The organism is Streptomyces sp. NPDC024555, from assembly GCF_055559335.1.
In genome coordinates, this window is the sequence record NZ_JBVHKV010000009.1 from 56,522 (window position 1) to 111,967 (window position 55,446).

A 55,446-nucleotide genomic window follows, 5' to 3' on the forward strand; every position below is an offset into this window, starting at 1 on the left:
CCTGTCAGGGGGCGCCGTGCCGGGTCCGTCCGGTGCGGGTCAGCCGAGGACCGCGAGGGCGTCGATCTCGATGAGCAGGCCCTTGGGCAGGCCGACGTAGACCGTCGTGCGGGCGGCCGGGGCCTGCTTCAGGTCCTGCTCGGCGAAGTAGGCGTTGTAGATCTCGTTCATCTCGGCGAAGTGGTCCACGTCGGTGAGGTAGACGCGCATCATCATCACGTCGTCCCAGCTCGCGCCGCCCTCCTCCAGGATCGCCTTGACGTTGGCGAAGGTCTGGAGGGTCTGCTCGCGCAGGGTGGGGCCGGCCGGGGTCGGGGCCTGGCCCTCGACGGCGGGCAGGAAGCCGACCTGTCCGGCGACCTGGAGGATGTTCCCCTTCCGCACGCCGTGCGAGAACTTCGCCGGCGGGGTGGTGTGGGTGCTCGGGGTGAGGGCGGTCTTGTCGGTCATCGCTGATCAGACTCTCTTGGGTCGGGTGGTGCCGGAGTACTCCCGGCTGATGGTGTCGGCGGTGCGCCGGACCAGGGGGAGCAGGGTGAGGAGTTCCTCGGCCGTGACGACCACGTTCGGCGCGGAGACCGACATCGCGGCGACGACGCGCCCGTCGGCGCCGCGGACGGGGGCGCCCACGCAGTTGATGGACTCCTCGTGGCCGCCGAGGTCGGTGGCCCATCCCTGTTCGCGCACGGTGGCCAGCTCCTTGAGGAAGGCGCCGGGACCGGGGGTCGAACGGGACGTGTACATGGGGTAGTCGAGCCGTTCGGCGACGGCCCGCCGCTCCGGTTCGGAGAGGTCGGCCAGGAGCAGTTTGGCGACGGCGGCGACGGTGATCGCGACGGGTTTGCCGATGCGCGAGTACATCCGTACGGGGTAGCGGCTCTCGACCTTGTCGATGTAGAGGACCTCGTTCTCCTCGTACACGGCGAGGTGGACGGTGTGTCCGCAGTCCGCGTTGAGGGCGACGAGGTGCGGGTGGGCGATCTCGCGTACGTCGAGGTTCTCGACGGCCTCCTGGGCGAGGGCGAAGAGCCGGGCGCCGAGGCGGTAGCGCTGGTCGTCCTGGCGGTAGACGAGCCCGTGGTCGTGGAGGGTGCGCAGCAGCCGCAGGGCGGTGGACTTGTGGACGCCGAGCCGGTCGGCGACCTGTCCGAGGTCGGCGGGCCCCTGGGCGAGCAGGGGCAGGATGCTCAGCGCCCGGTCGACGGTCTGGCTCATGGCGTACGTACCTCCTGGTCGTCCCCCGTCCACCCGGGGCCGAGACGCAGTCTCCCCCAGGCGGCGTCGTCGAGGGCGGCCAGCCGGTCGGCGCGGTGGCGGGCGGGCGGGTCGGTGAGGTCCCCGGGGACGGTGAGGACGGCGGCGGCCATCAGATGGCCGTGCCGGGCCCGTTCGCGGTCGGGCAGTCCGCGCAGGGTGGCGGAGAGGAAGCCGGCGGCGAAGGCGTCTCCGGCGCCGACGGGGGCGACGACGTCGACCCGCAGGGCGGGGACATGGGTCACGGTCTCGCCGCCGCCGGTGCGGGAGACGACCGTGGCGCCCTGGGCGCCGTGTTTGACGACGAGGACCCGCGGTTCGGGGAGCGCGGCGCACAGGGCCGCCGTGCCGTGCAGGCCCCAGGCCTCCTCGGCCTCGTCCTCGCCGACGAAGACGAGGTCGGCGCGGCGGGCCAGCTCCAGCAGGACCCCGGGCGAGCGGGTGTGGCCGCGCCACAGTCCGGGCCGGTGGTTGACGTCGAAGGAGACGAGCGGGCGGCCGGGGCGCGGGGCGGTCAGCGCGCGCAGCAGGTCCAGGCAGCTGTCGGAGAGCGCGGCGGTGATGCCGGACAGGTGCAGGATGCGGCCGGCCGACAGCGCCGCGTGCGGGACGTTGTCCGGGGACATGGCGGAGGCGGCGGAGCCGGCCCGGTAGTAGGCCACCTCGTGGACGTCCGTGGCGCGGTCCGTCGCGGTGCGGAAGTAGATGCCGGTGGGCCGGGCGGGGTCGCGCTCCACGGCGGAGGTGTCGACCCCGTAGCCGGCGACGGTGTCGACGAGGTGGTCGCCGAAGCCGTCGGCGCCGACCCGGCTGACCCAGGCGGCGCGGTGTCCGGCGGCGGCGAGCGCGCAGGCGACGTTGGACTCGGCGCCGCCGATCCCGCGCCCGAAGGAGGGGACGTCGGCGAGGCGGCCCGGTCGCGAGGGCAGGAACGTCACCATGGACTCGCCGAGGCACACGACGTCGGGGGCCGTGGCGGCGTCGGTCCTGGCCGGGGTTCCGGGCACGCGGGCTCCTCGGGGTCGGGCGGGCTCCACCGGTCGCGGCATTGACCGGGTATCGGCTCGGATGTTAGACAGCCCTGAGCGATATACGCAATGGGCATTGCATATGCTGCAATCCACTCGTGCGGGCGGGGCATCGCCCGTACGGGTTCTGCGCAGGACCCACTTCGGCCGAGGAGGCCCCATGGCTGTCGAGCACCCCGTGACCGGACGTCCCGGACTCGCCGGGCTCGCCGACGAGCCGGTCGACCACCGGTTCAAGGGACTGCCGCCCGACGCCGGGGGGCTCACCGTCGGCGCGCTGGCCGCCGAGCGGCGGAACCTGTTCACGGGCGGGTTCACCACCCCGGTGCTCGCGCTGTCGGCCGAGTCGGTCGCGCACAACCTCGAACTGCTGGAGACGTACGCCGAGCGCCACGGCCTCGCGTTCGCCCCGCACGGCAAGACCTCGATGGCCCCGGGGCTCTTCGCCCGCCAGCTGGAGCACGGCGCCTGGGGCATCACCGTGGCCGTCCCGCACCAGGCGCGCGTCTGCCGGGCATTCGGGGTCCAGCAGATCTTCCTCGCCAACGAGCTGGTCGACGCGGCCGCGCTGCGCTGGCTCGCCGGAGAGCTGGACGCCGATCCGGACTTCGCCTTCGTCTGCTACGTCGACTCGGTGCGCGGCGTGGAGCTGATGGACGAGGCGCTGCGCGCGGCGGGCGCCGCCCGCCCCGTGGACGTCGTCGTGGAGCTGGGCGCGGGCGAGGGGGCCCGCACCGGCGTCCGTACCGAGGCCGGCTGCGCGGCCGTCGCGGACGCGGTGGCGGCGGCCGGGACGCTGCGCCTGGTGGGGGTGGCCGGGTACGAGGGCGAGGTCCCGCAGGCCACCGGCGAGCGGGTGCGGGCGTGGCTCGGCCGGCTGGTCGCGCTGGCCGCGGAGTTCGACGCGGCGGGGCGCTTCGCCGGGCTGGGCGAGGGCGAGCCGGTCGTCGTCAGCGCGGGCGGCAGTGCCTGGTTCGACGCGGTCGCGGACGTGTTCGCCGGGATCCCCGCGCTCTCCCGCCCGGTGCTGAAGCTGCTGCGCTCGGGGGCGTACGTCTCGCACGACGACGGGCACTACCGCCGGCTCACCCCCTTCAACCGGGTCCCCGACGAGGGCGCGCTGCGGCCGGCGTTCCGGCTCTGGGCCCAGGTCGTCTCCCGCCCCGACGCCGGCCAGGCCTTCCTGAACGCGGGCAAGCGCGACGCGGCGCACGACCTGGACCTGCCCGAGGCGCAGGTCGTCCGGTCCGGGCGGGACGGCTCGGTGCGCCCGGCCGCGGACATCGAGGTCACCGGCCTGTCCGACCAGCACACCTGGCTGCGGACCGGGGCCGGGGCGGAGCTGGAGGTCGGGGACTGGGTGGGCCTGGGCCTGTCGCATCCCTGCACCAGCTTCGACAAGTGGCAGCTGATCCCGCTGGTGGAGGCGGACGGCACCGTCACGGACTACGTCCGCACGTACTTCTGAGCCCATCGACGAGCCCGGGTCCGGGCCCGGGGCGGGTCCGAAAGCACCGCCCCGGCCGCCCCGGACCCGCCGAAAGGCACCCCATGGACCTGGTCATCCGCGACGCCCGCGTCGTCGACGGCACCGCCACCCCCTCCTACCGCGCCGATGTGGCCCTGTCCGGCGGCCGGATCGCGGAGATCCACCGGGCCGGCGCGCCCGGCCCCCGGCCGACGGCGCCCCGCGTCCTGGACGCCTCCGGGCTCGCCCTCTCCCCCGGCTTCGTCGACATGCACGCCCACAGCGACCTGGCGCTGCTCCGCGACCCCGACCACAGCGCCAAGGCGGCCCAGGGCGTCACCCTGGAAGTCCTCGGCCAGGACGGCCTGTCGTACGCCCCCGTCGACGACCGCACCCGCGCCGAGGTGCGGCGCGCCATCACCGGCTGGAACGGCGACGGCGAGGACATCGACTTCGACTGGTCCACCGTCGGCGAGTACCTCGACCGCCTGGACCGCAACTTCGGCGGGCAGGGCATCGCCGTCAACGCCGCCTATCTGGTCCCGCAGGGCACGGTCCGGATGTACGCGCTCGGCTGGGAGGACCGCCCGGCCACCGCCGCCGAACTGGACCGGATGCGGGAGCTGGTGGCCCGGGGCATGGCCGAGGGCGCCGTCGGCATGTCCTCCGGACTGACCTACACCCCCGGCATGTACGCGGACGACGCCGAACTCACCGCCCTGTGCCGGGTGGTGGCCTCCTACGGCGGCTACTACTGCCCGCACCACCGCTCGTACGGCGCCGGGGCGCTGGAGGCGTACGAGGAGATGGTGCGGCTCACCCGCGCCGCGGGCTGCGCCCTGCACCTCGCCCACGCCACGATGAACTTCGGGGTGAACGAGGGCCGCGCGCCGGAACTCCTCGCGCTCCTGGACCGGGCCCTGGACGAGGGCGCCGACATCTCCCTCGACACCTACCCGTACACCCCCGGCTCCACGACCCTGGTCGCGATGCTGCCGAGCTGGGCGGGCGAGGGCGGGCCCGGGGCCGTCCTGACCCGGCTGGCCGACGAGGAGACCGCCGCACGCATCCGCCACGACCTGGAGGTGGTGGGCTCGGACGGCTGCCACGGGGTGCCCATCGAGTGGGGCACCATCGAGATCTCCGGCGTCAGCGATCCGGCGCTCGCCGGCGAGGTCGGCCGCACGGTCGCCGCATCGGCCCGGCTGCGCGGCGAGGAGCCCTGGACGACCGCGCGCCGGCTGCTGCTGGGCGACCGGCTCGGGACGACGATCCTCCAGCACGTGGGCCACGAGGAGAACGTCCGCCGGATCATGCGCCACCGCGTCCACACCGGCGGCAGCGACGGCATCCTCCAGGGCGCCAAACCGCACCCCCGCGCCTACGGCACCTTCCCCGAGTACCTGGGCCGGTACGTACGGGAGCTGGGCGTCCTCTCCCTGGAGGAGTGCGTCGCCCACCTCACCTCCCGCCCGGCCGCCCGGCTGCGCCTGCCCGACCGCGGATACGTCCGCGAGGGCTACCGGGCCGACCTGGTCCTCTTCGATCCGGACACGGTGGCCGCCGGCTCCACCTTCGACGCCCCGCGCACCCGCCCCACCGGCATCCCGCACGTCCTCGTCGACGGCCGCTTCGTCATCGAGGACGGCCGCCGGACCCAGGTGCTGGCGGGGCGGGCGGTGCGCGGGACGGGGCGGAAGCGGGGCTGACCCCGGGGACGCCCCACGACGCCCGGGAAGGGCGTCCGGCTTCCTGACGGGGCGACAGGATGCTGCCAGTTCCTGGCCACTTGGTGCACGGCCGGACCCCCCTGACGCCCTTCGCGTCCTGCCATCGTTGGCGCTGCCCGCCGGGGACGACGGCTCACAGCCGGCCCACAGGCGCGGGTCATCCACGACGAGCCCGTGCGCGCTCCGCGCGCCGAGGACGAGGAGTCCACCATGTCCACCCGACAGTTCACCGCTCGCGCCACCGCCGTCGGAACGGGGGTCGTCCTGCTGGGCGGCCTGCTCGCGGCAACCCCCGCGGCCGCCACCGGCCGGGTCGCCACCGGCTGCCCCACCGAGCGCAACTACTCGGTCACCTCGGTCAAGACCGTCCACCACTCGATCGCCTCGGCGCGGTTCAAGGACGGCAAGGGCCCGGGGAAGGTGACCGTGTCCGTGAAGAAGAGCGGCTCGCTGAAGTACTCCTTCTCCGTGAGCGGCGAGGCGAGCGTCGGCGGTGTGATCGCCCAGGCCAAGGTCACCACCGGGGCCTCGGTCACCAAGACCTCGACCGTCACGGTCGGGCACAAGGTGACCAAGAACATCCCGTCCGGCAAGTACCTCCAGTCCCGCTACGGCTCGTTCGGCAAGAAGTTCAACTGGCGCTACTACCGGGTGAACGGCAACTGCTCCACGACGACCCTGGCGAGCGGCTACAGCGCCTGGGCCCCCACCCACGAGAACGGGTGGAAGTTCACCGTCGTCTCCCGCTGACGCACCTGATCCCGGTGCCGGCCGGCCGTTTCCCGTGCGGCCGGCCGGCACCCGTCCCCGAACGTGAGGCGGAGTACCGATGCGGACGAGAAGAGAAGGAATCATGCGGGGGACCCCACGGTTCGTGCCACCGGCCCGTCCGGTGCGTGCGCTGCTCGCCTGCGGCGCCGTGCTGCTGGCCGCCGCGTGCGGCGCGGACCCCGGCCCTCGGACGGCCGCGCGCGCCGGGGCGTCGAAGGCGCCGGCTCCCGCCGCCGAGGTGCGGGTGCCGCGCTCCGGACCGTGCGGGGAGAGCGACCCCGAGCCGTGCCGGGTCGTGCTCACCGCCCGGCCGGGCACCGGGAGGAAGGACCTGGGCTCGTTCCGGGCCGACGGCGGGCGGGAGCACTGGATCTACGTCGACTGCCGGGGCGAGGGCTCCGTGACCGTCGCGATGACGCCCGAGCCGACCTTCGACGTGCCGTGCGGCGACCAGTGGCCGGCCGTCACCGAGTCGAGGAACCAGTTCGAGGCGGGCGTGCTGGGCGACGAGGAGTACGGGCTGTCGGTCGACGCCCCCGAGGGCGTCCGCTGGTCGCTGACCGTGCTGGCCGCGCACCCGGACGCGTAGCAGGTCCCTGCCCAACTCCCCTGTACGGGCGCCCCTTTACCGCCCGTGCGCTCGCGCTCTACACTCCCCCGGACCGCGCGGCCCCACCGGAGCGCGGCTCACGGGGGAAGGGCGTCGGCGTTGTTCGCGCACACCATGCAGATCCTGGGGCTGACGGAGGCCGAGGAGGACGTCTACCGGCATCTGCTGCGCAATCCGGGCGCCGAACTGGACGACGTGCACATCCTGTTGCGCTGCGCGCCCGAGGAGACCGAGGACGCGCTGCGGCGCCTGTGCGAGCTGCGGCTGCTCAAGGAGGAGGACGGGCGGGTGTGGGCCCGCTCCCCCGAGTCCGTCGTGGGGCGCCTGGCCGAGCAGCGCCTCGAGGAGCTGTACGAGAGCATCCGCATGCTCTCGCGGCTGCAACCGGTCATCGACTCGCTGGCCGGCGAGTCCCCGGCCCGGGAGTCCGGGGCGGCGGACGGGCCGACCGAGCGCCTCACCGAGATCGCGGACATCCGCACCCGGCTCGACGAACTCTCCTTCTTCGCCCGCTCGGAGGTCCAGTCGGCGGAGCCCTACGACGCCCTGACACCGGAGAACATCGCCCACGCGCGCCCGCTCGACCTGAGGTGCCTGCGCCGGGGCGTGGTCATCCGCAATCTGGTCCGGGCCTCGGCGCTCGCGGACCCGCTCACCCTGTCCTATCTGCGCGAGCTGCACGCGGCGGGGGCGCGGATCCGGGTCCTGGACACCCTGGACGAGCTGATCCTGATCTACGACCGGCACACCGCGCTGGTGCCGATCGACCCCTCGGACACCGCCGCGGGCGCGCTCTGTTCGCGCGAACGCGGGATCGTCACGACGATCATCAACAACTTCGAACGGCTCTGGGAGGCGGCGGAGGACTTCGAGACCACCGCCGGGCAGACGCCGCAGGACGCGACGGCCGGGGTCACACCGCTCCAGCTGCGGGTCCTCGAAGCGATGTGCACCGTCGCCAAGGACGAGGCGGGGGCCCGCAAGCTGGGGGTGTCCCTGCGCACGTACCGGCGGCACGTCTCCGACCTGTTCCAGATCCTGGGCGCGGAGAACCGCGCCCACGCGGCGCTGCTCGCCCGTGAGCGCGGCTGGATCTGAACCGCCCGCCCCCGGCCTACCGGTCGTCCTTCTGCCAGCCGTTGGCCACGCACTTCACATCGCAGACACGGGGGTCGTAGCCCACCGCCGCGATGCGCGTGCCCTCCTGCGCGGCGTCGGACGGGGCGAGCCCTCCGGCGCCGGCGACGGCCGCCGCCAGGCATGCGGCGGCCAGTGCGCCGAAGACCGTACGCCGTGCCCGTACCCCGGTGCGGGCCCCCCTGCGGTTCCTGTCGTCGTTCATCTCGCGCTGCTCCCCCGTTCCGCGGCCCCCGCGGAGGTCCGTCGCTCGCTCCGGGCGGTGCGCCCGGAGCGTCGCGGCCGAGTCTGGCAGCCGGCGGGGGCGGCCGGGGCCCCGATGTGCGGCAGTCAGCTGCCGCACGACGGCAGCATGCTGCCAGCACGGGCCCTGGCGCGGCGCGGCTCACATCGTGTTGACGATGAGTCCGATGTGGGTGAAGTAGTTGAGCCCGCCGAAGAACAGGAAGGCCAGCCCGGCCAGTGCCCAGACGACGCCGATGACGGGACTCATCCAGGTCCGGGGCCGGCGCAGCGCGAACGGGAAGAGGAGGGCGCCGATGCCGACGAGGACGTACAGCCCGGACATGAAGCTGGCCTCCAGCATCGGCATGTCCGCGAACTCGCCGGAGATGGGCTCCTCGGGGGGTGCCGCGAAGAGCGTGTACTTCCAGCCGGCCGCGGCGATCCCGAAGCAGGCGAGCCCGAGGCCGAAGACGAAGACCGAGATGGGGCCGGCGATCCGGGCCGTGCGCGCGACGCGGTCGGTGTCGCCGGCCGCGACGACGGCTCCCTGCTTCCAGAGGTAGAAGCCCGCGGCGAGGAGGAAGACACCGAAGGCGAGGGCCGGTTCGCCGAAGATGACGTTGTCGAAGGGGAAGCCCTGTCCGGCCAGCGGCCAGGTCAGGGTCATGTGCAGCCCGGTGGTGACGAGGGTGAAGCCGATCGCGCCGAACGCCAGGGCCCAGCCTTCGGGGGTGACGGTGCGCCGGGAGTCGAGGAGCTGGTATCCGAGCGCCACCACCAGGAGGAGTCCGGCGCCCGCGGCGACGGACATGATCGTGTTGTACGTCGGCATCCGGGTCCAGTCGATCTTCAGACCGGACGCCGCCAGGGGAAGGGCATGGCTGATCATGCGCGGAGCCTATAGCCGCATTTCGCCCATAACGCCCATTGAGCGGGCCGGGTGAGCTGTCCGGGTCATCCTCGTCACCGCCGCGTGCCCCGGGGCGGGGCACCCCTCCGCCCCGGGGTGAACGGTCCGGCCGTCACGGCTTGGGCAGGACACATCCCGTGCGGTTCAGGTCGAAGACGTTGCCCGTGCCGATGCACGCGGCGATGCCGTAGGTCTCCTGGGCGTAGTTGATGCCCTCGCGGACGGTCACCTGCCCGTTCTCGTCGACCTCGCACGGGTTGTTGTCCGTGCAGCTCTGGCCGTCCTCGTTGCCCGTGTTGTTCACGGCGACGACCTTGCCGGTGGCGTTGTCGACGACGGGGGACCCGGAGGTGCCGCCGATGGTCTGGCAGGCGGAGGTGTAGCGGACCGAGTCCTTCCAGGTCCACGCCCCCTCCTTCAGCCGGTAGACGAAGCCGTCGACGTTGCAGCTGTAGGTGCGCTTCCAGTACCCGGAGACGACGGTGATGGCGGTGCCCTGGACCGGGTGCGCGGTGTTGAGTTCCAGCGCCTTGATGCCGTAGGTGCTCTCGATCTGGGCGTACGTGGAGGTGAGCTGGTACACCGAGATGTCGGTGTCGGTCATCGTGCCGTACGCGACCTTGCTCGCCCGCAGGGTGCCCACGCCGCTGCCGGACGCGTTGAGCAGGGTGAAGGAACGGGTGGAGGGCTGGTTGAACACGACCTCGCCCGGCCCGGGGAACCCGGTCTCCAGGCAGTGCCCGTTGGAGAGGACGAGGGCGGGGTCGCCCGGCTGGGAGTCGGGGGTGCGCACGACCGATCCGGAGCAGTTGCTGAGCGCGACGGTCCCGGCGAAGTTCACCGCCTTGGGCTTGACCTTCGCCCGGACGTCCGTCCGGAGGGTTGGCGCGTCCTGGCCGGTGGCCGCGACCGCGGGCAGGGTGCCGGCGCCGAGGAGCAGCACCGTGAAGAGCGCACCGACGAGAGGCTTTTTCATGTGGGGGTCCCCTCAAGTGACCTGTGCAGAGCGTGTGGGGCCTCTGCAACCGAAGTTCTTCCGGTTTGACATGCGCATGGTTACGCACACGGGGGATCGCCACAAGGAGCGAATTCAGGACACCAGCCCCTGGCGGTACGCGTACACGACCGCCTGCACCCGGTCGCGCAGGCCGAGTTTGGCGAGGATCCGCGAGACGAAGGTCTTCACGGTCTCCGGGCTGATCACCAGGGCCTGTGCGATCTCTCCGTTGGAGAGGCCGTCCGCGATCAGCCGCAGCACCTCCCGCTCGCGCGGGGTCAGCGCGGTGACCTCCGGGGCGCCGTCGGCGGGCCGGATCCGTGCGGCGTACCGCCCGACCAGCGCCCGGGTCACCTCCGGGTCCAGCAGCGCCTGGCCCGTGCGCACGGTCCTGATCCCGTGCAGCAGCTGAGCCGGCGGCGCGTCCTTCAGCAGGAAGCCGCTGGCCCCGGCGCGCAGCGCCTCGTACACGTAGGCGTCCAGGTTGAAGGTGGTCACCACGAGCACCTTCACGGGGTCCGCCACCCCGGCCCCGGCCAGCAGGCGGGTGGCCTCGATGCCGTCGAGGACCGGCATGCGGATGTCCATCACGACGACGTCCGGCCGGAGCCGGCGGGCCATCTCGACCGCCGTCCGCCCGTCGCCGCACTCCCCGGCGACCTCCAGGTCCGGCTGGGCGTCGATGATCGTGGCCAGTCCGGTGCGGACGAGGACCTGGTCGTCGCAGACCAGTACGCGCACGGGGGCGGGAGCGGATTCGGTCACGAGGGGCTCCCGGCGGGTATCCGGGCGGTGACGAGGAATCCGCCGTCGCCGCTCGGGGCCGCGGCGAATTCGCCGCCCAGGACGCCGACCCGCTCCCGCAGCCCCGCCAGCCCCCGTCCGCCGCCGCCCACGACCGGGGCCCGGGTCCCGGACCCGTCCGTGCCCACTTCCACCGTGATCTCGCTCCCCGTGTGCCGGACCCGCACCGAAGTGCGGCTTCCGTGCGCGTACTTGAGCGCGTTGGTCAGCGCCTCCTGCACCACACGGTAGGCCACCAGCTCCGCGCTGCCGGTCGCGGCGGCGGGGGTGCCCTCCTCGGTGAACTCCACCGGCTGCCCGGAGTCGCGGGTCCGCTCCACCAGCGTGCGGATCCGGCCGACCGCCGGGGTCCTCGGCCCGCCGCCCTCGCCGGGGTTGAGCAGGTCCAGCAGCTGCCGCAGATCCGCGATGGCCCGGCGGCCCGTGTCCCCCACGGTCTCCAGGGTCCGGTCGAGCCGGTCGGGAGCGGCGGTCAGATAGCGGGCCGCCTCGGCCTGCACGACCATCGCCGTCACATGGTGGGTGACGATGTCGTGCAACTCGCGGGCGATCCTGCCGCGTTCGGCCAGCAGCGTGTCCTCGGCGACCCGGCGGCGGTGCTCGGCCTCCAGGGCGCGGGTGTGCCGCAGCCACGATCCGGCGCCCCAGGCGAGGGCCAGCGCCGACAGGAACCCGGCGTATCCGAAGGGCGACTCGCCGGGGCCGGCCGCCGAGAGCGCCACCGCCAGCGCCGCGTACGCCGTGGTGAAGGCCAGCGCGGTGGTGCGCCGGTGCCGCTCCAGATGGGACCCCGCGCTCAGCAGCGCGACGGGCAGCGCGGTGCCCGCGATCAGGTGGTAGCCGCGCAGCTGGTCCACGGCGAAGCCGAGCGTCACCAGGGCCAGGCAGACCGCGGGCAGCCGCCGCCGCACCGCCAGCGGCAGGCACTGGAGGGCGACGGCGAGCGCGGTCAGGGCGTCGAAGGAGCGCCCCGGCAGCCCGCCCAGCTCCGTACCCCGGTGCTGGAGGCCCGGGAGGTACGACATGACCGCGAGGAGCAGTCCGAGCGGAAGGTCGCGGACCGTGACGTCCAGCCGCTGCCAGAACGCCGGGAGGGTACGGGGAAGGGTCACGGGGCGACCGTAGTGCGCGCCCCGGACGCCTCCGCGCGCCGCCCCCGCCGGGGCACGATCCGGCCGCGCCGGTGGGCGACGCGCAGCAGGACGAGCGTCACCAGCACGGTGAACAGGAGGGCGTAGACGCTGCCTTCGGGCCCGAAGGAGCCGCCGGTGAGCAGATCGGGGCCGGACGTCGAGGCGTCCAGCAGGCCGTCGGAGGAGCCGTTGCCCGAGACCTCGGCACCGAAGATTCCGGCGCCCGCGAAGTTCCAGCCGAAGTGCAGACCGATGGGCAGCCACAGCCGTCCCGTCGCGGCGTACGCGGCGGCGAGCATCCCGCCCCCCTCGACCGCGACGGTGAAGGCGCCCCAGAGGTCGGCGTGCGGGTTGGACAGATGCATGAGCCCGAACACGGCACCGGTCAGGGCCAGCGCGGCCCAGGTCCCGAGCCGTTCCTCCACCACCCGGAACAGCACGCCGCGGAAGACCACCTCCTCCGTCACGGCGGCGGCCGCCATGAAGCCCACCAGCCCCACCGCGCCGGAGACCGAACCGATGCCGTCCACCCGGTAGTCCCCGAGGAACGCCAGGTTCACGACGACGGCCGCGAACAGCCCCGCGCCCAGCAGGGTGCCGAGCGCCGTGGTCCGCACGGCGCCGTCGCCGGACAGCTCCGCGACGGGCCGGTGCTCGGTGCGCCCCACGATCCACCGGTAGGCGACCACCGAGAGGACGGCGGTCACCGCCCCGGTCACCAGCGCGAGCCAGGGATTCCCGCCCACGGCCTGGACGGTGAGACCCCCCGCCCCCCAGACCGCGACCACCGTCAGCAGTTGCCACACGACGCCCATGCGTCCCCGTGCGGCCTTCGTCCGTCCCGCTGCGGTCCTCATGCCGTCCCCCTCGATCCGGAGCCCCGGACCTCTTCCGCGGCTTCGCTCCGACGCTACGGATCCGGCGCGCGCCGGTCGTCACCGCGCGGTGGACACCTGCGCGTAGCTCGCACGGGGGACGGCCGCCGCCGGGAAGGCGGGACGGGGACGGTCAGCCGGCGGGGGCGCGCTCCACGGGGATCCACAACTGCGCCTGCGCTTCGGCCCCGTCGGGCGAGAGGCGGACGCTCAGGATCTCCGGGCCGGGGCGGCTGCGGTACGGGTTGGACGGGAACCACTCCGTGAACACGTCCCGCCAGAGGAACTGGAGGGCCTGGGGAAAGGCGCCCTCGTTGTCGAACACCGCCCAGGTGCCCGCCGGGACGGTGAGCACGTCCATGTCCTCGGGCACGGGCGCCGAGCTCACCACGGCGTGGTAGTAGTCGAGTTCGGTGCCCTCCGCCCGGCTCGGGTCGAGATCGTCGCTGACCGCGACGATGCCCTCCGGCTCCTGGTCGGACAGGGCGGCGATGCGCTCCACCGTGTCCTGCCCGAGCCCTCTGATGAACCCCGCGATGGCCGGGTTCACCCCCTGGTGCACCAGGGGAACACGCGCCTTCCTGCCCACCACACGGAACTCCTCCTTCTCCACGATCCGGTATCGCATGCTGCTGGTCCCTTCGACGACGAGACGGAAGGACATCCGGGGCTGGGAGCTGAGCGCGGCGCCGGTGCGCCGGGCCTCGCCCGGACCGATGCCGTGCATGGCCCGGAACGCGCGGGCGAACGCCTCGCCCGAGCCGTATCCGTACCGCACGGCCACGTCCAGCAGCGTCCGCTCACCGGACAGCACCTCGGCGCCCGCGACCGTCAGCCGGCGGCGCCGGACGTACTCCGACAGCGGCAGCCCGGCCAGGGCCGAGAACATCCGCCGCAGGTGGTACTCGGACGTCGTCGCGATCGCCGCCAGTGCGGCCACGTCGACCTCACCGGTCAGCTGCTCCTCGATGTGGTCCATGGCCAGATTCAGCCGTTCCAGCACCCCGGTCTCCTTCCTTCCTTACGCCGACCACGCTAGGAAAGGGCGGGGGTGCCGGGCCCGACATCCTGTGCCCGGTCCGGTCGGGTGCGGCCGCCGGGCAGGGGCGGCGCGCCGAACCGGGCGAGCAGGTGCCAGACCCGCTTGAGCGCCTGGAGGTCGTGGCGGCCGGTCCGGGCGGCGTCCCCGATGATCCGCGGATCGAGGACCCCGTCCTCGGCGATCTCCTCGCCGAGGACGACGAACTCCTCGCCCCGGTAGTCCCCGTGCCCGCGCAGCCGCTCCACGGTCAGCCGGAATCCGGCGTGCCATTCGGTACGGAAGGGCAGGGCGCGGGCGGCCGTCTCGACCGCGGTGCCCCGGTAGCAGGGGTCGAGGACCAGGGCCTCGACATCGCGGTCCAGCAGCACCGGGCCGTGCACCTGCGCCTCGATGTAGTCGTCCAGCGCGTCCCGGTCGTCGGCCTCGGCCAGGGCGATCAGATGCGTCCCGGCCGCGACGCCGAAGTCGGACGGTTCGGCGGCGCTGTCGGGATAGCAGAAGGTGGCGCGGTGCAGGGCCTCGCCGGTGAGCCGCAGATGGGCGGAGCCGAAGCGGGGCGCGGCCCCGACGGGCGAGTGCCGGAAGTTCAACGCCCCGTAGACCGGACGCTGTTCGGCGGGGGCCTCGTCGTAGGCGCCGCCGAAGATGCGGCTCTCCCACAGCCAGCGGTCGCCGCCCGGATGCGCGGTGAGACCGCCGTTGCTGGTGCCGGTGACGAACTGCGCGTGGTAGACGCCGTCCCGGGCCATGGCCTCCAGGACCGGCAGGCCCGCCGACACCCGGTCGGGGTGCAGGTTCAGCGTCAGCCGCAGGGCGGGGTCGAGCGGGTCCCCCGAGGAGAGGGAGGCGACGTGCCGCAGGGCCCGGTCGCCGGAATCGTGCCTGGTGTACCGGTCCATGCGGCGACCCTACGATGCCGCCCGCACGGCCGTCACACGCTTTCCGCGCGGCCCCGGCGGGACCCTTCCGCGGGGCGTTGTCGGACCCGCCTGGCAGGATTTCCGTATGACTCGTGACGCTTCCGCAGGACTCGACCTCGACGCCTATCTCGCCCGTATCGGCTGGTCCGGGGAGCGCGCCGCCACCGCCGCCGTGCTGCGGTCGGTGCACCGCGCGCACACGCTGGGCATCCCGTTCGAGAACCTGGACCCGGTGCGGGGCACGGTGCCCTCGCTCGCCCTGCCCGACCTGGAGGCGAAGCTCGTGCGCGGCGGCCGAGGCGGTTACTGCTACGAGCAGAACACCCTGCTCGCCGCCGCGCTGCGGGCCCTCGGCTTCCGGGTGCGGCTGCTGGCCGCGCGGGTCGTGCTGGGCGCCCGCCCCGGGGACGTCCGGCCGCGCACGCACATGCTGATGCTGGTCACGGCGGCGGACGAGCCCGTGCCGTTCGTCGCGGACGTCGGCTTCGGGGGCATCGGCGCGCTGCTGGAGCCGGTCCCGCTGGCCGACGGGGCCGAGGTGGCGGACACCCCGCGCCGCCACCGGCTGGTCCGGGTGGCGCACGACGGACCGCTGCCGCTCTGGGAGCTGCGGGCCGCGAAGGGCGCCGAGGGCGCGGAAGGCGGGGAGGAGTGGCAGGCGCAGTACGTGTTCACGGAGGAGCCGTTCGAGGCGCCCGACTTCGAGGCCATCAACTGGCACATCGCGACCAACCCGCGCTCCCCGTTCTCCCAGCGGCTGTACGCCCAGCACGTCACCCCGGACGCCCATCTGTCGCTCACCGGCCGCACCCTGGTGGTGACGGGCAACGACGGCAGCCCGGAGGAGCGGAAGCTCGCGGACCGCGAGGAGACGGTCCGCCTGCTCACGGACACCTTCGGGATCCGGGTGCCGGAGGGAGCCGTACTGCCGGAGTGAGGGAGCCGTACTGCCGGAGTGGGCACACGCGACCGCCGCAGCGAGCACGCGCACCGGGCCCGGCCCCGCGCCGCGTCGTGGCGCATCTCACCCGATCCGCTCCGTCACGTCCCTCCTCCACCCCATTCCAAGCCGGGCCGCGCCCCGCGCCCCGCGTTCCCACGGTCCGGGGCGGCGGGCGCATGGCGATGGAAGCCGGGGCGGACGGGCCGCGCTCCCCGCAGGGGTGACGGGCCGGGCAAAGCCGGGCGGCCCGTGAAACACAGTCGTAAGCTCGCAGACATGCAGGTGATCCAGTCCACGAAGCTCGCCAACGTCTGTTACGAAATCCGGGGCCCCGTGCTCGAGGAGGCGATGCGGCTGGAAGCAGCGGGTCATCGCATCCTCAAGCTGAACACGGGCAACCCCGCCGCGTTCGGCTTCGAGTGCCCGCCCGAGATCCTTGAGGACATCCTGCGCAATCTGTCCGGGGCGCACGGATACGGCGACGCGAAGGGGCTGCTGTCCGCGCGCCGGGCCGTCATGCAGCACTACCAGACCAAGGGCATCGACCTGGACGTCGAGGACGTCTATCTGGGCAACGGCGTCTCCGAGCTGATCCAGATGTCGATGCAGGCACTGCTCGACGACGGCGACGAGGTCCTCGTCCCGGCCCCGGACTATCCGCTGTGGACGGCCTCCGTCTCGCTGGCCGGCGGCACCGCCGTGCACTACCGCTGCGACGAGCAGGCGGACTGGATGCCCGACCTGGCGGACATCGAGCGGAAGATCACCGACCGCACCAAGGCCCTCGTCATCATCAACCCGAACAACCCCACGGGCGCGGTGTACGACGACGAGCTGCTGCGCGGGCTCACGGAGATCGCCCGCCGGCACAACCTGGTGGTCTGCTCCGACGAGATCTACGACCGGATCCTGTACGACGGCGCCACGCACACCCCGACCGCCACGATCGCCCCGGACCTGATGGTGCTCACCTTCAACGGGCTGTCGAAGAACTACCGGGTGGCCGGATACCGCTCCGGCTGGCTGGCCGTCTGCGGCCCCAAGGCCCACGCCTCCTCGTACATCGAGGGGCTGACCATCCTCGCCAACATGCGGCTCTGCGCCAACATGCCCTCGCAGCACGCGGTGGCCACCGCGCTCGGCGGGCGGCAGTCGATCACCGATCTGGTGCTGCCGGGCGGCCGGATCCTGGAGCAGCGGGACACGGCGTACGACCTGCTGACGCAGATCCCGGGCGTGACCTGTGTGAAGCCGAAGGGGGCGCTGTATCTCTTCCCCCGTCTCGACCCCAAGGTCTACAAGATCAAGGACGACCGTCAGATGGTCCTGGACCTGCTGCGGGCCGAGAAGATCATGGTGGTGCAGGGCACCGGGTTCAACTGGCCGGATCCCGACCACTTCCGGGTGGTGACCCTGCCCTCGACGGAGGATCTGACCGATGCGATCGGCCGGATCGCGCACTTCCTCGACGGATACAGCCAGGTGTAGCGAGGGGCGCGGCCCCGTCCGCCCCCACCAATCTCGAAGATGGACAACTTTAGACTCGATCCAAGCTAGGATGGCTCTTCCAGCGTCACGAGGAGGCCCTCCATGTACGAACCGATCCGCACCGCATCGGTCCACACACCGGCCGCGCACTCGGACGACTTCCCACACCGCAGCCGCGAGGAGGAGCTGGACATCCAGCTCGCCGGCCATCTGGCCGCGCTTCTCGCGGTCACCGACGAACTGGGGCTCGACACGGCGGGCGACCGCATCGCCGAGCAGGTCGCCCGACTGCGCGGCGCACCGCCCGCCCGGCACGCCGGCCGCTCCGACGCCCCCGCGGCCGCGCTCCACCGCCGCGCCCACGCCCTCGCGGGCCGGGCCCTGGTGGTGGCCGCGTCCCGGGCGGACACCGTGGCCGCGATCCTCTCCGCCGAGCGGATGGACGCCCACACCGCGGCCGCCGAGGCCGCGGCCACCGACCCGTCCCTCACCCCCGCGCGCCTGGTCGGCGCCCACTGAACGGCCCCGGTCCACGGCCGTGGAGGCGCGTGGACCGGGTGCCACCTCGTGACGACGGTCCCGTTCCGGAGGATTGCGCGGAGCGGGACCGTCGTCGTGCCCCGGACGGCCGGGCCGTCCGGATCACCTCGCCGGGTCAGTGCCTGCCACGGGTCCGGAAGCGGAACATGGCGAGTCCGGCCAGCAGCATCAGCGCGCCCGCGAGGCCGATGCCCAGGGTGGTGCTGCCGGTGTCGGCGAGGTCACCGTGGCCGCCGGGCTTCCCGTGCGGGGGCGGCGGCTCGGGGTTCCAGCCGGATCCGTGCGAGTGCGTCCAGGACGGGGTGGGCGTGGGGTGCGGCGAGTGCGTCCAGGTGGGGGTGGGACGCGGCGAATGCGTCCAGCTCGGGGTCGGACGCGGTGAATGCGTCCAGGTGGGGGTGGGTGTCGGGGTCGGGCTGGGGCTCGGGACGGTGACCGGGACCTCCACCGCGCAGGGCAGGTCGGGGGCATCGTCCGTGGCGCAGCGCGCGCCCGTCGTGTCGGAGGTGACGGCGTTGCGCAGGACCGCGTCGCCGGTGTCGGGGTCGTCGACCGTGACGGTGTACATGATCGTGCCCTCGGCACCGGGGGCCAGTTCGCCGGACCAGCCGAGGGTGTCACCGGTGACGGTGGCGGTTCCGGTGCTCGCGGTGGGGCCGGAGGTGAGCGCGGCGTCGTCGAGCACCCCGGACAGGTCGTCGGTCAGACGGGCGGGGCTGAGCGTGGTCTCGCCGGTGTTGACGGCCCGGAGCGTGTAGGTGACCGTGCCGCCCGGTTCGGTGCGCTCGGGGTCGGCACTCTTGGAGATCTCCAGGGCCTGTTCCCTGCGCCGGACCGGCACGGACGCGGAGGACTCGTTGGAGACGACGCTGTCGCCGCCGTTGGTCCCCAGGGCGGTCGCCGTGTTCGTGAAGGTGTCCGTGCCGGCCACGTCCGCCTCGGTCAGCACGTGCGTGCCCTCGCAGACCATGGACGAGGTGCTGGACCCCATCACCCCGAGGGTGTCCCGGGGGCAGGTCACGTCGGTCACGGACGGGTCCTCGACGTGGACCCCTTCGAGCTGCGTCGTCCCGGTGTTGGTGACGAGGAACTGGTAGTGCACGGTGTCGCCGACCTCGAAGGGCTCGGTCGCCGCGTTGTCCGGCGGCGCCACCGTCTTGACCAGGTTCAGCTGGTTGAGCCCGACGACCGAGGCGGCCTTGAGCCCGCGGATCAGATGGGTGTCGATGGTGCCGCCGGTCGATCCGGAGAAGCCGAACTTGTACGTGGGCGGCGCGTCGGCCGTCATCCGCGTGGAGAGCACCTGCTGGAAGCCTGCGCCGTCCTCGAAGTCGATCTCCACGGTGACGGTCGGCCGGGTCTCGGGGCTGACCGTGATGTGCACGGTGCGCTCGGCGGGCAGCGGATCGGTGCCCTGGTGACGGAGGCTGCCGGGCAGCGTCGAGCGGAAGCCGGAGGGCTGCGCGGCGTCGAGCTCGATGGTGGAGTCGAGGTAGCAGTAGCCGTCGATGTCCTGCCCGGGGCCGCGCAGCGTGACGGTGTCGGCGACCGGAAGCCCGCTGGTGACGGGGGACTTCCGGTCGTCGGGGCAGCCGTTGCCGCGCAGTTCCTCGTCGTTGGCGAAGTTGCCGTACGCGTCGAGGCCGACGCCCACGTAGCCGCCGTCGACGCCCGGTTCCAGATTGCGCTGGGCGTAGCCGAGCGAGCCGCCGTTGGCCCCGGCCCGGGTGAGGTCGACGGAGCCGTCGACCAGGAAGAAGCCGATGCCGTCGGCGCCGACGTCGCCGGTTCCGTACTGGTACTGCTCGAAGGTGACGTCCAGTCCGCCGTTGCCGGGGAGCGGCCGGTTGTAGAGCATCCCGCCGACCCGGTAGTAGTCGTGGTCGGTGAGCTGGAGCCAGCCGGGCACCTGGCCCGGGGTGGGCACGGGCGGGGTCGTCTGGGACGCGGGGTCGTCGCAGGGCCCGACCTGCGACTGCCCGGCCGGAGGCTCCTGGGACGCGCCGGTCAGACAGGCGCTGTCCAGGGGGACGAAGCCGGGGTCGGCCACCGACGACCCGGTGAAGGTCTCGTCGAGCAGCACCGAACTTCCGGTGGCCCGGGGTCCGGCCGCCGGTTCACCGGCCGAGGGCGGCGCGGCGGCGGTCGGGACCGCGGTGAGCAGCAGCCCCAGGGCCGTCCCCGCGGAGGCGGTGACGGCCAGCACCGGGGCACGACGCAAGCACTCGTATTTTTTCATGACAGTACGGTAAAAACCGCATAAGTGGCGCACGGGGTGCGCGGCATCGACACGCCGCAGCGGCGGCCGAATGGTGGCCCGCTCAGGGCTCGGCGGACGGAAAGGGCGACTCCCAGGGCCTGTCTTCAAACTGGCCCTGGGCCGCCAGGTCCGACGACCGGAACACCACGTCGTGGATCACACACACCGGACGTCCGCGCACGGGGACCGGGCCGACGATGTCCCGGTCCGCCACGGCACCGACGGCCAGCTCCCCGACGACCACGGTGCTCCTCCCGGCCGGCACGCCCCGGCCCGCTCCGCCGTCCTTGCCCCGGGGATCGCGGAAGCGGACGTACACCTTGAAGCTGCCGGGCCGGGCGGCCCCGCTCTCCACCCGGACGCGGGCCACGGGGGCCCCGGTCGCCGGGTCCCGGTGGCAGGAGGAGAGGGTCACGTCGTCGGACGGGAACCGCATGTCCGCGTGGACCTTGCCGTACGTGTACATGAAGCCGACGAGGACGGCGACCGGTGACAGCACCACCAGCGCGGCGATCACCATGATCAGAACGGCCAGCCAGACGGGCATCCTCGGCCGCCGCCGCGGAAACAGCGGTGCGGACGGATGCCGGGGATACCGCACCACGGAACGTTCCGGATGCTTCGGGTACTTCGTGTCCGCCACGGCCCCGCCCCTCCCGCACCCCCCGGTACGGCCCGCTCCGACCGTAGGCCGCCGCGTGCTTCCGCCGACAGCTCGGAGGGATCACGACCGCGCTACGAACGTGTACGGCCCCCGGAACCTCGAAGGGTTCCGGGGGCCGGGGCCGTGTTCGTGCACGTCCCCTGCCGCGGCGGGCCCCCGGCCCCACGGGTCGGGGTGGATGCCGGGAGACCGGCCGCGGAGTTCTACGGGGCGGGGTCAGCCCAGGCGCTGGACCAGGGCCCGGTACTCGTCCCACAGCCCCTTGGGCGTGTGGTCGCCGAAGGTGTTGAGGTGCTCGGGGACCAGGGCCGCCTCCTCGCGCCAGACCTCCTTGTCCACGGTGAGCAGGAAGTCGAGGTCGGAGTCGGACAGGTCCAGGCCCTCGGTGTCGAGGGAGCCCTTGGCCGGCAGGACGCCGATCGGGGTCTCGACGCCCTCGGCCTTCCCCTCCAGGCGCTCGACGATCCACTTCAGGACGCGGCTGTTCTCGCCGAAGCCGGGCCAGACGAACCGGCCGGCCTCGTCCTTGCGGAACCAGTTCACGTAGTAGATCTTCGGCAGCTTGGACTGGTCCTTGTCGGCGCCGACCTTCAGCCAGTGGTCCATGTAGTCGCCCATGTTGTAGCCGCAGAACGGCAGCATGGCGAAGGGGTCGCGGCGCAGCTCGCCGACCTTGCCCTCGGCGGCGGCGGTCTTCTCGGAGGCGACGTTGGCGCCGAGGAAGACGCCGTGCTGCCAGGTGAAGGACTCGGTGACCAGCGGGACGGCCGAGGCGCGGCGGCCGCCGAAGAGGATGGCCGAGATCGGCACGCCCTTCGGGTCCTCCCACTCGGGGGCGATGATCGGGCACTGCCCGGCCGGGACGGTGAAGCGGGCGTTGGGGTGGGCGGCGGGCGTCCCGGACGCGGGGGTCCAGTCGTTGCCCTTCCAGTCCGTGAGGTGGGCGGGCGGCTCCTCGGTCATGCCCTCCCACCAGACGTCGCCGTCGTCGGTGAGCGCGACGTTGGTGAAGACGGAGTTGCCCCACATGGTCTTCATGGCGTTGGCGTTGGTGTGCTCGCCGGTGCCGGGCGCGACGCCGAAGAAGCCCGCCTCGGGGTTGATCGCGTACAGCCGGCCGTCCTCGCCGAACCGCATCCACGCGATGTCGTCGCCGATGGTCTCCACGGTCCAGCCGGGGATCGTGGGCTCCAGCATGGCGAGGTTGGTCTTGCCGCAGGCGCTCGGGAACGCGGCCGCGACGTACTTCGACTCACCGCGCGGGGGGGTGAGCTTGAGGATCAGCATGTGCTCGGCGAGCCAGCCCTCGTCGCGCGCCATGACGGAGGCGATGCGGAGCGCGTAGCACTTCTTGCCGAGCAGGGCGTTGCCGCCGTAGCCGGAGCCGTACGACCAGATCTCGCGGTCCTCGGGGAAGTGCGAGATGTACTTGGTCTCGTTGCAGGGCCACGGGACGTCCTCCTGGCCCTCGGCCAGCGGGGCGCCGAGGGTGTGGACGGCCTTGACGAAGAAGCCGTCGGAGCCCAGCTCGTCCAGGACGGCCTGCCCCATGCGCGTCATGGTGCGCATCGAGACGGCGACGTAGGCGGAGTCGGTGATCTCGACGCCGATCGCGGAGAGCGGCGAGCCGACGGGGCCCATGCAGAAGGGCACGACGTACAGGGTGCGGCCGCGCATGGAGCCGCGGAAGACGCCCTTCTCACCGGTGAAGATCTCCCGCATCTCGGCGGGGTCCTTCCAGTGGTTCGTCGGACCGGCGTCCTCCTCCTCGGCGGAGCAGATGAACGTACGGGTCTCGACGCGGGCGACATCGCTCGGGTCGGAGGCGGCGTAGTAGGAGTTCGGGCGCTTGATCTCGTCGAGCTTGGTGAACGTGCCCTTGGCGACGAGCTCCCCGCACAGGCGCTCGTACTCGGCTTCCGAACCGTCGCACCAGACCACGCGGTCCGGCTCGGTCAGGGCTGCGATCTCGTCGACCCAGGAGACCAGCTCCCGGTGGTTGGTGGGGACAGTGAGGGGAGCCGCGATGTCGCGCGCCACGATCGCTCCTTGATGAGGGTGTCTGTCTGGTTGGCCCCGTGGGGGCTGCGGCCCGGATGCTTCTACCCCTTCGAACCCTCCGGCGCTCATCCGGTGCCGACCGCACTCATTTGATCATCCGACCCTTCCGCCCATATGTCCAGGGGGCCGCCCACGTGAGCATCACCACTCATATCCGATACCTACGGAGGCGTAGGTACGATGCGGGGATGACTGCCGCCACCGCCGCGACTCCGCCCGCCGCCGGGACCGACGCCCTCCCGCTGAAGCCACGCCTGCGGGGCTGGCTGCACGCCGGAATGTTCCCGGCGGTCCTGATCTCCGGAATCGCGCTGGTCGCGCTCGCGGACAGCACCCGCGGCCGGGTCGCCTGCGGGATCTACGTGCTCACCGCGTGCCTGCTGTTCGGCGTCAGCGCGCTGTACCACCGGGGCACATGGGGGCCGCGCGGCGAGGCGGTGCTGCGCCGGCTCGACCACGCGAACATCTTCCTGATCATCGCGGGCACGTACACCCCGCTGACCCTGCTCCTGCTGCCGGAGTCCACCGGGACACCGCTGCTGTGGGCGGTCTGGGCGGCGGCGGTGGCCGGGATCGCCTTCCGGGTCTTCTGGGTCGGCGCCCCGCGCTGGCTCTACACCCCCTGCTACATCGCGATGGGCTGGGCGGCGGTCTTCTTCCTGCCGGACTTCATGCGCACCGGCGGCATCGCCGTGCTGGTGCTGGTCATAGTCGGCGGGGTGCTCTACAGCGCGGGCGGGGTCATCTACGGCATCAAGCGGCCGAACCCGTCACCGCGCTGGTTCGGCTTCCACGAGGTCTTCCACTCGCTGACGCTCGCCGCGTTCGTCGTGCACTACGTCGGCATCTCGCTGGTGGCGTACAACCACACCTGACCTTCCCCTTTCCGGACAGGGCCGCGGCTTCCGAGCCGCGGCCCTTCCGCGTTCCCGGGCACCACCGCCCCCCGCGTCCGGACGCAGCACGTTGACATCCACCACCTTTTGAGAGTTACTTTCACTTGACTGCAACTCTCACAAATGAACGGGGTGGACGTACGGTGACACGACGGTGGTGGGCCCTGGGAGCCCTGGTGGCGAGCATGCTCGTCCTCGGCTTCGACATGACGATCCTCAATGTGGCGCTGCCGACCCTCGCGGGCGATCTCGGCGCCACGACGGGCGAACAGCAGTGGATGGCCGACGCCTATGTGGTGGTGTTCGCCGCCCTGATGCTCCCGGCGGGACTGCTCGGCGACCGCTTCGGCCGCCGCCGGATGCTGATCTGCGGACTCGCCGTCTTCCTGGCCGGCAGCCTCGTCGGCGTCCTGGCGGACGGGGTGCCCGCCGTCGTGGCGGCGCGCTGCGTCATGGGCGCCGGAGCCGCGTTCGTCATGCCGCTGGCCCTGTCCGTCCTGCCCTCGCTCTTCGGTGAACCGGAGGACCGGATCAAGGCCGTCGGCATCGTCTCGGCCGCCTCCGCGATCGGGATGCCGCTCGGCCCGGTCGTCGGCGGCTGGCTGCTCGACCACTTCTGGTGGGGCTCGGTCTTCCTGGTCAACGTGCCGATGGTCGCGCTCGGAATCGCCGCCTGCGTCTTCCTGCTCCCCGAGACCAGCGACCCGGCGGCACCCCCCGTCGACCCCGTCTCCACCGCGCTCACCGCGACGGGCCTCGGCGCCCTGATCTACGCGATCATCGAGGCCCCGGGCCGGGGCTGGGGCGACCCGCTGGTCCTCGCCACGGCGGCGGCCGGCGCGGCGCTGCTCGGCTGCCTGGTCGTACGCGAGCGCGGCACCGCGGTCCCCATGCTCGACCTGGGCCTGCTGCGGCAGCGGACGTTCCTGCTGAGCACGCTCGCCGCGACCCTGGTGATGTTCGTGCTCGCCGGGCTGATGTTCGTCCTGCCCGGCTACCTCCAGGCCGTCCTCGGTCACGACGCCTTCGGCACCGGTCTCAGGATCCTGCCGCTGATGGGCGGCCTGGTGGTCACCGCCAAGGCCGGCGCACCGGTCACCGCCCGGTTCGGGGCCCGCGCCACCATCGCCGCCGGGCTCGCCGTCCTCGCCTTCGCCGCGCTGCTCGGCAGCCGTACGACCGTCGACAGCGGATACGGTTTCACCGCCCTGTGGCTCTCCGTCGCCGGGATCGGCTTCGGCTTCGCGGTCGTCCCCTCGATGGACGCGGCGCTCGGCGCCCTGCCCGCGGACCGGGCGGGCCGGGGCTCGGGACTGCTGATGACCGTCCGCCAGACCGGCAGCGCCCTCGGCATCGCCCTGCTGGGCAGCGTGCTCGCGGCGGCCTACGGGAACCGGCTCGACACCACCGGAGTGCCGGCCGCCGCCGCGGACACCGCGGGGGACTCCGTCGTCGCCGCCCACGCCGTCGCCGCCCGGCTCGGCGCACAGCGGCTCGCCGACTCCGCCGACGCGGCGTACCTGCACGGGATGAGCCTGGTCCTCGTCGTCGTCGCGGCCACCGCCCTGGCCGGTGCGCTGCTGGTCGGGGCGTTCCTGCCCCCGGCGGACCGGCCGGCCGGCCGCACCGCCGACGTGGCCGGGACACCGGTCGATGCCTGACAATGGCGCCCATGGCCGCCTCCTCCCGTACCCCCTCCTTCGCCGCAGCCGGGGCGCAGCCCCCGATGGGGCTGCGTGAGCGCAAGAAGCTCAAGACCCGCGTCGCGATCCGTCGGGCCACGTACCGGCTGATCGAGGCGCAGGGGTACGAGGCGACGACGATCGAGCAGATCGCGGAGGCGGCGGAGGTCTCGCCGAGCACCGTGTTCCGCTACTTCGCGACCAAGGAGGACATCGTCCTCACCGACGAGTACGACCCGCTCATGGAGGCCGTGCTGCGCGGCCGTCCGGCGGACGAACCGCCGCTGGAGTCGCTGCGGCTGATGATGCACGAGGCGCTGGGGCAGTTCATCACCTCGGAGGACGAGGAACTGCGCCAGCGCACCCGGCTGATGGTCGAGATCCCCTCCGTCCGGGCCCGGATGACGGAGACCATGTCGGACACGGCGAGGATGCTCGCCCGGGTGCTCGCCGACCGCACCGGCCGCGACGCGGACGACCTGCGCGTCCGGATCTTCGTCGCGGCGGTGCTGAGCGCGCTGCGGGAGGTCACGCTGTACTGGGGCGAGCAGGGCCAGCGGGGCGATCTGCTGGCGATGATCGACGAGGCGCTGGAGGCCCTGGGCAACGGCCTGCGCCTCTGACAACGCGGCCCGTTCCCTCTCCTCCCTGTTCCCTCCTCACCGACCGCCGAGCGCGCGGGCCAGTACCTCGGGGTCGGTGGTCGGGGCCTCGCAGACGAAGTGCCGGCAGACGTAGGCGGTCGGCGCACCGCCCGTCGTGGGCCGGTCGGCGAGCAGGGGGAACTCCGCCCCGGCGGTCTCCCCGGCCGCGACGACCGCTCCGGGCGCCGTCCCGGTCAGTGCCGTACGGTGCAGCTCGCCGCCCACCGGCCCGGCGACGGCCACCTCGCGGGGTCCGTCGAGCAGCGCCTCGGCGACCGCGAGCCCCCAGGCGATGAACCGGGGCGCACGCGGCCCGAGCGCCCTGACGACGCCCAACGCGCCCTCGGCGGCGATCCGGTGGGGTTCGGATCCGGTGTACGCCGCGTACGAGAGCAGCGCACCGGCCGCCGCCGTCCAGCCGGCCGGGGTGGCACTGTCCGTGGGGTCCTGCGGGCGGCGGATCAGCTGCTCGGCGTCGTCCGCGGTGTCGTACAACTGGCCGCCCTCGCCCCGGAAGTGCTGGAGCACGATGTCCAGCAGGAACCCGGCGAACTCCAGCCAGGCCCCCTCCCCGGTGACCGACGCCAGGGCGAGGAAGCCCTCCGCGACATCGCCGTAGTCCTCCAGGACCCCGGCGTGCTCCCCGGCGCGGCCGTCCTTGGAGGTGCGCACCAGCCGGGCGACGGGGCCCATGTGGAGCCTGACCAGCAGGTCGGCGGCCTCCGTGGCGCGCTCGATCAGATCGGGCCGGTCGAAGTAGGCCCCCGTCTCGGCGAGCGCCGCGATCGCCAGCCCGTTCCAGGCCGCGACGATCTTGTCGTCCCGGCCGGGCCGCGCGCGCCGCTCGCGGGCGGCGAGCAGCCGGGCCCGCACATCGGCGGCCCGGTCCGCGTCCACCACTCCGGTCGGCATCAGCCGCAGCACGGAGGCGCCCTCCTCGAAGGTCCCCTCCTCCGTCACCCCGAAGTACGCCGCCGCGAAGGCCGCGTCCTCCTCCCCCAGCACCTCACGCAGCTGGGCCGGCGTCCACACGTAGTACGCCCCCTCGACGTGCCGCCCCTCCCCGTCCTCGCTGTCCGCGTCCAGCGCGGAGGCGAAGCCGCCCTCGGCGGTCCGCAGCTCCCGCACCATGAAGTCGGCCGTCTCCAGCGCCACCCGCCGGGCGGACTCCGACCCGGTCGACCGCCAGAGATGCGCGTACGCGCGGCAGAGCAGCGCGTTGTCGTACAGCATCTTCTCGAAGTGCGGCACGATCCACTCGCGGTCCACCGAGTACCGCGCGAACCCTCCGCCCAGCTGGTCGTACAGCCCGCCGCGCGCCATCGCCTCGCAGGTGTCGGCCGCCATCTGCAGCGCACCCTCGGCCCCCGTACGCGCATGGTGCCGCAGCAGGAACTCGACCACCATCGCCGGCGGGAACTTCGGCGCCCCGCCGAACCCCCCGTACGTCGCGTCGTACTCCCGCGTCAGCCCCAGCAGCGCCTGCGCCAGCTCCGGCTCCCCCGGCACCCCGTCGCCCCCGTGCGCGAGACTCCGCTCGGACAGGTCCCGCACAATCCGCCCGGCCACCTCCCCGACCTCCTCCCGCCGCTCCGTCCAGGCCCCCGCCACCCCTTCGAGCACCTCCCGGAACGACGGCATCCCGTGCCGCGACTCCGGCGGAAAATACGTCCCGAAGTAGAACGGCTCCGCCCCCGGCGTCAGAAACACCGTCATCGGCCATCCCCCCTGCCCCGTCGCCGCCTGCACCGCCTCCATGTACACCGCGTCCACATCCGGCCGCTCCTCGCGGTCGACCTTCACGTTCACGAAGTGCGCGTTCATGTACGCGGCCGTCGCCCCGTCCTCGAACGACTCGTGCGCCATGACGTGGCACCAGTGACACGCGGAGTACCCCACGCTCAACAGCACCGGCACATCCCGCCGCTCGGCCTCCTCGAACGCCTCGGGTGACCACTCCCACCAGTCGACGGGGTTGTCCGCGTGCTGAAGCAGATACGGGGAGGTGGACTGCGCAAGTCGGTTCGCCATGCCCCCATCCTCACGCACCTGCCGACGTGATACCCGCGCGCCACGGGGCGGAGGGTGCGGGCCCTGGTTCAGGTGCGCCCCGCCGCCCCGCCCCCCGCATCGAGCCGCGCCACCCGCCGCACCCCCGCCACCCGCCGGTACGACGCGTCGAGGAGTTCGGTGATCTCCTGCCAGTCGACCTCGTCGGGCGGGACGGTGCTGCCGGCGGTGAGGTCGAGGCCGATCCAGCCGGAGGGGGCTAGGTAGGCGGGGGTGAAGAAGCGGGGGTCCTGGGTGAGGGCGGGGCGGTCGGGCTCGTCGGGGAGGACGAGGAGGGCCTGGTCGTAGCGGGTGCGGGTGGTGGCGGTTCCCTTGGTGGTGCCGCCGTACCAGGCGAAGTACTTGCCGGCGCGGAAGCCGGGGCGGCCGTGGGCGATCCGTTCCTCGGCGTCGGGGAAGGCGAGGGCCGTCCGGCGCAGCCGTACCAGGTAGGGGTCGTCGTCCTCGAACATCAGGGGGTGGGGCACGGGGCCTCCTGCTCGTCGACCGGGCGGGTCATGGGCATCGTGCCACGGGGCGGTGCTTCCGGCCGGAGGCGCCACGGGAGGGGGTCAACTCGCCCCGCGGCGGCGGTTGTACGGGATCCTGGGGGTGGATCGACGGGGCGGGCGGAGGGGGCGGGGTCGGGGTGTGGAGCGGTGGGCCGAAGGCGTTGTCGCGGGTCGTGCTGCTGGTGGGGGCGGCGTTGCCGGTGGGGCTGGCGGCGCGGTTCTGGGGCTTCGTGGAGCGTCATCCGGTGGCGGCCGTGGTGCTGGCGCTGGGGTGGGAGGGGTTCCTGGCGGGGGCGGCGTTCGCCGGGAAGGTGTTCGGGGAGTTGCAGGGGCGGTGGGTGACGCGGGCGGCCGACGGGTTCGAGGGGTGGGTCGGGCGGCGGTTCTCGCGGTTCGAGCGGGACTACCGGGCGCTGGTGGAGCACGAGCACCGCTTCACGGACCTGAAGGGGCTGGCGACGCGCGGGGCGCAGCTGCCCCGGCTCCAGGAGGTGTTCGTGGACGTCAGTCTCGTACCGCGGCCGCTGCACGATGTGACGGCCGACGGGGCGCTGACGGCCGTGGCGCGTACGGAATCGGCCCGTACGGAAACGGCGCGGACCTCGTTGCAGGAGCTGCTGCGGGCCCCGGAGCCCGTGGTCCTGGCCGTCGTGGGGGCGCCGGGGACGGGCAAGACGACGCTGCTGGAGCACACCGCGGTCCGGCTGGCGACGGCGCGCCGGAAGGCGGGGCCGCGCACGCTTCCGGTGCTGCTGGCGCTGCGTGACCACGCGGCGGCGGTGGCGGCCGATCCGCTGGTGTCGCTGCCCGAGCGGATCCGCTGCTCGCTGGGCGGGCTCGGGCCGCGCGAGCCGGCCGGCTGGTTCGAGGCGCAGCTGGACCGGGGCCGGTGCGTGGTGATGCTGGACGGGCTCGACGAGGTGGCGCGCAGCGAGGACCGGCAGGGGATCGTGGCGTGGGTGGAGGGGCAGATCGCGCGCTTCCCGGACAACGACTGGGTGATCACCTCGCGTCCGCACGGCTACCAGTCGGCGCCGATGAACCGTGCGCGGGTGCTTCAGGTGCGGCGTTTCACCGGGGAGCAGATCGAGCGTTTCGTGCACCGCTGGTACCAGGCGGTGGAGCGGATCAGCACCGGTACGGACGACGCCGGGGTGACCCGGCTGGCCGGACGGCACGCGGACGATCTGCTGGAGCGGCTGCGCAGCCGGCCCATGCTGTTCGACATCGCGTCCAATCCGCTGATCCTGACGATGATCGCCAATGTGCACCGGTACCGGGGCGCGCTGCCCGGCAGCCGGGCCGAGCTGTACACCGCGATCGTCGAGGTGCTGCTGTGGCGCCGGCAGGAGGCCAAGCGCCTCTCCCCCGCCGCCGAGGAGCCGACCGGGGTGCAGAAGGAGATCGTGCTGCGCCGGCTGGCGTTCACGATGATGGAGGAGCGCATCCGCGATCTGCCCGAGGAGCGGGCGGAGGAGCTGTTGCGCCCGGCGCTCGGCCTCGTCGGCTTCGCGGGCACGGCCCGGGACTTCCTGGGGCCGGTGATCGTGAGCGGGCTGATGGTCGAACGGGAGCTGGGCCTGTGCTCGTTCGCCCATTTCACGCTCCAGGAGCATCTGGCGGCCTCGCACATCCGGGAGCACGGACTGCGCGGCACGCTGGCCCGGCACGTCACCGACCCGTGGTGGCGGGAGACGACGCTGCTGTGGGCGGCGCGCACCGATCCGAGCACGGTGGTGGAGGCGTGTCTGGACGACGGCGGTGTCCAGGCGCTGGGCCTGGCGTTCGACTGCTTCGACGAGGCGGCGACGCTTCAGCCGGCGGTCCGGCAGCGGCTGGAGTCGATCCGCGAGCAGGCCCTGCGGGCGCCGGTCGGCTCCCCGCGCTGGCGCCAGATGGCGGCCATCACCGTGGCGCGGGAGCTGCGGGACGTGGTGCGGCTCGCCGACGACACGCTGGTCGTCAGCCGTCCGGTGCTGCGGGGGCTGTACGGGCTCTTCGAGAGCGCCCATCCGCATCTGCCCCTGTACGGGCGGGCGGACGCCGGCGCGGGTGAGCACGCCGTCGCCAGGGGGGTGACGGCGGGTGCCGCCCGTACGTTCGTCGACTGGGTCAACGACCTGGTGGGAGGCAGCAGTACGTACCGGCTGCCGTCCCCGGAGCATCTGACGACGTCCGGTATCCAGACGGTGCTGGAGCCGGGTGATCACTGCGCCTGGACGCGGGGCGCCGACCCCGGCGCGCCCCTCGTGCTGTGGGTGCCGGAGGGCATGGGCCACCCCTTCGACGCGACCCGGGACAGTACGGAGCGCCGGCTGGGGCCGGACGACGGCGAGGTGCTCCGGGCCGGGGCCACCACGACGCTGCTGGCGCTGTGCCGGGGGTTGCGGGAGCGGCTGCCGGCCACCGCTCCGCCGCCGCGCCCCGTCCCGGACACGGCACGGGTGCGGTCGGCGGTGCGGGCGGTCCTCGGGGAGCTGCGCGACAGGGGCGGCGACGTGGTCGCGCACCAGGTCTCCGTCCAGCTGGCCGAGACCGCGGACGCCCTCGCCGCATGCCGTGACCTCCCCTCCTTCGCCCGCTATCTGACGCTGTGCCGGGAGCTGGCGGTGGAGGACCTGCGGCTGCGGAGCCTGGACGCCGCGCCGCCGGGCCCGTCCGTGCGGCAGGTCCACCACGCGCTCGCCGAGGCGCTGCGCGACGCCTCCCGCACCGCGCTGGAGGGCCTGGTGACCCGGGTCGTCGCCCTCGCCGGGGCCGAGGGGAGCGGCGGTGCGCCTCCCGGGGACGGCGAGCACCGCGGCGAGGCCCGGCTCCCGGAGCTGGAACAGGTCCTCGACCACGCCCATGAGCTGGCGCGGCCCCTCGCCTTCCCGCACGACGACGACCGCGGTCACGATCCCGCCCTGCTCCTCGGTCTGGGGCTCGCCCTCGACGTCGTCCGCTCGCTCACGGGCACGCTGTCCGAACGGACGGCGGCCGTTCCCGCGCACGACCTCGCGCTCCATCCGGCGCTGGACGGGGACGCCGGCGCCCTGGCGGACGGGGTGGCCGCGCTCACCCTGCGCCTGGCGTCGGTCGTCGAGCCGCAGTCCGGGGACCTCGTCGCCTCCGTGCGGGGCATCTGCGCGGACAGCGCGGCCCGCCACGCGTTCCAGGAGCCCTGGTCGTACGTCCCCGACGCGCTGCACGACGGTCTGGAACAGCTGTGCCGCGCACTCGGCGAGGAGGCGCCCCGCAGCGAGGAGGTCTCCTCGTGGTGGCACACGGCGCTCGGCCTGGCGGAGCGCATGCGGGACCTGGCCGCCGATCCGGCGCAGTGGCGGCACGGCAGCGGACGGACCGCCACCGTGCTGCGGTGCGGTGCGCTCGTCCTGTGCGCCGTCGGCCGGCACCACGGCCATGCGCGGGTGACGGAGCCGGCCCGGTCCGTCGCCACCGCCGTCAGCGTGCTCCAGGACCGCGCGGACGGCACGCTGCTCCCCGGCGAGGCGCTGGTCCTGCTGCGCACCTGAGGGGGCCGGTGCGCGCGGGCCGCCCCACCCTCGCACCTGTGAGGTGCCGCGGTCCGCGCCCCTCCCCCAGCATGTGTTCCGTCGTGCCCGGCGCACCCGGGGCGGTGCTCCTCGTCGGCGGGGACCGGCGCGGAGCGAGCGGAGAACCAGGGGGAGATCATGCTTCATCGCGTACACGGGCGGACACGGCCCCGGTGGGCGGGGCGGCTGCGGGCCGTGCTCGTCGCCGGGCTGGCGACGGCCGGGCTGGTGGCCGGTGCCGTGACGGCCTCGGCCACGGATCCGGCCGGGGGCACGGCCGGAGCGGCCGGGGCGAGGGCCGGGGCCGCCGCCGAACCGGTGTTCCAGATGCCGTTCCCGTGCGGCACCCGGTGGCAGCTGAACACGTACGGCTCCGCGCACAGTCCGGCCCTGGACATCGTCGTGGAGAACAACACCGGGTCCGACGGCAGGCCGGTGCTGGCCGCGGCGGCGGGCACCGTGTCCGCCACGTACGTGGACAACGGGTCCGGGAACACCATCCAGATCAGCCACGGCAACGGCTGGTTCACCGCGTACTACCACCTGAAGGACGCGCCCGACACGTATGTGCGCAAGGGGCAGGCGGTGACCGCGTCCACGCAGATCGCGCGCATCGGCACGACGGGGGCGTCCGACTGGGCGCATCTGCACTACGAGCAGCGCTATCTGGAGTCGGGGGACTTCACCGACGAACGGCACCGGGTGCCGGTGAGCTTCGACGGGGTGCGGTACTCGGGCGTCAACCAGGAGTGGGCGGCCGTCACCAGCAGGAACTGCTCGGGGACACCCGCCTGGCAGAACTGCCCGGCCGGGTACGTGTGCTTCTACTCGGGGACCGACGGCACGGGTTCGGTCTGCCGGTCGGAGCGGGACGAGCCCAGCAGCACCTGCGGGCTGCGCAAGTCGTACTACAACAACGGTAATCCCCAACCGGGTTATGACCACGTTCAGGTGAACTTCGCCGAGGGCGGCGGGCAGTGCCTCCACGTCGGCTGGGACGAGGGGCGCGGGAACTTCGCGTCCGGCGGGCGGACGATCAGCGGTTTCCGCTGGCGAGGGGAGTGCTGACGGTGTGACAGACCGGTGAGGCCGGGTCCGGGGCGGCCGCGCGGCGTCCGTCCGCGGTCCGGTCCCGGCCTGCGCGTCATGCGGATATTTATCGGCGTTTCCTATCCTCTGGGCGCACCTCGGGGGAAGGAATCAGTCCATGTACACCATCGTCGTGGTACCCGGGCCCGGTATGGATCCCCGCGGAAAGGTCCATCTGGCACCGGGGGAGAGTCTCCGTTTCGGCCGGGCCGCGCCGTCCTCGGACGCGGGCGCCGGTCCGTCCCCCGTCCTGGCCATTCCGCATGACGGCGTCTCGCGCGCGGCGGGCGAGATCCACGCGTCCGGCACCTTCTGGTCGCTCAGCAATCTGAGCCGTACGGCCACCTACGCGGTCGAGAACCCGGAGGGTGCCGGGGAGCACATCAAGGTGGGGCCCGGTCGGCTGGCCGCCCCGGTGGCGTTCGAGTTCTCCCGGGTGGTCCTGCCCGCCGGGAGCGAACTGCTGAGCTTCGACGTGTGGGCGCCCCGGCACGACTACGCCGAACCGGCGGACGGCTCCGGCCCCGGCGGACCGCCGGACGGCCGGGCCGGGGAGCCGACCGCGACGGCCTTCCCGCTGGACCGCTCCAAGCGGTACTTCACCGTGCTGACCGCGCTGTGCGAGCCCCGGCTGCGCGGCGAACCGTACGCCCCGCTGCCGACCGTGGAGCAGGTCGTCGAGCGGCTGCGGCCGGGGTGGCCGGCGGCCACCCGGGCGGCCGTGCAGTGGAACATCGACTATCTGGCGGTGAAGCTGCGGCTGAAACCGGGGCCGGACACCTGTGAGCCGGGCCCGCGTCTCAACGGCAAGAAGGAGACGCTCGTCGCCCTCGCGCTCCGCTTCGACCTGGTGCGCGAGGACGATCTCTCCGCCCTGGCGCTTCCGGCGACGGGCCCGGAGCGGTGACCGGGCGGCGGCCCGGGGAGCCGTACAGCGTGGCGTCCGTCCCGGCCGGCTACCGGATCGGGCCGTGGATCGTCGAAACCCCGCTGGGCGCGGGGGCGTTCGGCCATGTGTACGCGGCCAGGCACCGGGATCCGGCGTCCCGGCCGGCCCGTGCCGCGCTGAAGTTCCTGCCGACCGGCACGCACACCCCGCGCCAGCTGCGCCATCTGCGGGAGCTGGCCGAGCGCGAGGTGGCCCTGCTGAGCCGGCTGCGCTCGCCCCGGCTGATCCGGATGCACGACGCGCTGACGGTCGACGCGGCCGACCACCCGGAGCTGGACGGCGCGACCGTCCTCGTCCTCGAGGAGGCGCGGGGCTCCCTGGACACCCTGCTGGCGAAGGAGCCCGCGCCCGCCGGAGGGCCCGCGCTGCTCGCGCAGATCTGCGAGGGGCTGGAGCAGCTGCACGGCGCGGGCTGGGTGCACGGGGACCTCAAACCGGGCAATGTGCTGCTGATGGCGGACGGCACGGCCCGGCTCGGCGACTTCAACATGGCCGCCGAGCTGGAAGGGACGCACGCCTACTCCCCCGCCTTCGCCACGGCCGACTACACCCCGCCCGAGCTGCTCTGGTCGGAGATCGGTGAGCGCGGCATGCGGATCCGGCCGACGGCGGACGTCTGGGCCTTCGGGGTGCTGGCCCATCTGGTGCTGACCGGCTCCTTCCCGCTGCCCGGCGGGACCCCGGCCGCCCGCCGCGACGCGGTGGCGCGCTACGCGCGGGGCGCCGAGGAGCTGCGCCTGTCGCCCGCGCTGCGCGGGCCCTGGCGGGAGATCGTGCGCGACTGCCTCAGCCGTACGCACGAGGAACGGGCCCCGCACGACGCGGCGTCCCTGCTGCGGCGGGCCTCGGACGCGGCGGCGGGCCGGGTGGCGCGCCCCGGCCGGAGGCGCCGCCCGCTGCTCGCGGCGGCCGCCGGGGTGCTGGCCCTGGCGGCCGGTCTGGGGACGTGGATCCTGCCGGACGAGGCGCCGTCCCTGCGGCAGCGCACCGGCGCGGGGCCCGCCGCGGAGCCGCGTCCCGGGGCGGCGCGCACCGCCACCGGTTACGAGCGCTGCGCCCCGGAGTCCGTCTGCTTCTTCGCCGAGGCGCAGGGGCGGGGCGCGATGTGCTCCTGGATCGGCGACGACCCCGACTGGTCGGACGGCGAGAACGACTGCTCCTGGGCGTCCGGGCAGCCACCGCGCTCGATCTTCAACAACGGGGTGCCCGATCCCAAGGGCTTCGTCGACGTCGCGTACTTCGCGGAGGCGGGCCTGAACCGGCGGCTCGGCTGCGTACGGCGCGGCGAACGGCACGACCTCGCCCCGTCCTCGCCCGTCCGCTCCCACACCTGGGCGAAGAGCTGCTCCCTCTGAGAACGTGCCGTCCCCCGAACGGACCTCCCCGCCTCCGTACGGAAATGACCGGCATGCCGCGGGAGTTACGGGGAAGTCTCACGTTCCAGACGATTCGGCGGGGCCGCCCTCGCGCGCGCCCGCCCGGCCCGTCGCGCTCCCCCGCGCCCGCGCACGGCACCCGGGGGCCCGGCGCCCGCGGACACCGCCGGCCGTCGTCGTATCCGGAGGGGGACACACATGCGGGACAGCCACCGCGCGGAAGTCGAACGGCTGTTGGCTCGGGCCGTGGAGGAGGAGGTGCGCCGCTCCGGCGGCCGGGCGGACGCGGGGACGCTGATGTCGCGCGGCCGGGGCGCGCTGGACGCGCTGGCGGACGGGGCGGCCGAGGAGTACGCGGTGTACACCGCCGCGCTCGACGCGGCGGCGGCCGGGGAACGGCCCCTGGCGCACCGGCTCAACCGGGCCACGCTGAGCACCCCGCTGCTGGTCACCGGGGTGGCCGCGGTGGCCGCGTTCGGCGCCGACGTGGTGCTCGGCACGGCGGCGGGTCCGGCGCTCGGGGCGGGGGCCGTCGTGGCGGTCGCGGGCGCGGCGACCACCGTGGCGAAGGTGACCGCCTCGCACTGGCCGGCCGCGCACCGCAGGGCCGGTGCGGCCGGACAGCCGGGCGGCACCGAGCAGTTGAGGCTGCAGTGGCTGACGGCGCTGGAGGTGCGGGGCATCCGGCCCTTCCTCGACCAGCAGCGGATGCTGCTCGCCTCCTCCCGTACACCGGCGAAGGCGAAGAAGGCCGCCGCCCGGACGGCCCCGCTGCGCGGGCAGGACCGCAGCGCGGCCGCGCGCACCCGGTCGCTCCTGGAGCAGTCCTTCGGCCATCTGCCGTCGGAGGACGGGGTGTTCGCGGGGCGGCGGGCGGAGCTGGAGCAGATCGGCCGGTGGGTGCGGGAGGGCCGTGCCTCGACGGAGACGAGGCCGACGGTCGTGGTGCTGTACGGGCCGCCGGGCGCCGGGCGCACCACGCTGGCCGTGCGGGCGGCGCACGCGCTGAAGGACCAGTTCCGGGGTGCCTGTGTGGTGGATCTGCGGGGCGGTGCGGACGGGGAGCCGCCGCTGCCGACCCGGGACGCGCTGCTGCATCTGCTGAACCGGCTGGGCGCGCCGCGCGAGCAGTTGCTGTTCCGGGACGGTGCCTCGGGCGAGCAGCAGGTGCGCCGGCTGGGCGAGTTGTACCACCAGCATCTGACGGGCACCCCGGTGGCCGTCGTCCTGGACGACGCGAGCGACGCGGAGCAGGTGCGCACGCTGATCCCGGAGCGTTCGGACAGCCTGGTCCTGGTCACCGCGCGCGAACGGCTGGCCCTGCCGCAGTCCGTGCCCGCCCGGGTGCACCAGCTGGAGGTCGGGGCGCTGGACGCGGCGGGCGCGGAGGAGCTGCTGCGCGCGGTGTCGCGGGAGGACGCGGGGGCGCCGTACGACTACCCGTCCAGTGAGGCGATCGCCGAGCTGTGCGGCGGGCTGCCGCTGGCGCTGCGCGTCGCGGGGTCGGCGCTGGGGCCGCGCACACCGGGCGCGCTGGCCGCCGGTCTCGCCGCGTACGGCCCGGTGGAACCGGTGGAGCGGGCGCTCTGGCTGCGCTACACGGACCAGTCCGAGCAGGGGCGCCGGCTGCTGCGGCGGCTGGCGCTGGCCGGGCGGGCCAGTCTGGGCGCGGCGGCGGCAGCGGCGCTGCTGGCGGCGGACGAGCAGGAGGCGGAGCGGCTGCTGACGGGGCTGGCGGAGGCCGGTCTGCTGGACCGGGTGCGCGGTTCGCGCTACCGGCTGCACGATCTCGTGCGGGGCTTCGCGCTGGCCCGGCTGCACGACGAGGAGGAGGCCGCGGAGCGTACGGCGGCGCAGGAGCGGCTGATCGCGAACTACGCGGAGCTGGCGGGCGCGGTGATCCGGATGGTGGACGGCAAGATGTCCACGCGGGCCGGGCAGTTCGGTTCGTACGGCTTCCCTTCGCTGGACGCGGCGCTGCGCTGGCTGGACGACGAGTCGAGCTTCATCACCTCCGCGCTCCGGCACAGCGAGGGCGTCGACCAGGGCGCGGTGCTGGAGCTGCTGGGCGCGCTGTGCGACTACTGCCTGCTGCGCGGCGATCTGTACCGGCTCGGTGAGATAAGCGAGCTGACCCAGGCGGTGGACCAGGGGCTGCTGGAGCGTTCGGTGCAGTGGCGGACCGGGATCGCGGCCCGTCAGCTCGGCGAGCTGGACAAGGCGCGGACCACGCTGGCGTCGGTCGTCGGGCTGTACCGGGAGGCGCACCACGACGCGGGGACGGCGCTGGCGCTGTGCTCGCTGGGGATCACCCTGCACCACCAGGGCAATCTGGTGGAGGCCTCGGCGCGGCTGCGCGAGGCGATCGGGCTGCAGGCCCCGGACGCGCAGGCGGCGGACCGGGCGTGGTCGCTGCACGCGCTGGGCGCGGTGGAGCGCGACCGGGCGAATCTGGCGGAGGCGCTGGAGCTGCTGGACACGGCGCTGGTGCTGCACCGCGAGGGCGAGTCGCTGCACGGCGAGGCGTGGACCCAGTTCCAGCTGGGGCAGGTGCGGTTGCGGACGGGTGAGGTGGCGCCGGCGGAGACGGCGCTGCGCAGAGCGCTGGATCTGTACGGGCAGACGCGCGACGAGCGCGGTGAGGCGTGGGCGCTGACGCAGCTGGCGCGGGCCCGGCTGGTGGACGGCGAGCCGGCGCCCGCGGTGGAGGGGCTGAACGCGGCGCTGGCCCGGCACCGCGACAATGAGGACGCGCGCGGCGAGGCGTGGACGCTGTACTACCTGGGCCAGGCGCTGGAGGAGAGCGGCGACGGCGACCGGGCCGTGCGCCATCTGGAGCGGGCCCGGACGATGTTCTCGCGGATGCGGGACGTGTACGGGCTGGCGTGCGCGCGGCACCACTCGGGGCGGGTGACCCGCGACCAGCGGGCCGCGCAGACGGGGAACCTGCGCAATTCCGGTTTCGCCCGTCAGCTGCTGGTGGACGCCCGCAACGACTTCCGGCGGATCGGGGTGGCCCACGGGGAGGCGTGGACCTGCCTGGAGCTGGCGCTGATCGACGCGGGCAACGAGCGGGCGCCGCAGGCGCTGGAGCTGTGCGGGGAGGCGGTGGAGCTGTTCACGTCGTACGGGGACGCGCGGGGTGCGGACTGGGCGCGGTTCCTGCGCTGCACGCTGCTGCCGTACGCCTCGCCGGGCGGGACCGAGGTGGGGTCCGTGGTGGCGCAGCAGGAGCTGGCGGAGCTGGCCGCGGCCGGTCATCCGACCCGGGACGCGAAGCTGGCGGACTGCGCGGAGACCTTCCGGGTGGTGCTGAACCGGGGCGTGGACCTGGAGGACGGCTGGCAGGCGTGGCGGCTGGGGCTGACGCCGGCCCGCCATGCCCGCGAGGTGATGGGGGTGGCGGTCCCGGGCTCCCGGTAGCCGCCCGGAAGACCGCGCGGTCCTGCGGTCCCCGGTCCGGAACGGCCTTGTGCACAGAAAATGAATGCGCTTACATGAAGGGAGGAATGTCCGACCCGCCGCGCCCCGACGCGGTGGGACACATGAGGGAACCCGGATGCGGCGCACGTACGAAGACCAGGTCGAGGCCCTTCTGGGCCGGATGACGACCGCCGAGAAGTTCGGCCAGCTCCAGCAGCTGACCTGGACCGGCGACACCGGACCGGGCGGCGGCCAGACCGCGCTCACGGAGGCCGCGGCGCGGGCCGGGCTGCTCGGCTCGGTGCTGAACATCCACGGCGCGGAGCACACCAACGCGCTCCAGCGGATGGCGGTCGAGGAGTCCCGGCTCGGCATTCCGCTGCTGTTCGGCCTGGACGTCATCCACGGCTTCTGGACCACCTTCCCGATCCCCCTGGCCCAGGCGGCGAGCTTCGACCCGGCGGTCGCCGAGTCCGACGCCGAGGTCTCGGCGCGGGAGACCCGGAGCAACGGGGTCCACTGGACCTTCTCGCCGATGATGGACGTCACCCACGAGCCCCGCTGGGGCCGCATCGCCGAGAGCAGCGGCGAGGACCCGTATCTGAACGCCGTGCTGGCGGTCGCCCGGGTCCGCGGCTACCAGGGCCCGGCCGACGGTTCCGGGCTGGCCTCGAAGGACCGGGTCGCCGCCTGCGCCAAGCACTTCGTCGCGTACGGAGGGGCCGAGGGCGGCCGCGACTACAACACCGTCGACGTCTCCGAGCAGCGGCTGCGCAACCTCTACCTGCCGCCGTTCAAGGCCGCGCTGGACGCGGGCGTCGCCACCGTCATGGCCGCCTTCAACACGGTCAGCGGCGTCCCCGCGCACGCCAACGCCCACACGATGAACCGGATCCTCAAGGAGGAGTGGGGCTTCGACGGCTTCGTGGTCAGCGACTACACGGGCGTCGAGGAGCTGATCGCGCACGGCTTCGCCGAGGACGGCCCGGACGCGGCGCGGCTCGCGCTCAACGCCGGGCTCGACATGGAGATGGTCTCCACCCGCCTCGCCGACCACGGCGAGGAGCTGCTGGCCGCCGGGCGCGTCGAGATGAGCCGGCTGGACGACGCGGTGGCCCGGATCCTGCGGCTGAAGTTCGCGCTGGGCCTCTTCGAGAGGCCGTACGCCGACGAGTCCGCGGCCGTCACCGGCCCGGCCGACGAGGCGCGCGCCGCGGCCCGTACGGCCGGTGCCCGCTCCATGGTGCTGCTGCGCAACACCGACGAGGTGCTGCCGCTGTCCCCGGACGCCTCCCGGATCGCCGTCGTCGGCCCGCTGGCGGACTCCGCCGATCTGCACGGCACCTGGGCGGGACCCGGCGGCACCCGCTTCCCCTCGGTCACCGTCCTGGACGCGGTGCGCGAGGCCGCCGCCGGGACGGTCGTCGCCCCGGCCGGTCCGGGCGTCGCGGAGGCGGTCGCCGCCGTGGAGTCGGCCGAGGTCGCCGTGGTCGTCGTCGGCGAGGAGCCCGCGCTGAGCGGCGAGGCCGCGGTGCGCAGCGCCATCGGGCTGCCGGACGGGCAGGAGGAGCTGATCGCGGCCGTCGCCGCGACGGGCAAGCCGTTCGCGGTGGTCCTGCTGAACGGCCGGCCGCTGACGATCGGCGGCTGGCTGGAGTCGGCGCCCGCCGTGCTGGAGGCCTGGCACCCGGGGATCGAGGCCGGTCACGCGGTGGCCGACGTGCTCTTCGGCACGGTCGCCCCGGGCGGAAAGCTCCCGGTGTCCTTCCCGCGCGACGTGGGCCAGATCCCCGTCTACTACAACCGCGAGTCCACCGGCCGCCCCTACCGCCCGGCCGTCCCGGACGAGAAGTACGTCTCCAAGTACCTCGACCTGGAGGACGGTCCGCTGTTCCCGTTCGGGTTCGGGCTGGGCTACACGACCTTCGCCACGGACGGGCCCCGGCTGGACCGCGAGGAGGTCACGGTGGCGGAGCTGGAGCGCGGTGCGGCCGTCGAGGTCTCGGTGGACGTCGAGAACACCGGCGCGCGGACCGGCGACGAGGTGGTCCAGGTCTACGTCCACGACGTGGCGGCGAGCATCGCGCAGCCGGTGCGGCGGCTGCGCGGCTTCGCCCGGGTGACACTGGAGCCGGGGGCGCGCACCACGGTGACGTTCCGGCTGGGCGCGGAGGACCTGGGCTTCTGGACGAACGACCCGGCGGGCACGTTCACCGTCGAGCCGGGCCGGATCGACGTCTACGCGGGCACCAGCTCCGCGGCGAGCGCGTACCGCACGCTGACCGTGCGCTGAGCGCGCGGCACGACGCACTGAGGGGCGGTACCGGCGGGTCCGGTACCGCCCACGGGCGCGCCGTCACACCGGCCGGGCCGGCGGCTACGAGCGCTTCGCGGAGCCCGCGGACTCCGCGGTCCCCTTCGCGCCGGAGGACGCCGCCGGCTCCTCGGGCGTCTCCTCGAAGTCGACCTTGCCCATGTGCCGGTTCATGGACTTCATCAGCGCCCACACGCCCACCGCGAGCGCGGCGAAGACGAGGAAGCCGAGGACCCCGGGGGTCACCTTGTTCTTGTCCAGTTCCTCGGCGAGCGGGACAAGGTGCGGCAGTGCCTGAGTCGCGTACATATCAGGCATTGTCGCGGATGCCCGCGAAGAGGTCGCTCTCGGGGAGGGAGGTATCGACGAGGGACTTCGCCAGCTCGTACTCCTCGGTCGGCCAGACCTCCCGCTGGATGTCCAGCGGAACGCGGAACCAGCCGCCGTCCGGGTCGATCTGCGTGGCGTGCGCGATCAGGGCCTTGTCGCGGATCTCGAAGAAGTCGCCGCAGGGCACGTGCGTGGTCAGGGTGCGCTCGGCGCGGCCGAACTCCTTCCAGCGCTCCAGCCACTCCCCGTACGGCGACTCCAGGCCCCGGGCGAGCAGCGCCTCGTGCAGCGCGACCGTGCGCGGCCGGTTGAAGCCCTGGTTGTAGTAGAGCTTCTGCGGGGCCCAGGCCGGGCCGAACTCGGCCTCGGGGAACTTCTCGGTGTCGGCGGCGCCCTCGAAGGCGATCATCGAGATGGTGTGGGTCATGATGTGGTCGGGGTGCGGGTAGCCCCCGTTCTCGTCGTACGTCGTGATGACCTGCGGCCGGAAGGCGCGGATCCGCGCGACGAGGCGCCCGGCCGCGACGGTCTCGTCCTCCAGCGCGAAGCAGCCCTCGGGCAGCGGCGGCAGCGGGTCGCCCTCGGGCAGCCCGGAGTCGACGAAGCCCAGCCACTCCTGCTTGACGCCCAGGATCTCCCGGGCCTCGTCCATCTCCTTGCGGCGCACCTCGTGGATGTTCTCCTCGATGTACGCGTCGCCCTGGAGTTTCGGGTTGAGGATGGAGCCGCGCTCGCCTCCCGTGCAGGTCACGACCAGCACGTCCACCCCCTCGGACACATACTTGGCCATGGTGGCCGCGCCCTTGCTCGACTCGTCGTCGGGGTGGGCGTGCACGGCCATCAGTCGAAGCTGCTCAGTCAAGACTCGATCCTCAGTGATTGGTCGCCATCAGTGGTGCCGTCCCGCAGGGACGCCGATCCCGGGGCGGCGGTCGGGTGACGGGTGGGCAACTTCTATAGTGACCGAACCGGGGGGTGGAAAATTCCTCGGTCCCCGGTACGGGAGGAACGATCATGACGGCGGTGCGCGAGGCGCTTCCCGAGAACCGCTACGGCCGCTCCGCGGACCGTCGCGCCGACCGGAAGCTGAAGATCATCGGCGCGGTGCTCGGTGCCCTCCTGCTCGGCGTGGTCGGCTGGATCGGTTACGGATACGTCAGCGGCCAGGCCCTGAGCGCCGAGATGATCAAGTTCAAGGTGGTCTCGGACGAGAAGGTCGAGGTCCATCTGGAGGTCCGCAAGGAGCGGGACGCCCAGGGTTACTGCACGCTCCGCTCGCAGCGCGAGGACGGTACGGAGGTCGCCCGCAAGGGTTTCCGCTTCGATGACGCGAGTACCCGGATCGACCGGATCCTGACGCTGCGGACCACGTCCCGGGCGACGAGTGTGGAATTGCTGGGGTGCACGGACGACGGCGGTGCGTCGCGTTGACCGCCGCACCCCCCTGCTGACCCGCAGTTACGCCCGCTGAGCTGCGGTTTCCCAGTCTCAGCCGTTTACCTTCTCCCCCTTTTCCCGCCGAATTGTTAGGCTCGTGGTTTCGCCCACCCGTGAACGCGATGTTTGCGGGTCAGGGCGTTGCTTTGTATTTCCCAAGTACCGACGAGGAGCACCCTGTGACCCAGACCAGCGAAAACGTCACCTGGCTCACGCAGGAGGCGTACAACCAGCTCAAGGCCGAGCTGGAGTACCTGTCTGGTCCCGCGCGCACGGAGATCGCCGTCAAGATCGCGGCGGCCCGTGAGGAGGGCGACCTGCGAGAGAACGGCGGGTACCACGCGGCCAAGGAGGAGCAGGGCAAGATGGAGCTCCGGGTGCGCCAGCTGACCCAGCTCCTGGAGCACGCGAAGGTCGGCGAGGCGCCGGCCGACGACGGCGTGGTCGAGCCCGGCATGGTCGTCACGATCGCCTTCGACGGCGACGAGGACGACACCGTGACCTTCCTCCTGGCCTCGCGCGAGTACGCGAGCGCGGACATCGAGACCTACTCGCCGCAGTCGCCGCTCGGCATGGGCGTGAACGGCAAGCGCACCGGCGACAACGCCGAGTACGAACTGCCCAACGGCCGGACCGCCACGGTGAAGATCCTGTCGGCGAAGCCGTACTCCGGCTGATCCGCGACCCTCGTACGCGAGAGCCCCGGCCGCCTCCCAGGCGGCCGGGGCTCTTCCGTGGGCCCGTGCTCAGACGGCCACCGAGCGGTACTTCCGCACGGCCAGGGTCCGGAAGACCACGATGATCACGGCGGACCAGATCAGCGAGGCCCAGACGGGGTGCTGCATCGGCCAGGCGTCCGAGGTGGAGACCCCGGGGTTGCCGAAGAGGACCCGGCAGGCCTGGACGGTGGCGCTGAAGGGGTTCCAGTCGGCGATCGGCTGGAGCCAGCCGGCCATCTGGCTGGAGTCCACGAAGGCGTTGGAGATGAACGTCACGGGGAAGAGCCAGATCAGCCCGCCGGAGGTGGCCGCCTCCGGGGTGCGGACGGAGAGGCCGATCAGCGCGCCGATCCAGGAGAAGGCGTAGCCGAGGAGGAGCAGCAGTCCGAAGGCGCCGAGCGCCTTGGGGACGCCCTCGTGGATCCGCCAGCCGACGATCAGGGCGACGATCGTGAGGACCAGCACGGTGAACATGGTCTGGACGAGGTCGGCCAGGGTGCGGCCGGTGAGGACGGCGCCGCGTGCCATGGGCAGGGAGCGGAAGCGGTCGACGAGCCCCTTGTGCATGTCGTCGGCGATGCCGGCCCCGGCGCCCGCGGTGGCGAAGGTGACGGTCTGGGCGAAGATCCCGGCCATGAGGAAGTTGCGGTAGACGGTGGGGTCCGTGGAGCCGCCGATGTTCATCGAGCCGCCGAAGACGTAGCTGAAGAGCACCACGAACATGATCGGCTGGATGAGTCCGAAGAGGACCACTTCGGGGATCCGGGTCATCCGGATCAGATTGCGGCGGGCGATGACCAGCGAGTCGCGGACGGACTGGCCGACGCCTCCGCCGCCCCGGGGGACGGCGGCGGGGGTCCGGGTCACAGCGGTCATTGCGCGGCCTCCGTCCTGGCGGCGGACGGGGTGTCCGCGTCCCCGTCGTCCTCGTCGGACGCCCCGGTCTCCGCGGCGTGGCCGGTGAGGGAGATGAACACGTCGTCGAGGGTGGGGCGGCGCAGCCCGATGTCGTCGATCCCGACGCCCCGGGCGTCGAGGTCGCGGATGACCTCGGCGAGGAGTTTGGCGCCGCCGTCGACCGGGACGGTGAGCTTGCGCATGTGGGGGACGACGGCGACGGCGCCCTTGCCGAGGTGGGTCAGGACCTCGCGGGCGGGGTCGATCTGCTCGCGCCGCTGGACGACGACCTCGACGCGTTCGCCTCCGGTGCGGGCCTTGAGCTCGTCGGAGGTACCCCGGGCGATGACGAGCCCGTGGTCGATGACGCAGATGTCGTGGGCGAGGCGGTCGGCCTCCTCCAGGTACTGGGTGGTCAGCAGCAGGGTCGTGCCGCCGGCGACCAGCTCCTCGATGACGTCCCAGAGCTGCTGGCGGTTGCGCGGGTCGAGTCCGGTGGTGGGTTCGTCCATGAACATGACCGGCGGGGAGACGACGAGCGCCGCCGCCAGGTCGAGGCGGCGGCGCATGCCTCCGGAGTACGTCTTGGCCGTGCGGTCGGCCGCGTCGGAGAGGTTGAACCGCTCCAGCAGCTCCACGGCCCGCGCCTTCGCGTCGCGTGCGGACATCTGGTAGAGCTGGCCGACCATCTGGAGGTTCTCGCGGCCGGTGAGGTATTCGTCGACGGCGGCGAACTGGCCGGAGAGCCCGATGGAGCGCCGCACCTCGTTGGGTTTCTTCAGGACGTCGATGCCCGCGACGAAGGCGCTGCCGCTGTCGGGCCTGAGCAGCGTCGTGAGGACGCGTACGGCGGTCGTCTTGCCGGCTCCGTTGGGGCCGAGGAGTCCGAGGACGGTGCCTTCCGGCACGTCGAGGTCGACGCCGCCGAGGGCTCGCACGTCTCCGAAGGTCTTCACCAGACCTTCGGCGTAGATGGCGCCTGGCATATGGGGTTCCCCCAGTGCGTTCGGGTGACTTCCTCACAGATCCTAGATTTGCCCGGGTTTCCGCGCCCGGTGAACACGCGAGACGCACATGCGTACGTCCGCGGCCGGAGGCTCCGGACACCCGGACGGTATCGCGATACATCGCGACTCACAAGAGAGGTGCGCCGGGAACCTCCGGGACGCCCCTCCCCCGGGCCGCCACCCGGCACCCGGCCCTCAGGACATCACCCGGTACCCCGCCCCGCGCAGCGCCTCGGCGACCTCCTCGCAGTGCTCGGGTCCCTTGGTCTCCAGGTGCAGCTCCACCTCCGCCTCGGTGAGCCCGAGGCGCGGGTCGGTCCGCACATGGCTGACGTCCAGGACGTTGGCGTCGGCCACCGTGAGCACGCCGAGCATGGTGGCCAGCGCGCCGGGGCGGTCCGTCAGCCGCAGCCGCAGGCTCAGATAGCGGCCGGCCGCCGACATGCCGTGGGTGAGGATGCGCTGCATCAGCAGCGGGTCCACATTGCCGCCGGACAGCACCGCGACGACCGGTCCCCGGAACGCCCCGGGGTCACCGAGCAGCGCCGCCACCGGGCTCGCCCCGGCCGGCTCCACCACCATCTTGGCCCGCTCCAGACAGAGCAGCAGGGCGCTGGACAGCTCGTCCTCGGTGACCGTGACGACCTCGTCGACCAGCTCCTGGACGATGCGGAACGGCACGTCTCCGGGGCGGCCCACCTTGATGCCGTCCGCCATCGTCTGGAGCGAGCGGACCGACACCGGATGCCCGGCCGCCAGCGACGGCGGATAGCCGGCCGCCCCCGCCGCCTGCACCCCGACGATCCTCACCTCGGGCCGGACCGCCTTGACCGCGACGGCGATCCCGGCCGCGAGCCCGCCGCCGCCCATGCCGACGAGGATCGTCCGCACCTCGGGGCACTGGTCCAGGATCTCCAGCCCCACGGTCCCCTGCCCCGCGATGACGTCGGGGTGGTCGAAGGGGTGGATGAAGACCGCTCCGGTCTCGTGGGCGTACTCCTGCGCGGCGGCCAGCGTCTCGTCGACGACATGGCCGTGCAGCCGCACCCGCGCCCCGTACTCCCGGGTCGCGGCGACCTTCGGCAGCGGCGCCCCGACCGGCATGAAGACCGTCGAGCGCACCCCGAGGAGCGAGGAGGCGAGCGCGACGCCCTGCGCGTGGTTCCCGGCGCTCGCGGCGACGACGCCGGCGGCCTTCTCGACCGGGGTCAGCCCCGAGATGCGCACGTACGCACCGCGCAGCTTGAACGAACCGGTCCGCTGGAGGTTCTCGCACTTGAAGCGGACGGGCGCGCCCACCAGCTCGGACAGATGGCGGCTGCCCTCCAGCGGCGTGACCCGGGAGACCCCGGAGAGCATCTTCTGCGCCCCCCTGACGTCGTCGAGGATCACCGAGGGAAAGCGGCCGGGCGGAAGGTAGTTCATACCGCAAGTCTTCCAGTCCCCCGGCGCCGTCGCCGCCGCCCGCCGGGCCGTACTGCGTCGATGTCCACAGGTTTGTGCAGCACTGGCACGCGTTGCCCCGGGGCCGCGTACTCTGTCCCCCACCCATCCGACACCGCACGAAGAGAGCCCCCGGCCATGCCCCCTCAGGACATGACGACTGCCGCGTCTCCTTCCGGGGGCGCAGCCCCGGAGAACCCGGGTCACGACCACCTGCTCGACGTTCTGCAGCACCAGGTGGCGGTCTTCGCCCGGCGTGCCGAGCAGACCCGCCTCGGCGGTGTCGGCCAGGTGCGCAATTCCATGGACCGGGCCGCGTATCTGCTGCTCAACCGGCTGGACCGGGAAGGCCCGATGGGCGTCAAGGCTCTGGCCGCCGGGATGGGGATCGACTCGTCGACGGTGACCCGCCAGGTCGCGCCGCTGGTGGACACCGGCCTGGTCAAGCGCACCTCGCACCCCGAGGACGGGCGCGCGGTCGTGCTCCAGCTGTCGCCGCGCGGCCAGGCCCGGCTGGAGGAGGTGCGGGACTCGCGGCGCGCGCTGATGTCCCAGGTGACGGAGGAGTGGACGGAGGACGAGCGGGACACCTTCTGCACGCTCCTCACCCGGTTCAACGCGGCGCTCGCCGCCCGGCAGGCCGCCCACCAGCCCCCGACGGGCTGAGCAACCGCCTTCCGCCTCCCGGGGGTTGACCCCGGGGCCGCGGGGCGTTGCGATGGACCCGTGCGAGAGCGCCAGGCGGGCCGCGAGCGGCGCCGCGCCCAGGAGTTCGATGCCTTCGTGGCGGGCGCGGCGGGCCGGCTGCTGCACACCGCCACCCTGCTCACCGCCGAGCCGGCGGACCCGGCCGACGCGCACCCCCGGGCACTGCGGCTGCTGACGGACGCGCTGGCCCGGACGTACGCGGAATGGGACCGGCTGCACGGCGAGGATCCGTACAACCGCACCCGTCAGGATCTGGCCACCCGTTTCGCCCGGGAGGCCTGGCGCCACCACCGGCCGCGCGGGGGGCTGCTGGACCGGCTGACCCCGCAGGAGCGGCTGGTGCTGGTCCTGCGCCTGTACGAGGGCGTGCCCGAGGAGCAGACCGCCGCCCTGCTCGGGGTGCCGGCGGACCGGGTCCGCGCGGTCTGCAACCGCTCGGTGGCCACCATGCGCGGCACCCGGACACCGACCGAACGGCGGCGCCGCCTGGGGCAGTTGGGGGCGGCCCGATGAGCGGGACCGGGCGCCGGGAGGACGAGGTCCGGCGGATGCTGGACACCCCGCATCCGCAGGTGCCGGCCGATCTGGCGGCGCGGGCGGCGCAGCGGGGCTCCGGGCGGCTGCGCAGACGGCGGGTGCTGCGCCGGCTGTGGCTGCTGACGGCGACCGCGATCGTGGTGGCGTTCACGGTCTGGGCGGTGACGGTCCAGCCGTGGCACGCGCCGCCGGCCGAGACGACTCCTCCACTGGAATGGTGACATCCACCCGTTTCGGGCCGGATTATCCGATCTATCCTGGAGAGGAGCGGCACCACCGGCCGAGGAGGCTGTGATGACGAGGAAGATCGCTGACTGCCGCAAGTATCCGAGCGTGTCGAACTGCTCGCTGGCGATTTCCGGCGAGGAGGACGAGGTCGTACGGGCCGCGACCGAGCACGCGGTCTCGGTGCACGAACACACCGACAGCCCCGAACTGCGCGAGCAGATCAGGGCGTCGCTGGAGGACGAGAAGGTTCCGGCCTGAGCCGTGGCGGGGGCGGGACGGGCCGTGCGGCCGGTCCCGCCCCCGCCCGCTGCGCGGACGGGCTCGGCCGGGGGCCCGGGTGACCCGCCCGGCGGACGGGAACGGTCAGACGGACCCGAGGGCCTGGGTGAGGTCGGCCAGCAGGTCGTCGGCGTTCTCGATGCCGACGGAGAGGCGGACCAGGTCGGCGGGGACCTCCAGCGGGGAGCCGGCGGCGGAGGCGTGGGTCATCCGGCCGGGGTGCTCCAGCAGCGACTCGACACCGCCCAGCGACTCACCGAGCGTGAAGAGCTTCGCCCGGTCGCAGACCGCGACCGCCGCCTCCTCGCCGCCCTCGACGCGGAAGGACACCATGCCGCCGAAGGCCTTCATCTGCTTGGCGGCGGTCTCGTGGCCCTTGTGCTCGGGGAGCCCGGGGTAGAGGACCTGGGTTACCCCGGGGTGGCGGGTAAGCAGCTCGGCCACCTTGGCGGCGTTCTCGCAGTGCCGGTCCATGCGGACGGCGAGCGTCTTGATGCCGCGCAGCACCAGCCAGGCGTCGAACGGCCCGGCGACGGCACCCATGGCGTTCTGGTGGTACGCCAACTCCTCGGCCAGGTCCGGGTCGTTGACGATCAGCGCACCGCCGACGACGTCGGAGTGACCGCCCATGTACTTGGTGGTGGAGTGCACGACCACGTCGGCGCCGAGCGCGAGCGGCTGCTGGAGGTAGGGGCTCGCGAAGGTGTTGTCGACGACGAGGCGGGCCCCGGCGGAGCGGGCGACGGCGGCGACGGCCGCGATGTCGGTGATGCCCAGCAGCGGGTTGGAGGGGGTCTCCACCCAGACGGCCTTGGTGCGCGGGGTGATCGCGGCCCGTACGGCGGCCACGTCGGAGGTGTCGGCGACCGAGAACTCCACGCCCCAGCGCGAGGCGACCTTCGCGAACAGCCGGAACGTGCCGCCGTAGGCGTCGTTCGGGATGACCACGTGGTCGCCGGGGGTCAGCAGCGTACGGAGCAGGCAGTCCTCGGCGGCGAGGCCGGAGGCGAAGGCGAGTCCGCGGCGGCCGCCCTCCAGGGCCGCGAGGTTCTCCTCCAGGGCGGTCCGGGTCGGGTTGGCGCTGCGGCTGTACTCGTAGCCGCCGCGCAGCCCGCCCACGCCGTCCTGCTTGTACGTGGACACCTGGTAGATGGGCGGGACCACGGCGCCGGTGAGGGGATCGGCGGTGTTGCCCGCATGGATCGCGAGGGTCTCGAAGCTGTGCTGGTCGCTCATGGGGCCGAGCGTAGTTCGTCGGGAGGGCCCTCACAGGCCACCCGGCCGTCCGGTGACAATGGGGGCATGGAGATTCTGTGGTTCCTGCTCGCGCTGTGCATGCTCGCGGCGGTGATCGGTCCCTTCGTGCTGCGTCGCCGGGGCGGTATCCGCCAGGTGGCTCCGGGGTCGCCGGACGCCGCCGATCCGGACACCTACGGCTTCGTGCGCCAGGAGGAGCTGGACATCCGGATGCCGGGCCCGGACCAGGATCTCCTCGACGTCCTGGACGTGGTCCAGCACACGCAGTCCTGGAAGGCGGCCTCCCAGCTGCTCGCCGGGACGCCGAAGGAGGGCGAGGTCCGCTGGCAGCGGGTGCAGGCCTTCGCCGGGGCCGCCTCGCTGGAGCTGATGCGGCAGCCGGGCGTCGGCGGGGCGTGGCTGCGCGCGTGGCGGTCCGAGGCCCCGAAGGACGCGGGCGCGGCGGCGGTGCACGCGGAGTTCCTGGTGCAGCAGGCGTGGCGGTCCTCGACGGCGGGCACGGACGACTTCCGGATCATCCTGGAGGAGGCCCGTACGGTCGCCGCCGAGGCGGCCCTGCTGGCCCCGGGCGATCCGGTGCCGTATCTGGCCGAGCTGGCCGTGGCCCGTGGACTGGGCTACTCCCACGAGGAGTTCGACCGGCTCTGGGCGAAGATCATCGATCGCGCCCCGGCCCATATGGGCGCCCACATCGCGGCCCTGCACTTCTGGTGCGAGAAGTGGCACGGCTCCCGCGAGGAGGCCGACGCCTTCGCCACCGCGGCGGCCGCCCGCGCCCCCCAGGGCTCCCTGCTGGCCGCCCTGCCCCTCTTCGCGGTGTACGAGCACCTGCCGGAGGTCAACTTCGTGCGCGGCTTCTACCAGAGCCAGGTGGTCACCCGCGCCGTGGAGGGCGCGATGTACGCCGTCCACTCCGCCCGCCCCGACGACCCCATGCTCGCCCACGTCCGCCACCTCCTCGTCCTCTTCCTGGTCCGCATGGAGCGCTGGGCGGAGGCGATGGCCCAGCTGGTCCGCATCGACGGCCACGTGGGCGCCCTGCCGTGGACGGAGAGCTCCGACCCGGCGGCCGAGTACACGGTGTACCGGGCCCTGGCGGTCGCGGGCTACGAGGCGAACGGCGGAAGCCCGGCGACGCTGCCGAGGTAGTGGCGCCGCCGGGGGGTGTGCGACGGTGGGGCCACGCACCACCCCCTCGGCACCAAGGAAAGGTCCGGTACCCCCGTGGCACGCCTGATACCCCTGCTCCTGATCGGCCTCGGCCTCTACTTCTGGTTCAAGGCCCGCAAGCGGGCGTCGGCCTATGTCGCGTCCATGGAGTCGGACGAGGCCGGTCCGGGCCGCTGACCCCTCCCCGGGCAGGAATCCGGGGCGGTCCCGGTGCGTTGTACGGACAGCACGCCGACCCAGGAGGAGCCCCCGTATGTTCCTGCACCGCCGCACCCCGCAGCTCCCCACCCCGGAGGAGGCCCTGCGCGGCCGCCCGACCCCCGAGTTCACCGTCCCGTCCCGGCACACCGTGCTGGGCAACCCGCTGGTGGGCCCCTACCCGGAGGGCCTGGAGGTCGCCGACTTCGCCCTGGGCTGTTTCTGGGGCGCCGAGCGCAAGTTCTGGCAGACCGACGGCGTCTGGACGACCCTCGTCGGCTACCAGGGCGGCTACACCGAGAACCCCGCGTACGAAGAGGTCTGCTCCGGCCTGACCGGCCACACCGAGGCCGTCCGCGTCGTCTTCGACCCGTCCGTCGTCTCGTACGCCGAGCTGCTGAAGCTCTTCTGGGAGTCCCACGACCCCACCCAGGGCTTCCGCCAGGGCAACGACGTCGGCACCCAGTACCGCTCCGCCGTCTACACCCACTCCCCCGCCCAGGCCGAAGCCGCCGCGTCCTCCCGCGACGCCTACCAGCGCGTCCTGACCGCCTCCGGCCACGGCGACATCACCACCGAGATCCTCCCCGCCGACGGCCGCACCTTCTGGCCCGCCGAACCGGCCCACCAGCAGTACCTCGACAAGAACCCGGCGGGCTACTGCGGCATCGGCGGCACGGGCGTGAGCTGCCCGATCGGGGTGGCGCCGGCGGAGGGCTGAGCCGCTGAACCCGGGACCCCTTGAATGCCCGTCAGAAATCCTGTCGCCGCGACCTGTTGATCGCACCGCCGGCCCAAGGCCATGATCACCGGGCAGTCGAACGCCCGCACCGCACGGTGACGGGGCATCCACGGGGAGAGGATCCGCATGCGCAGGCTCGTCTACTACGTCGCCACCACGCTCGACGGTTTCATCGCGGGACCGGACGGGGCGGACCCGACGGGGCCGGGCGGGTTCTGGCCCGTGCCGGAGGACTACATCGGGCACCTGGTCGCCGAGTACCCGGAGACGCTGCCGGGGCCGGCGCGGGAGGCGTTGTCGGTGACGGCGGAGGGGACGCGGTTCGACACGGTGCTGGAGGGGCGGAAGAGCTACGGGATCGGGCTGGCGGCCGGGGTCACGGACGCGTATCCGCATCTGCGGCATCTGGTGTTCTCGCGGACGCTGAAGGAGAGCCCGGACCCGGGGGTGGAGCTGGTCGCGGACGATCCGGTGGAGACGGTGCGGGAGCTGAAGCGGCAGGAGGGCAAGGACATCTGGCTGCTGGGCGGGGCCGGGCTGGCGGAGTCGTTGTACGGGGAGATCGACGCGCTGGTGCTGAAGGTCGGTCCGCTGACCATCGGGAGCGGGATTCCGCTGTTCTCCCGCGAGGCCGCCTTCGACCCGCGCACATGGGAGCTCGTGGACCATACGGCGCTGAAGAGCGGGGCGCTGTTCCTCACGTACACGCGGGCGGGCGTCTGATGCCCCCGGAGACGCCGGTCGTCCCGTCGGTGGCGGGGCGGCCCTGGTGGGCGGCCAACGAGGGACTGGCGTTCGTCCTGGAGGTGGTGGCCCTGGGGTGTCTGTTCTGGTGGGGGTACGAGCGCGGCGACGGCGGTGCGGCCGGGGTGGCGCTGGGGGTCGTGGTGACCGGGGCGGCCGTCGCGCTGTGGGGGCTGTTCGCGGCGCCCCGGGCCCGGTTCCGGCCGCCGCTCGCCGGGGTGCTCGCCGTGAAGGCCGTGGTGCTCGGCGGGGGCGCGCTCGCGCTGTACGGGGTCGGGCATCCGGTCGCGGCGACCGTGACGGGCGTGGTGGTCGTGGTGAACACGGCGCTCGCGGAGACGTTCCGGCGGCGGCCCGCCGCCGGATAGCCGCCTCGGAAAGGCCGACGGGCCCGGGACACCCTCGCAAGGGGTCCCGGGCCCGTCGGTGCGTCCGTACGGCTGCGAAGACGGCCGCAGGGGTCAGATCAGACCCTGCGCGAGCATCGCCTCGGCGACCAGCTCGAAGCCGGCGATGTTCGCGCCGACGACGTAGTTGCCGGGGGTGCCGTAGCGCTCCGCCGTCGTGTAGCAGGAGTCGTGGATGTGGCGCATGATCTCCGCCAGCCGCTCCTCGGTGTGGGCGAAGGTCCAGGAGTCGCGCGAGGCGTTCTGCTGCATCTCCAGGGCGCTGGTGGCGACCCCGCCCGCGTTGGCGGCCTTGCCGGGGGCGAAGGCGACGCCCGCGTCCTGGAGGACCCGGACGGCCTCGGGGGTGGTGGGCATGTTGGCGCCCTCGGCGACGGCCTTCACACCGCCCCGGACGAGGGCCACGGCGTCGGCCTCGTGCAGTTCGTTCTGCGTGGCGCAGGGCAGGGCGACGTCGACGGGGACGTTCCAGACACCCGTGCCCTCGACGTACTTCACGTGCGAGCCGCGCCGCTCGGCGTACTCGGAGATCCGGCCGCGGCCCTGCTCCTTGATCTCCTTGAGGAGGTCGAGGTCGATGCCCTTGTCGTCGACGACGTAGCCGCCGGAGTCGGACGCGGTGACCACGGTCGCGCCGAGCTGCTGGGCCTTCTCGATCGCGTAGATCGCGACGTTGCCGGAACCGGAGACGGAGATGCGCTGGCCGTCCAGGGACTCGCCCCGGCTGCGCAGCATCTCGGCGGTGAACATGACGCAGCCGTAACCGGTCGCCTCGGTGCGCACCAGCGCGCCGCCCCAGCCGAGGCCCTTGCCGGTGAGGACACCGGACTCGTACCGGTTGGTGATGCGCTTGTACTGGCCGAAGAGATAGCCGATCTCGCGGCCGCCGACGCCGATGTCACCGGCGGGCACGTCGGTGTACTCGCCGAGGTGGCGGTGCAGCTCGGTCATGAAGGACTGGCAGAACCGCATGATCTCGGCGTCCGAGCGGCCCTTCGGGTCGAAGTCCGCGCCGCCCTTGCCGCCGCCGATGGGCATGCCGGTGAGGGCGTTCTTGAAGATCTGCTCGAAGCCGAGGAACTTCACGATGCCGAGGTTGACCGAGGGGTGGAAGCGCAGTCCGCCCTTGTACGGGCCGAGGGAGCTGTTGAACTCGACCCGGAAGCCGCGGTTCACGTGGATGTCGCCCGAGTCGTCCGACCACGGCACCCGGAAGATGAGCTGGCGCTCCGGCTCGCATATGCGCTCGATGATCCGGGCGTCCACGAACTCCGGGCGCTGCGCGAGCACCGGGCCGAGGGTCTCCAGGACCTCCCGTACGGCCTGGTGGAACTCCTTCTCGCCCTGGTTGCGGCGGAGGACTTCGGCGTACAGCGGCTCGATGATCCGGTTCTCGGCAGCGTGGGGGATTGCGGAGTCAGGGCTGACCGTCATCTGATCAAGACCTTCCATGGGTCGGCTCGAACGCGAGGGCGCCCCCGTCCCGGGGGGCGCGCCAGGTCCCCCTCCCCATTGAGGGCGTCGCCGGGACTTCGCGCATTACCGCGCTCACGCATGCGGCGTACAGGACCGTTGTGGCATACCGATTGTCCCAGTGGCCCGGCGGAAAGGCCCGCGCCATCCACATGGTGATCCCGCCCCGAGGGGCTCGGTACCTGGCCAACGGCCTTGTGCGAGGCCGGTTCCGGGCAGCAATGGCCGGGTTGCGGCGACGGCCGGGATCCGTCCGAAGTGGTGAACCTCACAACGCGCCCGAGGCCGCTGTGAGGTCGGACAGTCCGCCCGTCACTCCTCGTGGGCCCCTCGTGTCATCCAGAGCCCCACCCCCGCCAGGAGGAACACGACTCCGGAGACGGCGCTCAGCACGGTGGAGAGGGCGTCCTGCTCCACGAGGAAGTTGAACGCGACATTGGCGGCGACCGCCCCGACGAGCACGGTCCACAGCAGCGATTTCACGGTTCCTCCAGGAGGGGTACGGGCGGGCCGCGATCCGCCGACCGGACCGGGCCTCGC

Annotated in this window: 52 protein-coding genes; 28 read left to right on the top strand and 24 right to left on the bottom strand. The window is 73.2% G+C overall.

Translation table 11 applies throughout. The features are described from left to right. Positions 1 to 39: 39 nt before the first annotated feature. The 3 genes from ACZ4FH_RS17070 to ACZ4FH_RS17080 are packed head-to-tail and all read right to left on the bottom strand — an operon-like array spanning position 40 to position 2,261. The gene (locus tag ACZ4FH_RS17070) at positions 40 to 450 is read right to left on the bottom strand and encodes a RidA family protein (RefSeq protein ID WP_385109945.1); all 411 of its coding nucleotides are present in this window, start codon (positions 448 to 450) and stop codon (positions 40 to 42) included. Between the two features lie 6 nt (positions 451 to 456). Then, on the bottom strand, positions 457 to 1,215 hold the full coding sequence (locus ACZ4FH_RS17075; RefSeq protein ID WP_383650325.1) for an IclR family transcriptional regulator: 759 nt from the start codon (positions 1,213 to 1,215) through the stop codon (positions 457 to 459). Further along, complete coding sequence (locus tag ACZ4FH_RS17080; RefSeq protein WP_467305449.1) at positions 1,212 to 2,261, bottom strand: sugar kinase; 1,050 nt, start codon at positions 2,259 to 2,261, stop codon at positions 1,212 to 1,214. Before ACZ4FH_RS17080 ends, ACZ4FH_RS17075 begins: the two co-directional genes overlap by 4 nt. 181 nt (positions 2,262 to 2,442) lie before the next feature. On the opposite strand from ACZ4FH_RS17080, the gene ACZ4FH_RS17085 reads away from it, so the two are divergent. The 5 genes from ACZ4FH_RS17085 (at position 2,443) to ACZ4FH_RS17105 (ending at position 7,959) form a co-directional block, all read left to right on the top strand. Then, positions 2,443 to 3,750, top strand: coding sequence for an amino acid deaminase (locus ACZ4FH_RS17085; protein WP_467305451.1), 1,308 nt, complete (start codon positions 2,443 to 2,445; stop codon positions 3,748 to 3,750). Between the two features lie 83 nt (positions 3,751 to 3,833). Further along, the gene (locus tag ACZ4FH_RS17090) at positions 3,834 to 5,459 is read left to right on the top strand and encodes an N-acyl-D-amino-acid deacylase family protein (RefSeq protein WP_467305452.1); all 1,626 of its coding nucleotides are present in this window, start codon (positions 3,834 to 3,836) and stop codon (positions 5,457 to 5,459) included. 231 nt (positions 5,460 to 5,690) lie between these two features. Then, entirely contained in the window at positions 5,691 to 6,230 is a 540-nt protein-coding gene (locus ACZ4FH_RS17095; protein ID WP_467305453.1) for a hypothetical protein, read from the top strand. A gap of 103 nt (positions 6,231 to 6,333) precedes the next feature. Beyond that, positions 6,334 to 6,840, top strand: coding sequence for a hypothetical protein (locus ACZ4FH_RS17100; protein WP_467305455.1), 507 nt, complete (start codon positions 6,334 to 6,336; stop codon positions 6,838 to 6,840). Positions 6,841 to 6,975: 135 nt separating this feature from the next. Continuing rightward, positions 6,976 to 7,959 (top strand): helix-turn-helix transcriptional regulator, encoded by a 984-nt coding sequence (locus tag ACZ4FH_RS17105; protein WP_467305789.1) that lies wholly within the window; start codon positions 6,976 to 6,978, stop codon positions 7,957 to 7,959. A gap of 16 nt (positions 7,960 to 7,975) precedes the next feature. Here the strand turns inward: ACZ4FH_RS17105 and ACZ4FH_RS17110 are convergent, their stop codons facing one another. The 8 genes from ACZ4FH_RS17110 to ACZ4FH_RS17145 all read right to left on the bottom strand — a co-directional run bounded on the left by ACZ4FH_RS17110 (position 7,976) and on the right by ACZ4FH_RS17145 (position 14,883). Then, positions 7,976 to 8,203 carry a hypothetical protein gene (locus ACZ4FH_RS17110; RefSeq protein WP_467305457.1) on the bottom strand — a complete coding sequence of 76 codons (228 nt, stop codon included), beginning with the start codon at positions 8,201 to 8,203 and terminating at the stop codon, positions 7,976 to 7,978. A gap of 180 nt (positions 8,204 to 8,383) precedes the next feature. Beyond that, positions 8,384 to 9,112, bottom strand: coding sequence for a DUF981 domain-containing protein (locus tag ACZ4FH_RS17115; RefSeq protein WP_467305459.1), 729 nt, complete (start codon positions 9,110 to 9,112; stop codon positions 8,384 to 8,386). A 133-nt stretch (positions 9,113 to 9,245) separates the two neighbouring features. Continuing rightward, positions 9,246 to 10,109 carry a S1 family peptidase gene (locus ACZ4FH_RS17120; protein ID WP_467305461.1) on the bottom strand — a complete coding sequence of 288 codons (864 nt, stop codon included), beginning with the start codon at positions 10,107 to 10,109 and terminating at the stop codon, positions 9,246 to 9,248. Between the two features lie 114 nt (positions 10,110 to 10,223). Next, complete coding sequence (locus ACZ4FH_RS17125; protein ID WP_467305462.1) at positions 10,224 to 10,895, bottom strand: response regulator; 672 nt, start codon at positions 10,893 to 10,895, stop codon at positions 10,224 to 10,226. Beyond that, positions 10,892 to 12,046, bottom strand: coding sequence for a sensor histidine kinase (locus ACZ4FH_RS17130; RefSeq protein ID WP_467305463.1), 1,155 nt, complete (start codon positions 12,044 to 12,046; stop codon positions 10,892 to 10,894). Before ACZ4FH_RS17130 ends, ACZ4FH_RS17125 begins: the two co-directional genes overlap by 4 nt. Next, positions 12,043 to 12,882, bottom strand: a complete 840-nt coding sequence (locus tag ACZ4FH_RS17135) for a lysostaphin resistance A-like protein (protein ID WP_467305791.1) — start codon at positions 12,880 to 12,882, stop codon at positions 12,043 to 12,045. The genes ACZ4FH_RS17130 and ACZ4FH_RS17135 overlap by 4 nt, the downstream gene beginning before the upstream one ends. A gap of 193 nt (positions 12,883 to 13,075) precedes the next feature. Continuing rightward, on the bottom strand, positions 13,076 to 13,945 hold the full coding sequence (locus ACZ4FH_RS17140) for an AraC family transcriptional regulator (RefSeq protein WP_467305464.1): 870 nt from the start codon (positions 13,943 to 13,945) through the stop codon (positions 13,076 to 13,078). A 32-nt stretch (positions 13,946 to 13,977) separates the two neighbouring features. After that, positions 13,978 to 14,883: a DUF3626 domain-containing protein gene (locus ACZ4FH_RS17145; RefSeq protein ID WP_467305466.1), complete on the bottom strand. Its 906-nt coding sequence runs from the start codon at positions 14,881 to 14,883 to the stop codon at positions 13,978 to 13,980. A 106-nt stretch (positions 14,884 to 14,989) separates the two neighbouring features. On the opposite strand from ACZ4FH_RS17145, the gene ACZ4FH_RS17150 reads away from it, so the two are divergent. From ACZ4FH_RS17150 to ACZ4FH_RS17160, 3 genes are all read left to right on the top strand, one after another. Then, complete coding sequence (locus ACZ4FH_RS17150) at positions 14,990 to 15,841, top strand: arylamine N-acetyltransferase family protein (RefSeq protein WP_467305467.1); 852 nt, start codon at positions 14,990 to 14,992, stop codon at positions 15,839 to 15,841. Between the two features lie 282 nt (positions 15,842 to 16,123). After that, positions 16,124 to 17,335: a pyridoxal phosphate-dependent aminotransferase gene (locus tag ACZ4FH_RS17155; RefSeq protein ID WP_467305468.1), complete on the top strand. Its 1,212-nt coding sequence runs from the start codon at positions 16,124 to 16,126 to the stop codon at positions 17,333 to 17,335. Positions 17,336 to 17,437: 102 nt separating this feature from the next. Next, positions 17,438 to 17,854 (top strand): SCO4983 family protein, encoded by a 417-nt coding sequence (locus ACZ4FH_RS17160; RefSeq protein ID WP_467305470.1) that lies wholly within the window; start codon positions 17,438 to 17,440, stop codon positions 17,852 to 17,854. Between the two features lie 136 nt (positions 17,855 to 17,990). On the opposite strand, the gene ACZ4FH_RS17165 is transcribed toward ACZ4FH_RS17160, so the two are convergent. The 3 genes from ACZ4FH_RS17165 to ACZ4FH_RS17175 form a co-directional block, all read right to left on the bottom strand. Next, complete coding sequence (locus ACZ4FH_RS17165) at positions 17,991 to 20,114, bottom strand: DUF7927 domain-containing protein (RefSeq protein ID WP_467305472.1); 2,124 nt, start codon at positions 20,112 to 20,114, stop codon at positions 17,991 to 17,993. Between the two features lie 82 nt (positions 20,115 to 20,196). After that, positions 20,197 to 20,682 carry a hypothetical protein gene (locus ACZ4FH_RS17170; RefSeq protein WP_467305474.1) on the bottom strand — a complete coding sequence of 162 codons (486 nt, stop codon included), beginning with the start codon at positions 20,680 to 20,682 and terminating at the stop codon, positions 20,197 to 20,199. A gap of 333 nt (positions 20,683 to 21,015) precedes the next feature. Beyond that, entirely contained in the window at positions 21,016 to 22,839 is a 1,824-nt protein-coding gene (locus ACZ4FH_RS17175) for a phosphoenolpyruvate carboxykinase (GTP) (protein WP_467305476.1), read from the bottom strand. Between the two features lie 209 nt (positions 22,840 to 23,048). Between ACZ4FH_RS17175 and trhA the strand changes: the two genes are divergently transcribed. From trhA to ACZ4FH_RS17190, 3 genes are all read left to right on the top strand, one after another. Next, positions 23,049 to 23,735 (top strand): PAQR family membrane homeostasis protein TrhA, encoded by a 687-nt coding sequence (gene trhA / locus ACZ4FH_RS17180; protein WP_383650273.1) that lies wholly within the window; start codon positions 23,049 to 23,051, stop codon positions 23,733 to 23,735. 206 nt (positions 23,736 to 23,941) lie between these two features. Beyond that, positions 23,942 to 25,417 (top strand): MFS transporter, encoded by a 1,476-nt coding sequence (locus ACZ4FH_RS17185; protein ID WP_467305793.1) that lies wholly within the window; start codon positions 23,942 to 23,944, stop codon positions 25,415 to 25,417. 11 nt (positions 25,418 to 25,428) lie between these two features. After that, the gene (locus ACZ4FH_RS17190; RefSeq protein ID WP_467305478.1) at positions 25,429 to 26,061 is read left to right on the top strand and encodes a TetR/AcrR family transcriptional regulator; all 633 of its coding nucleotides are present in this window, start codon (positions 25,429 to 25,431) and stop codon (positions 26,059 to 26,061) included. Positions 26,062 to 26,097: 36 nt separating this feature from the next. Here ACZ4FH_RS17190 and ACZ4FH_RS17195 read toward each other — a convergent pair whose 3' ends face one another. Together ACZ4FH_RS17195 and ACZ4FH_RS17200 are read right to left on the bottom strand one after the other, a co-directional pair. After that, on the bottom strand, positions 26,098 to 28,113 hold the full coding sequence (locus ACZ4FH_RS17195; protein ID WP_467305479.1) for a thioredoxin domain-containing protein: 2,016 nt from the start codon (positions 28,111 to 28,113) through the stop codon (positions 26,098 to 26,100). 68 nt (positions 28,114 to 28,181) lie between these two features. Continuing rightward, positions 28,182 to 28,619, bottom strand: coding sequence for an MmcQ/YjbR family DNA-binding protein (locus ACZ4FH_RS17200; protein WP_467305480.1), 438 nt, complete (start codon positions 28,617 to 28,619; stop codon positions 28,182 to 28,184). A gap of 185 nt (positions 28,620 to 28,804) precedes the next feature. On the opposite strand from ACZ4FH_RS17200, the gene ACZ4FH_RS17205 reads away from it, so the two are divergent. From ACZ4FH_RS17205 to ACZ4FH_RS17230, 6 genes are all read left to right on the top strand, one after another. Continuing rightward, positions 28,805 to 32,158 carry an NACHT domain-containing protein gene (locus ACZ4FH_RS17205; protein WP_467305482.1) on the top strand — a complete coding sequence of 1,118 codons (3,354 nt, stop codon included), beginning with the start codon at positions 28,805 to 28,807 and terminating at the stop codon, positions 32,156 to 32,158. 159 nt (positions 32,159 to 32,317) lie between these two features. Then, a complete protein-coding gene (locus ACZ4FH_RS17210) occupies positions 32,318 to 33,247 on the top strand; it encodes a peptidoglycan DD-metalloendopeptidase family protein (protein WP_467305484.1) in 930 nt (309 codons plus the stop codon). 139 nt (positions 33,248 to 33,386) lie between these two features. Next, complete coding sequence (locus tag ACZ4FH_RS17215; RefSeq protein ID WP_467305485.1) at positions 33,387 to 34,175, top strand: FHA domain-containing protein; 789 nt, start codon at positions 33,387 to 33,389, stop codon at positions 34,173 to 34,175. Beyond that, on the top strand, positions 34,172 to 35,572 hold the full coding sequence (locus tag ACZ4FH_RS17220) for a protein kinase domain-containing protein (RefSeq protein WP_467305486.1): 1,401 nt from the start codon (positions 34,172 to 34,174) through the stop codon (positions 35,570 to 35,572). The genes ACZ4FH_RS17215 and ACZ4FH_RS17220 overlap by 4 nt, the downstream gene beginning before the upstream one ends. Before the next feature lie 219 nt (positions 35,573 to 35,791). After that, entirely contained in the window at positions 35,792 to 39,016 is a 3,225-nt protein-coding gene (locus tag ACZ4FH_RS17225) for a tetratricopeptide repeat protein (RefSeq protein ID WP_467305488.1), read from the top strand. 136 nt (positions 39,017 to 39,152) lie between these two features. Further along, entirely contained in the window at positions 39,153 to 41,309 is a 2,157-nt protein-coding gene (locus ACZ4FH_RS17230) for a glycoside hydrolase family 3 N-terminal domain-containing protein (protein WP_467305489.1), read from the top strand. A gap of 84 nt (positions 41,310 to 41,393) precedes the next feature. On the opposite strand, the gene ACZ4FH_RS17235 is transcribed toward ACZ4FH_RS17230, so the two are convergent. Both ACZ4FH_RS17235 and mca read right to left on the bottom strand, forming a co-directional pair. Further along, positions 41,394 to 41,639, bottom strand: coding sequence for a hypothetical protein (locus tag ACZ4FH_RS17235; protein ID WP_467305490.1), 246 nt, complete (start codon positions 41,637 to 41,639; stop codon positions 41,394 to 41,396). Between the two features lies 1 nt (position 41,640). Next, positions 41,641 to 42,522: a mycothiol conjugate amidase Mca gene (gene mca / locus ACZ4FH_RS17240; protein WP_383650242.1), complete on the bottom strand. Its 882-nt coding sequence runs from the start codon at positions 42,520 to 42,522 to the stop codon at positions 41,641 to 41,643. Positions 42,523 to 42,674: 152 nt separating this feature from the next. On the opposite strand from mca, the gene ACZ4FH_RS17245 reads away from it, so the two are divergent. Continuing rightward, positions 42,675 to 43,091 carry a DUF4307 domain-containing protein gene (locus tag ACZ4FH_RS17245; RefSeq protein WP_467305491.1) on the top strand — a complete coding sequence of 139 codons (417 nt, stop codon included), beginning with the start codon at positions 42,675 to 42,677 and terminating at the stop codon, positions 43,089 to 43,091. Between the two features lie 185 nt (positions 43,092 to 43,276). After that, on the top strand, positions 43,277 to 43,774 hold the full coding sequence (gene greA, locus ACZ4FH_RS17250; protein WP_383650238.1) for a transcription elongation factor GreA: 498 nt from the start codon (positions 43,277 to 43,279) through the stop codon (positions 43,772 to 43,774). A 69-nt stretch (positions 43,775 to 43,843) separates the two neighbouring features. Here greA and ACZ4FH_RS17255 read toward each other — a convergent pair whose 3' ends face one another. The 3 genes from ACZ4FH_RS17255 to ilvA all read right to left on the bottom strand — a co-directional run bounded on the left by ACZ4FH_RS17255 (position 43,844) and on the right by ilvA (position 47,145). Continuing rightward, positions 43,844 to 44,692, bottom strand: a complete 849-nt coding sequence (locus ACZ4FH_RS17255) for an ABC transporter permease (RefSeq protein WP_383650236.1) — start codon at positions 44,690 to 44,692, stop codon at positions 43,844 to 43,846. Then, a complete protein-coding gene (locus ACZ4FH_RS17260) occupies positions 44,689 to 45,699 on the bottom strand; it encodes an ATP-binding cassette domain-containing protein (RefSeq protein WP_467305493.1) in 1,011 nt (336 codons plus the stop codon). The genes ACZ4FH_RS17255 and ACZ4FH_RS17260 overlap by 4 nt, the downstream gene beginning before the upstream one ends. 216 nt (positions 45,700 to 45,915) lie before the next feature. Further along, complete coding sequence (ilvA, locus tag ACZ4FH_RS17265) at positions 45,916 to 47,145, bottom strand: threonine ammonia-lyase (protein ID WP_467305494.1); 1,230 nt, start codon at positions 47,143 to 47,145, stop codon at positions 45,916 to 45,918. A gap of 156 nt (positions 47,146 to 47,301) precedes the next feature. On the opposite strand from ilvA, the gene ACZ4FH_RS17270 reads away from it, so the two are divergent. The 4 genes from ACZ4FH_RS17270 (at position 47,302) to ACZ4FH_RS17285 (ending at position 48,894) form a co-directional block, all read left to right on the top strand. Beyond that, positions 47,302 to 47,829: a MarR family winged helix-turn-helix transcriptional regulator gene (locus ACZ4FH_RS17270; protein WP_467305496.1), complete on the top strand. Its 528-nt coding sequence runs from the start codon at positions 47,302 to 47,304 to the stop codon at positions 47,827 to 47,829. Positions 47,830 to 47,889: 60 nt separating this feature from the next. Continuing rightward, positions 47,890 to 48,384, top strand: a complete 495-nt coding sequence (locus ACZ4FH_RS17275; RefSeq protein ID WP_467305497.1) for a sigma factor-like helix-turn-helix DNA-binding protein — start codon at positions 47,890 to 47,892, stop codon at positions 48,382 to 48,384. Beyond that, the gene (locus ACZ4FH_RS17280; protein WP_467305499.1) at positions 48,381 to 48,629 is read left to right on the top strand and encodes a hypothetical protein; all 249 of its coding nucleotides are present in this window, start codon (positions 48,381 to 48,383) and stop codon (positions 48,627 to 48,629) included. Before ACZ4FH_RS17275 ends, ACZ4FH_RS17280 begins: the two co-directional genes overlap by 4 nt. A gap of 73 nt (positions 48,630 to 48,702) precedes the next feature. Next, positions 48,703 to 48,894, top strand: a complete 192-nt coding sequence (locus ACZ4FH_RS17285) for a DUF1059 domain-containing protein (protein ID WP_383650224.1) — start codon at positions 48,703 to 48,705, stop codon at positions 48,892 to 48,894. 105 nt (positions 48,895 to 48,999) lie between these two features. On the opposite strand, the gene ACZ4FH_RS17290 is transcribed toward ACZ4FH_RS17285, so the two are convergent. Then, positions 49,000 to 50,151: a cystathionine gamma-synthase gene (locus ACZ4FH_RS17290; protein ID WP_467305502.1), complete on the bottom strand. Its 1,152-nt coding sequence runs from the start codon at positions 50,149 to 50,151 to the stop codon at positions 49,000 to 49,002. Between the two features lie 66 nt (positions 50,152 to 50,217). Between ACZ4FH_RS17290 and ACZ4FH_RS17295 the strand changes: the two genes are divergently transcribed. The 5 genes from ACZ4FH_RS17295 to ACZ4FH_RS17315 all read left to right on the top strand — a co-directional run bounded on the left by ACZ4FH_RS17295 (position 50,218) and on the right by ACZ4FH_RS17315 (position 53,394). Continuing rightward, the gene (locus ACZ4FH_RS17295) at positions 50,218 to 51,321 is read left to right on the top strand and encodes a hypothetical protein (RefSeq protein WP_467305503.1); all 1,104 of its coding nucleotides are present in this window, start codon (positions 50,218 to 50,220) and stop codon (positions 51,319 to 51,321) included. Positions 51,322 to 51,396: 75 nt separating this feature from the next. Continuing rightward, the gene (locus ACZ4FH_RS17300) at positions 51,397 to 51,519 is read left to right on the top strand and encodes a hypothetical protein (protein WP_467305504.1); all 123 of its coding nucleotides are present in this window, start codon (positions 51,397 to 51,399) and stop codon (positions 51,517 to 51,519) included. A gap of 76 nt (positions 51,520 to 51,595) precedes the next feature. Further along, entirely contained in the window at positions 51,596 to 52,261 is a 666-nt protein-coding gene (gene msrA, locus ACZ4FH_RS17305; RefSeq protein WP_467305506.1) for a peptide-methionine (S)-S-oxide reductase MsrA, read from the top strand. A 147-nt stretch (positions 52,262 to 52,408) separates the two neighbouring features. Beyond that, positions 52,409 to 53,005, top strand: coding sequence for a dihydrofolate reductase family protein (locus tag ACZ4FH_RS17310; protein ID WP_467305508.1), 597 nt, complete (start codon positions 52,409 to 52,411; stop codon positions 53,003 to 53,005). Next, complete coding sequence (locus tag ACZ4FH_RS17315; RefSeq protein ID WP_467305510.1) at positions 53,005 to 53,394, top strand: YrdB family protein; 390 nt, start codon at positions 53,005 to 53,007, stop codon at positions 53,392 to 53,394. The genes ACZ4FH_RS17310 and ACZ4FH_RS17315 overlap by 1 nt, the downstream gene beginning before the upstream one ends. Positions 53,395 to 53,487: 93 nt before the next feature. Here the strand turns inward: ACZ4FH_RS17315 and gdhA are convergent, their stop codons facing one another. Beyond that, positions 53,488 to 54,867 (bottom strand): NADP-specific glutamate dehydrogenase, encoded by a 1,380-nt coding sequence (gene gdhA / locus ACZ4FH_RS17320; RefSeq protein WP_383650210.1) that lies wholly within the window; start codon positions 54,865 to 54,867, stop codon positions 53,488 to 53,490. A gap of 351 nt (positions 54,868 to 55,218) precedes the next feature. Then, entirely contained in the window at positions 55,219 to 55,389 is a 171-nt protein-coding gene (locus tag ACZ4FH_RS17325) for a hypothetical protein (protein ID WP_467305512.1), read from the bottom strand. Positions 55,390 to 55,446: the final 57 nt, after the last annotated feature.

What these genes read in the sequence shown, in the direction of transcription:
- ACZ4FH_RS17070 (WP_385109945.1), bottom strand. Translation starts at nt 450, where the DNA reads ATGACCGACAAGACCGCCCTCACCCCGAGCACCCACACCACCCCGCCG.
- ACZ4FH_RS17075 (WP_383650325.1), bottom strand. Translation starts at nt 1,215, where the DNA reads ATGAGCCAGACCGTCGACCGGGCGCTGAGCATCCTGCCCCTGCTCGCC.
- ACZ4FH_RS17085 (WP_467305451.1), top strand. Translation starts at nt 2,443, where the DNA reads ATGGCTGTCGAGCACCCCGTGACCGGACGTCCCGGACTCGCCGGGCTC.
- ACZ4FH_RS17090 (WP_467305452.1), top strand. Translation starts at nt 3,834, where the DNA reads ATGGACCTGGTCATCCGCGACGCCCGCGTCGTCGACGGCACCGCCACC.
- ACZ4FH_RS17095 (WP_467305453.1), top strand. Translation starts at nt 5,691, where the DNA reads ATGTCCACCCGACAGTTCACCGCTCGCGCCACCGCCGTCGGAACGGGG.
- ACZ4FH_RS17100 (WP_467305455.1), top strand. Translation starts at nt 6,334, where the DNA reads ATGCGGGGGACCCCACGGTTCGTGCCACCGGCCCGTCCGGTGCGTGCG.
- ACZ4FH_RS17105 (WP_467305789.1), top strand. Translation starts at nt 6,976, where the DNA reads ATGCAGATCCTGGGGCTGACGGAGGCCGAGGAGGACGTCTACCGGCAT.
- ACZ4FH_RS17110 (WP_467305457.1), bottom strand. Translation starts at nt 8,203, where the DNA reads ATGAACGACGACAGGAACCGCAGGGGGGCCCGCACCGGGGTACGGGCA.
- ACZ4FH_RS17115 (WP_467305459.1), bottom strand. Translation starts at nt 9,112, where the DNA reads ATGATCAGCCATGCCCTTCCCCTGGCGGCGTCCGGTCTGAAGATCGAC.
- ACZ4FH_RS17120 (WP_467305461.1), bottom strand. Translation starts at nt 10,109, where the DNA reads ATGAAAAAGCCTCTCGTCGGTGCGCTCTTCACGGTGCTGCTCCTCGGC.
- ACZ4FH_RS17135 (WP_467305791.1), bottom strand. Translation starts at nt 12,882, where the DNA reads ATGGGCGTCGTGTGGCAACTGCTGACGGTGGTCGCGGTCTGGGGGGCG.
- ACZ4FH_RS17145 (WP_467305466.1), bottom strand. Translation starts at nt 14,883, where the DNA reads ATGGACCGGTACACCAGGCACGATTCCGGCGACCGGGCCCTGCGGCAC.
- ACZ4FH_RS17150 (WP_467305467.1), top strand. Translation starts at nt 14,990, where the DNA reads ATGACTCGTGACGCTTCCGCAGGACTCGACCTCGACGCCTATCTCGCC.
- ACZ4FH_RS17155 (WP_467305468.1), top strand. Translation starts at nt 16,124, where the DNA reads ATGCAGGTGATCCAGTCCACGAAGCTCGCCAACGTCTGTTACGAAATC.
- ACZ4FH_RS17160 (WP_467305470.1), top strand. Translation starts at nt 17,438, where the DNA reads ATGTACGAACCGATCCGCACCGCATCGGTCCACACACCGGCCGCGCAC.
- ACZ4FH_RS17165 (WP_467305472.1), bottom strand. Translation starts at nt 20,114, where the DNA reads ATGAAAAAATACGAGTGCTTGCGTCGTGCCCCGGTGCTGGCCGTCACC.
- ACZ4FH_RS17170 (WP_467305474.1), bottom strand. Translation starts at nt 20,682, where the DNA reads ATGCCCGTCTGGCTGGCCGTTCTGATCATGGTGATCGCCGCGCTGGTG.
- trhA (WP_383650273.1), top strand. Translation starts at nt 23,049, where the DNA reads ATGACTGCCGCCACCGCCGCGACTCCGCCCGCCGCCGGGACCGACGCC.
- ACZ4FH_RS17185 (WP_467305793.1), top strand. Translation starts at nt 23,942, where the DNA reads ATGCTCGTCCTCGGCTTCGACATGACGATCCTCAATGTGGCGCTGCCG.
- ACZ4FH_RS17190 (WP_467305478.1), top strand. Translation starts at nt 25,429, where the DNA reads ATGGCCGCCTCCTCCCGTACCCCCTCCTTCGCCGCAGCCGGGGCGCAG.
- ACZ4FH_RS17195 (WP_467305479.1), bottom strand. Translation starts at nt 28,113, where the DNA reads ATGGCGAACCGACTTGCGCAGTCCACCTCCCCGTATCTGCTTCAGCAC.
- ACZ4FH_RS17210 (WP_467305484.1), top strand. Translation starts at nt 32,318, where the DNA reads ATGCTTCATCGCGTACACGGGCGGACACGGCCCCGGTGGGCGGGGCGG.
- ACZ4FH_RS17215 (WP_467305485.1), top strand. Translation starts at nt 33,387, where the DNA reads ATGTACACCATCGTCGTGGTACCCGGGCCCGGTATGGATCCCCGCGGA.
- ACZ4FH_RS17225 (WP_467305488.1), top strand. Translation starts at nt 35,792, where the DNA reads ATGCGGGACAGCCACCGCGCGGAAGTCGAACGGCTGTTGGCTCGGGCC.
- ACZ4FH_RS17230 (WP_467305489.1), top strand. Translation starts at nt 39,153, where the DNA reads ATGCGGCGCACGTACGAAGACCAGGTCGAGGCCCTTCTGGGCCGGATG.
- ACZ4FH_RS17235 (WP_467305490.1), bottom strand. Translation starts at nt 41,639, where the DNA reads ATGTACGCGACTCAGGCACTGCCGCACCTTGTCCCGCTCGCCGAGGAA.
- ACZ4FH_RS17245 (WP_467305491.1), top strand. Translation starts at nt 42,675, where the DNA reads ATGACGGCGGTGCGCGAGGCGCTTCCCGAGAACCGCTACGGCCGCTCC.
- ACZ4FH_RS17255 (WP_383650236.1), bottom strand. Translation starts at nt 44,692, where the DNA reads ATGACCGCTGTGACCCGGACCCCCGCCGCCGTCCCCCGGGGCGGCGGA.
- ACZ4FH_RS17260 (WP_467305493.1), bottom strand. Translation starts at nt 45,699, where the DNA reads ATGCCAGGCGCCATCTACGCCGAAGGTCTGGTGAAGACCTTCGGAGAC.
- ilvA (WP_467305494.1), bottom strand. Translation starts at nt 47,145, where the DNA reads ATGAACTACCTTCCGCCCGGCCGCTTTCCCTCGGTGATCCTCGACGAC.
- ACZ4FH_RS17270 (WP_467305496.1), top strand. Translation starts at nt 47,302, where the DNA reads ATGCCCCCTCAGGACATGACGACTGCCGCGTCTCCTTCCGGGGGCGCA.
- ACZ4FH_RS17280 (WP_467305499.1), top strand. Translation starts at nt 48,381, where the DNA reads ATGAGCGGGACCGGGCGCCGGGAGGACGAGGTCCGGCGGATGCTGGAC.
- ACZ4FH_RS17285 (WP_383650224.1), top strand. Translation starts at nt 48,703, where the DNA reads ATGACGAGGAAGATCGCTGACTGCCGCAAGTATCCGAGCGTGTCGAAC.
- ACZ4FH_RS17290 (WP_467305502.1), bottom strand. Translation starts at nt 50,151, where the DNA reads ATGAGCGACCAGCACAGCTTCGAGACCCTCGCGATCCATGCGGGCAAC.
- ACZ4FH_RS17295 (WP_467305503.1), top strand. Translation starts at nt 50,218, where the DNA reads ATGGAGATTCTGTGGTTCCTGCTCGCGCTGTGCATGCTCGCGGCGGTG.
- msrA (WP_467305506.1), top strand. Translation starts at nt 51,596, where the DNA reads ATGTTCCTGCACCGCCGCACCCCGCAGCTCCCCACCCCGGAGGAGGCC.
- ACZ4FH_RS17310 (WP_467305508.1), top strand. Translation starts at nt 52,409, where the DNA reads ATGCGCAGGCTCGTCTACTACGTCGCCACCACGCTCGACGGTTTCATC.
- ACZ4FH_RS17315 (WP_467305510.1), top strand. Translation starts at nt 53,005, where the DNA reads ATGCCCCCGGAGACGCCGGTCGTCCCGTCGGTGGCGGGGCGGCCCTGG.
- gdhA (WP_383650210.1), bottom strand. Translation starts at nt 54,867, where the DNA reads ATGACGGTCAGCCCTGACTCCGCAATCCCCCACGCTGCCGAGAACCGG.